At 60.2% G+C, this 57056-nt stretch carries 52 protein-coding genes and 2 pseudogenes (2 of these 54 running past the window's edge); 26 read left to right on the forward strand and 28 right to left on the reverse strand.

The genetic code is table 11. From position 1 onward, the window contains the following. The 4 genes and pseudogenes from AB6803_RS22885 to AB6803_RS22900 all read left to right on the forward strand — a co-directional run. Positions 1 to 40, forward strand: the final stretch of a protein-coding gene (locus AB6803_RS22885; RefSeq protein ID WP_371111045.1) for a hypothetical protein. It extends 293 nt beyond the left edge of the window; only the last 40 of its 333 coding nucleotides appear in the window; its start codon lies off the left edge, out of view; its stop codon occupies positions 38 to 40. Then, on the forward strand, positions 30 to 1082 hold the full coding sequence (locus AB6803_RS22890) for a GTP-binding protein (protein ID WP_371111046.1): 1053 nt from the start codon (positions 30 to 32) through the stop codon (positions 1080 to 1082). The genes AB6803_RS22885 and AB6803_RS22890 overlap by 11 nt, the downstream gene beginning before the upstream one ends. Before the next feature lie 16 nt (positions 1083 to 1098). Beyond that, positions 1099 to 2328, forward strand: a complete 1230-nt coding sequence (locus AB6803_RS22895) for a PotD/PotF family extracellular solute-binding protein (protein ID WP_371111047.1) — start codon at positions 1099 to 1101, stop codon at positions 2326 to 2328. 5 nt (positions 2329 to 2333) lie between these two features. Next, positions 2334 to 3699 (forward strand): annotated as a pseudogene (locus tag AB6803_RS22900) (amidase). Between the two features lie 326 nt (positions 3700 to 4025). On the opposite strand, the gene AB6803_RS22905 reads toward AB6803_RS22900, so the two are convergent. Continuing rightward, complete coding sequence (locus AB6803_RS22905; RefSeq protein WP_371111048.1) at positions 4026 to 4922, reverse strand: LysR family transcriptional regulator; 897 nt, start codon at positions 4920 to 4922, stop codon at positions 4026 to 4028. 234 nt (positions 4923 to 5156) lie between these two features. Here AB6803_RS22905 and AB6803_RS22910 point away from each other — a divergent pair, with 234 nt between their 5' ends. From AB6803_RS22910 to aroQ, 5 genes are all read left to right on the forward strand, one after another. Then, positions 5157 to 6152, forward strand: a complete 996-nt coding sequence (locus AB6803_RS22910; protein WP_371111049.1) for a TRAP transporter substrate-binding protein — start codon at positions 5157 to 5159, stop codon at positions 6150 to 6152. A gap of 10 nt (positions 6153 to 6162) precedes the next feature. Then, a complete protein-coding gene (locus AB6803_RS22915; protein WP_371111050.1) occupies positions 6163 to 6681 on the forward strand; it encodes a TRAP transporter small permease in 519 nt (172 codons plus the stop codon). Beyond that, positions 6678 to 7964 (forward strand): TRAP transporter large permease, encoded by a 1287-nt coding sequence (locus AB6803_RS22920; protein ID WP_371111051.1) that lies wholly within the window; start codon positions 6678 to 6680, stop codon positions 7962 to 7964. The genes AB6803_RS22915 and AB6803_RS22920 overlap by 4 nt, the downstream gene beginning before the upstream one ends. Positions 7965 to 7967: 3 nt before the next feature. Further along, the gene (locus AB6803_RS22925; RefSeq protein ID WP_371111052.1) at positions 7968 to 9200 is read left to right on the forward strand and encodes an aspartate aminotransferase family protein; all 1233 of its coding nucleotides are present in this window, start codon (positions 7968 to 7970) and stop codon (positions 9198 to 9200) included. Positions 9201 to 9281: 81 nt separating this feature from the next. Next, positions 9282 to 9716, forward strand: a complete 435-nt coding sequence (gene aroQ, locus AB6803_RS22930) for a type II 3-dehydroquinate dehydratase (RefSeq protein WP_012649831.1) — start codon at positions 9282 to 9284, stop codon at positions 9714 to 9716. Between the two features lie 215 nt (positions 9717 to 9931). Here the strand turns inward: aroQ and AB6803_RS22935 are convergent, their stop codons facing one another. From AB6803_RS22935 to AB6803_RS22950, 4 genes are all read right to left on the reverse strand, one after another. Beyond that, positions 9932 to 10660: an SDR family oxidoreductase gene (locus AB6803_RS22935; protein ID WP_371111053.1), complete on the reverse strand. Its 729-nt coding sequence runs from the start codon at positions 10658 to 10660 to the stop codon at positions 9932 to 9934. 35 nt (positions 10661 to 10695) lie between these two features. Next, positions 10696 to 11460 carry an SDR family NAD(P)-dependent oxidoreductase gene (locus AB6803_RS22940; RefSeq protein ID WP_371111054.1) on the reverse strand — a complete coding sequence of 255 codons (765 nt, stop codon included), beginning with the start codon at positions 11458 to 11460 and terminating at the stop codon, positions 10696 to 10698. A gap of 61 nt (positions 11461 to 11521) precedes the next feature. Continuing rightward, entirely contained in the window at positions 11522 to 12724 is a 1203-nt protein-coding gene (locus tag AB6803_RS22945) for an ROK family protein (RefSeq protein ID WP_371111055.1), read from the reverse strand. 122 nt (positions 12725 to 12846) lie between these two features. After that, positions 12847 to 13731 carry a sugar phosphate isomerase/epimerase family protein gene (locus AB6803_RS22950; RefSeq protein WP_371111056.1) on the reverse strand — a complete coding sequence of 295 codons (885 nt, stop codon included), beginning with the start codon at positions 13729 to 13731 and terminating at the stop codon, positions 12847 to 12849. Between the two features lie 501 nt (positions 13732 to 14232). Between AB6803_RS22950 and AB6803_RS22955 the strand changes: the two genes are divergently transcribed. The 9 genes and pseudogenes from AB6803_RS22955 (at position 14233) to AB6803_RS22995 (ending at position 22929) form a co-directional block, all read left to right on the forward strand. Further along, a complete protein-coding gene (locus AB6803_RS22955) occupies positions 14233 to 15189 on the forward strand; it encodes a helix-turn-helix domain-containing protein (RefSeq protein WP_371111057.1) in 957 nt (318 codons plus the stop codon). 235 nt (positions 15190 to 15424) lie between these two features. Then, on the forward strand, positions 15425 to 16858 hold the full coding sequence (locus AB6803_RS22960) for an extracellular solute-binding protein (protein WP_371111058.1): 1434 nt from the start codon (positions 15425 to 15427) through the stop codon (positions 16856 to 16858). Between the two features lie 99 nt (positions 16859 to 16957). Beyond that, the gene (locus AB6803_RS22965; protein WP_034522562.1) at positions 16958 to 17839 is read left to right on the forward strand and encodes a carbohydrate ABC transporter permease; all 882 of its coding nucleotides are present in this window, start codon (positions 16958 to 16960) and stop codon (positions 17837 to 17839) included. Further along, on the forward strand, positions 17839 to 18675 hold the full coding sequence (locus tag AB6803_RS22970; RefSeq protein ID WP_034522560.1) for a carbohydrate ABC transporter permease: 837 nt from the start codon (positions 17839 to 17841) through the stop codon (positions 18673 to 18675). Before AB6803_RS22965 ends, AB6803_RS22970 begins: the two co-directional genes overlap by 1 nt. Positions 18676 to 18678: 3 nt before the next feature. Further along, positions 18679 to 18921: a DUF2160 family membrane protein gene (locus AB6803_RS22975; RefSeq protein ID WP_246965083.1), complete on the forward strand. Its 243-nt coding sequence runs from the start codon at positions 18679 to 18681 to the stop codon at positions 18919 to 18921. Between the two features lie 39 nt (positions 18922 to 18960). Further along, positions 18961 to 20004 carry an NAD(P)-dependent alcohol dehydrogenase gene (locus AB6803_RS22980; protein WP_371111059.1) on the forward strand — a complete coding sequence of 348 codons (1044 nt, stop codon included), beginning with the start codon at positions 18961 to 18963 and terminating at the stop codon, positions 20002 to 20004. A 9-nt stretch (positions 20005 to 20013) separates the two neighbouring features. Then, a complete protein-coding gene (locus AB6803_RS22985; RefSeq protein ID WP_371111060.1) occupies positions 20014 to 21075 on the forward strand; it encodes an ABC transporter ATP-binding protein in 1062 nt (353 codons plus the stop codon). Positions 21076 to 21100: 25 nt separating this feature from the next. After that, on the forward strand, positions 21101 to 21874 hold the full coding sequence (locus tag AB6803_RS22990; protein WP_371111061.1) for an SDR family NAD(P)-dependent oxidoreductase: 774 nt from the start codon (positions 21101 to 21103) through the stop codon (positions 21872 to 21874). A gap of 102 nt (positions 21875 to 21976) precedes the next feature. Further along, a pseudogene (locus AB6803_RS22995) lies at positions 21977 to 22929 on the forward strand (NAD-dependent epimerase/dehydratase family protein). A gap of 17 nt (positions 22930 to 22946) precedes the next feature. On the opposite strand, the gene AB6803_RS23000 reads toward AB6803_RS22995, so the two are convergent. Then, positions 22947 to 24158 carry a TIGR03862 family flavoprotein gene (locus AB6803_RS23000; protein WP_371111062.1) on the reverse strand — a complete coding sequence of 404 codons (1212 nt, stop codon included), beginning with the start codon at positions 24156 to 24158 and terminating at the stop codon, positions 22947 to 22949. A 107-nt stretch (positions 24159 to 24265) separates the two neighbouring features. Next, on the reverse strand, positions 24266 to 25057 hold the full coding sequence (locus tag AB6803_RS23005) for a class I SAM-dependent methyltransferase (protein ID WP_371111063.1): 792 nt from the start codon (positions 25055 to 25057) through the stop codon (positions 24266 to 24268). 247 nt (positions 25058 to 25304) lie between these two features. Between AB6803_RS23005 and AB6803_RS23010 the strand changes: the two genes are divergently transcribed. The 4 genes from AB6803_RS23010 to AB6803_RS23025 all read left to right on the forward strand — a co-directional run bounded on the left by AB6803_RS23010 (position 25305) and on the right by AB6803_RS23025 (position 29341). Continuing rightward, on the forward strand, positions 25305 to 26012 hold the full coding sequence (locus tag AB6803_RS23010; RefSeq protein ID WP_371111064.1) for a TetR/AcrR family transcriptional regulator: 708 nt from the start codon (positions 25305 to 25307) through the stop codon (positions 26010 to 26012). 128 nt (positions 26013 to 26140) lie between these two features. Continuing rightward, positions 26141 to 27298 carry a Gfo/Idh/MocA family protein gene (locus tag AB6803_RS23015; protein ID WP_371111065.1) on the forward strand — a complete coding sequence of 386 codons (1158 nt, stop codon included), beginning with the start codon at positions 26141 to 26143 and terminating at the stop codon, positions 27296 to 27298. A 12-nt stretch (positions 27299 to 27310) separates the two neighbouring features. Then, entirely contained in the window at positions 27311 to 28486 is a 1176-nt protein-coding gene (locus AB6803_RS23020; RefSeq protein WP_371111066.1) for a dihydrodipicolinate synthase family protein, read from the forward strand. Positions 28487 to 28516: 30 nt separating this feature from the next. After that, the gene (locus AB6803_RS23025; protein ID WP_371111067.1) at positions 28517 to 29341 is read left to right on the forward strand and encodes a sugar phosphate isomerase/epimerase family protein; all 825 of its coding nucleotides are present in this window, start codon (positions 28517 to 28519) and stop codon (positions 29339 to 29341) included. Between the two features lie 82 nt (positions 29342 to 29423). Here the strand turns inward: AB6803_RS23025 and AB6803_RS23030 are convergent, their stop codons facing one another. The 3 genes from AB6803_RS23030 to AB6803_RS23040 form a co-directional block, all read right to left on the reverse strand. Next, positions 29424 to 30530 carry a branched-chain amino acid ABC transporter substrate-binding protein gene (locus AB6803_RS23030; protein ID WP_371111068.1) on the reverse strand — a complete coding sequence of 369 codons (1107 nt, stop codon included), beginning with the start codon at positions 30528 to 30530 and terminating at the stop codon, positions 29424 to 29426. 275 nt (positions 30531 to 30805) lie between these two features. Next, on the reverse strand, positions 30806 to 31804 hold the full coding sequence (locus tag AB6803_RS23035; protein WP_371111069.1) for a pyridoxamine 5'-phosphate oxidase family protein: 999 nt from the start codon (positions 31802 to 31804) through the stop codon (positions 30806 to 30808). 48 nt (positions 31805 to 31852) lie between these two features. Further along, positions 31853 to 32470: a glutathione S-transferase family protein gene (locus AB6803_RS23040; RefSeq protein ID WP_371111070.1), complete on the reverse strand. Its 618-nt coding sequence runs from the start codon at positions 32468 to 32470 to the stop codon at positions 31853 to 31855. A 130-nt stretch (positions 32471 to 32600) separates the two neighbouring features. Here AB6803_RS23040 and AB6803_RS23045 point away from each other — a divergent pair, with 130 nt between their 5' ends. After that, positions 32601 to 33497 (forward strand): LysR substrate-binding domain-containing protein, encoded by an 897-nt coding sequence (locus tag AB6803_RS23045; RefSeq protein WP_371111071.1) that lies wholly within the window; start codon positions 32601 to 32603, stop codon positions 33495 to 33497. Here the strand turns inward: AB6803_RS23045 and AB6803_RS23050 are convergent. The 7 genes from AB6803_RS23050 to AB6803_RS23080 form a co-directional block, all read right to left on the reverse strand. After that, positions 33494 to 34882 carry an FGGY-family carbohydrate kinase gene (locus AB6803_RS23050; RefSeq protein WP_371111072.1) on the reverse strand — a complete coding sequence of 463 codons (1389 nt, stop codon included), beginning with the start codon at positions 34880 to 34882 and terminating at the stop codon, positions 33494 to 33496. The two genes, AB6803_RS23045 and AB6803_RS23050, sit on opposite strands and share 4 nt — an antisense overlap. Then, the gene (gene rhaM, locus AB6803_RS23055; protein ID WP_371111073.1) at positions 34879 to 35205 is read right to left on the reverse strand and encodes an L-rhamnose mutarotase; all 327 of its coding nucleotides are present in this window, start codon (positions 35203 to 35205) and stop codon (positions 34879 to 34881) included. Before rhaM ends, AB6803_RS23050 begins: the two co-directional genes overlap by 4 nt. Beyond that, positions 35202 to 36215, reverse strand: coding sequence for an ABC transporter permease (locus AB6803_RS23060; protein ID WP_371111074.1), 1014 nt, complete (start codon positions 36213 to 36215; stop codon positions 35202 to 35204). The genes rhaM and AB6803_RS23060 overlap by 4 nt, the downstream gene beginning before the upstream one ends. After that, positions 36212 to 37216: an ABC transporter permease gene (locus AB6803_RS23065; protein WP_371111075.1), complete on the reverse strand. Its 1005-nt coding sequence runs from the start codon at positions 37214 to 37216 to the stop codon at positions 36212 to 36214. Before AB6803_RS23065 ends, AB6803_RS23060 begins: the two co-directional genes overlap by 4 nt. Positions 37217 to 37226: 10 nt before the next feature. Then, positions 37227 to 38762: a sugar ABC transporter ATP-binding protein gene (locus AB6803_RS23070; protein ID WP_371111076.1), complete on the reverse strand. Its 1536-nt coding sequence runs from the start codon at positions 38760 to 38762 to the stop codon at positions 37227 to 37229. A gap of 73 nt (positions 38763 to 38835) precedes the next feature. Beyond that, a complete protein-coding gene (gene rhaS / locus AB6803_RS23075) occupies positions 38836 to 39831 on the reverse strand; it encodes a rhamnose ABC transporter substrate-binding protein (protein ID WP_371111077.1) in 996 nt (331 codons plus the stop codon). Positions 39832 to 39884: 53 nt separating this feature from the next. Continuing rightward, entirely contained in the window at positions 39885 to 40697 is an 813-nt protein-coding gene (locus tag AB6803_RS23080) for a DeoR/GlpR family DNA-binding transcription regulator (RefSeq protein WP_371111078.1), read from the reverse strand. Positions 40698 to 40903: 206 nt separating this feature from the next. Between AB6803_RS23080 and AB6803_RS23085 the strand changes: the two genes are divergently transcribed. Then, a complete protein-coding gene (locus AB6803_RS23085; protein ID WP_371111079.1) occupies positions 40904 to 43000 on the forward strand; it encodes a bifunctional rhamnulose-1-phosphate aldolase/short-chain dehydrogenase in 2097 nt (698 codons plus the stop codon). Positions 43001 to 43226: 226 nt separating this feature from the next. Continuing rightward, positions 43227 to 44519, forward strand: coding sequence for an L-rhamnose catabolism isomerase (rhaI, locus tag AB6803_RS23090; protein ID WP_371111080.1), 1293 nt, complete (start codon positions 43227 to 43229; stop codon positions 44517 to 44519). Positions 44520 to 44524: 5 nt separating this feature from the next. Here the strand turns inward: rhaI and AB6803_RS23095 are convergent, their stop codons facing one another. The 5 genes from AB6803_RS23095 to AB6803_RS23115 form a co-directional block, all read right to left on the reverse strand. Then, positions 44525 to 44971, reverse strand: a complete 447-nt coding sequence (locus AB6803_RS23095; protein WP_371111081.1) for a type II toxin-antitoxin system VapC family toxin — start codon at positions 44969 to 44971, stop codon at positions 44525 to 44527. Continuing rightward, positions 44971 to 45216 carry a type II toxin-antitoxin system Phd/YefM family antitoxin gene (locus tag AB6803_RS23100; RefSeq protein WP_371111082.1) on the reverse strand — a complete coding sequence of 82 codons (246 nt, stop codon included), beginning with the start codon at positions 45214 to 45216 and terminating at the stop codon, positions 44971 to 44973. Before AB6803_RS23100 ends, AB6803_RS23095 begins: the two co-directional genes overlap by 1 nt. Positions 45217 to 45423: 207 nt before the next feature. Then, positions 45424 to 46140, reverse strand: coding sequence for a Crp/Fnr family transcriptional regulator (locus AB6803_RS23105; protein ID WP_371111083.1), 717 nt, complete (start codon positions 46138 to 46140; stop codon positions 45424 to 45426). 707 nt (positions 46141 to 46847) lie between these two features. Then, positions 46848 to 48437 (reverse strand): gamma-glutamyltransferase, encoded by a 1590-nt coding sequence (gene ggt, locus AB6803_RS23110; RefSeq protein ID WP_371111084.1) that lies wholly within the window; start codon positions 48435 to 48437, stop codon positions 46848 to 46850. Between the two features lie 63 nt (positions 48438 to 48500). Continuing rightward, a complete protein-coding gene (locus tag AB6803_RS23115; protein ID WP_371111085.1) occupies positions 48501 to 49700 on the reverse strand; it encodes an ROK family protein in 1200 nt (399 codons plus the stop codon). Between the two features lie 329 nt (positions 49701 to 50029). Between AB6803_RS23115 and AB6803_RS23120 the strand changes: the two genes are divergently transcribed. Further along, on the forward strand, positions 50030 to 50821 hold the full coding sequence (locus AB6803_RS23120; RefSeq protein ID WP_371111086.1) for an HpcH/HpaI aldolase/citrate lyase family protein: 792 nt from the start codon (positions 50030 to 50032) through the stop codon (positions 50819 to 50821). Between the two features lie 73 nt (positions 50822 to 50894). On the opposite strand, the gene AB6803_RS23125 is transcribed toward AB6803_RS23120, so the two are convergent. The 6 genes from AB6803_RS23125 to AB6803_RS23150 all read right to left on the reverse strand — a co-directional run. After that, positions 50895 to 51041, reverse strand: a complete 147-nt coding sequence (locus tag AB6803_RS23125) for a hypothetical protein (RefSeq protein ID WP_047464184.1) — start codon at positions 51039 to 51041, stop codon at positions 50895 to 50897. 283 nt (positions 51042 to 51324) lie between these two features. Further along, positions 51325 to 52386, reverse strand: coding sequence for a class I SAM-dependent methyltransferase (locus AB6803_RS23130; protein WP_371111087.1), 1062 nt, complete (start codon positions 52384 to 52386; stop codon positions 51325 to 51327). 176 nt (positions 52387 to 52562) lie between these two features. Continuing rightward, positions 52563 to 53114: a glutathione peroxidase gene (locus AB6803_RS23135; RefSeq protein WP_371111088.1), complete on the reverse strand. Its 552-nt coding sequence runs from the start codon at positions 53112 to 53114 to the stop codon at positions 52563 to 52565. 78 nt (positions 53115 to 53192) lie between these two features. Then, positions 53193 to 55043 carry an ABC transporter ATP-binding protein gene (locus AB6803_RS23140; protein WP_371111089.1) on the reverse strand — a complete coding sequence of 617 codons (1851 nt, stop codon included), beginning with the start codon at positions 55041 to 55043 and terminating at the stop codon, positions 53193 to 53195. 48 nt (positions 55044 to 55091) lie between these two features. Further along, on the reverse strand, positions 55092 to 55850 hold the full coding sequence (locus AB6803_RS23145; protein ID WP_371111090.1) for a DUF1028 domain-containing protein: 759 nt from the start codon (positions 55848 to 55850) through the stop codon (positions 55092 to 55094). A 3-nt stretch (positions 55851 to 55853) separates the two neighbouring features. Further along, positions 55854 to 57056 carry the 3' portion of a gamma-glutamyltransferase family protein gene (locus tag AB6803_RS23150; RefSeq protein WP_371111091.1) on the reverse strand. The gene runs 585 nt beyond the window's last position, so only the last 1203 of its 1788 coding nucleotides appear in the window; the start codon falls outside the window, past its right edge — the gene reads right to left on this strand; its stop codon occupies positions 55854 to 55856.

A 57056-nucleotide genomic window follows, 5' to 3' on the forward strand; every position in this document is an offset into this window, starting at 1 on the left:
TGGCCTGATCGCCCGCATGGAGGTCAGCCGTGTCCTATGAACAGCCCGGCTTCGTGACGGTCAATCTCCTTACCGGCTTTCTCGGATCGGGAAAGACGACGCTGCTCCGGCGGCTGCTCGCAGAGGAAGCCTTTGCCGACGCCGCCGTGCTGATCAACGAATTCGGAGAGATCGGCCTCGATCATCACCTGATCGAGCGGATCGATGACGAGATCGTGCTGCTGCGCTCCGGATGCGTATGCTGCACCGTTCGCGGCGAGCTCGCAGACGCGCTCAAGGATCTCTATTCCAAGCGCGAACGGGGGCTGGTCCCACCGTTCCGGCGCGTCATCATCGAGAGCACCGGGCTGGCGGATCCCTTTCCGGTCCTCTCGACGATCAAGGCGGATCCAATCCTCCGGCATCATTTTCGGCCCGGAAGCGTCGTGACGGCGGTGGATGCCATCAACGGGCAGCGTCAGCTCGATACCTATATTGAGTCCAACCGGCAGGCGGCGATTGCCGACCGGCTTGTCATCACCAAGATCGATCTTGCCACCGATAGCGAGAGACAAGCCCTGGAAAGCCGCCTGCGGCGCATCAACCCCGATGCGCTCCTCGTCTGCGCTGGGGATGATGATCTGGATTTGTCCTCGCTGTTGCAGGACGCGACGACAATGCGCGGCGATCACGTCCAGTCGCCGAGCGGCTTTTATTGCGAGGAGCCGGTCTGGCTTACCAATGCCGATGGCGCTCCGCATCGTGCCGCCATCTCCTCCGTCACCATGACGGTGGATCGCCCCATCGACTGGACCGCATTCGGCATATGGCTGACCATGCTGCTCAATCGCCACGGCGAGCGGGTCCTGCGGGTCAAGGGTATTCTCAATCTTGTGGGCGAGGAGCGGCCGGTTGCCATTCATGGCGTGCAGCATCTTGTCCACACGCCCGTTCACATGGGAGCCTGGCCCTCAGACGATCGGAGCTCCCGTCTGGTCTTCATTCTGGACGGGCTCGACGGAGAAGTGTTGAAACGGTCCTTTGAGGCTTTTACGCTGGCGGATGTGGATGTCGGGCCGCCTCTGGCCATCCCGGCGGAATAGGATAAGTCATTCCTTCATGAATAAGCATCAGTCTCCGGCAAAGGCCAATTCCGCACCTGCGCTGCATCTGGCCGGCCCGCCGAAACTGCGCATTCTCGGGACAGCCATTTCGCTGCTCGAGGAACTGCGCATCCGGGCTCAGGACGATCTCGGCATCGAGGTGACGTTCGACAACAATGACTTCCTCACCACCCAGTACAAGGCAGCGAGGGAGCCCGAGACCTACGACATCTACGATCAATGCTTTCACAATCTCGATATTGTCTGGCATTGGCGCGCGATCCAGCCGATCGACACGAAGCGCATCGTCCTGTGGGACGAGATCAACGATCTGACCAAGACCGGCCATATCGGCCCCAACCCGCGGCTGGGGCTCGGCGACGTGCCGGCACGCAAGCTGTATGTGCAGCCGAATCTGGCGCTCGGCGACACGCCTTCGCGTTTCATCTCCATGCTGCCGACGACACATAATTTCGACAGTTTCGCCTACCGAACCGATCAGGCGCAAAATGACGTCGGCATGCATTCCTGGAGCGCGCTCTTTGACGCGACATGGGCCGGGCGCGTGGCCCTGGTGGACGAGCCTGCCATCGGCATTTTCGACGCGGCGCTGGCCGCGCAGGCTGCGGGCCTGATGTCCTTCGATGATATCGGCAATATGTCGGTGCAGGAGATCGATCGGCTGATCGACCTGCTCGAAGAGCGCAAGAAGGCCGGTTTCTTCCGTGACTTCTGGAAGACGGCTGAAGACGCCGCCCGGCTGATGATCGCCGGTGAGACCAGCGTTCAAAGCATGTGGTCGCCGGGTATCGGCATCCTGAATTCCAGGGGCGTGCCGGTCGAGCAGGCAGTGCCGGCCGAGGGTTATCGCGCCTGGCACGGCGGTCTGTGCCTGTCGAAACAGCTCAGCGGTCGTCTTCTCGATGTCGCCTACGACTATCTGAACTGGTGGATATCGGGCTGGCCTGGTGCGGTCGTCGCTCGACAGGGATACTACATCTCGACCCCGCAGCGCTCGCGTCAGTTCATGACGCCAGCGGAATGGGGGTACTGGTATGACGGGGTCGCCGCGACCGAAGACCTGCCAGGCCCGGATGGGCAGATCAGGATAAGGGCAGGCTCGATGCGCAGCGGTGGGTCCTATTGGCAGCGCGCCAATTGCATTGCGGTTTGGAATACGACAATGGATGAGCACAATTATCTCGTGCGTCGCTGGATGCAACTTGTCGGTGGCAAGGGAGAGTAGGGACTATGACGCAGACGCATCGCGGCAAGTCGATCGCGCAGTTGTCGGTCCTGATTCAGTCCGGCAGACTCGATCCGGTCGCGCTGGCCGAAGAAAGCCTGGATGCTATCCGGAGCCATGGGGACCAGGCGATCTTCACACGGCTGCTCGATGTGCGTGCGAAAGAAGAAGCGGCGGCTTCGTCAAGGCGGCTGCGCGAAGGGCGTTCGCGTGGGCTGCTGGACGGCATTCCTGTCGCTTGGAAGGATCTGTTTGCAATCGCCGGCCTGCCGACGACGGCCGGGTCGATCGTGCTTGCGGATGCCGAACCCGCGCAGGATGATGCCGATGTCGTCAAGGCGCTGAAGGCGGCAGGCATGGTGAGCGTCGGTCGGGTCAATATGAGCGAGTTTGCTTTTTCCGGCCTTGGCCTCAATCCGCATTATGCTACGCCCCTCAATCCTTTGGCCACGGATGTCGCACGGAGTCCGGGCGGCTCGTCTTCCGGTTCCGCCGTTGCTGTCGCCTCAGGCTTGGTGCCGGTGTCGATCGGCACGGATACGGGCGGCTCGGTGCGCATTCCATCCGCTTTCAATGGGCTGGTTGGTTACAAGGCAAGCCGTGGGCGCTACAGCATGGACGGTGTCTTCCCCTTGGCCACCAGTCTCGATTCGCTCGGACCTCTTTGCCGAAGCCGTCCAGGACGCCGTCTGGGTCGATGCGGCGATGCGTGGCCGTGCGGCACCTGATGTCATCCGAGCGAGCCCCGAAGGCGTATCGGTCGTCGTGCCGACCAACGTCGTCATGGATGATGTCGAGGAGGGGGTGGCCCAGGCTTTTCAGGCGGCGCTCGCCCGGCTGAGCGCTGCTGGCGTCAAGGTTCGCCATGCCGCTTTTCCGGCTTTCGACAGGCTGTTTCAGGTGATGGCGGAGCATGGTCCGCTGGTGACCGCCGAGGCATTTGCCCTTCATCATCGACTGCTGGCGGGGCTGGACGCGCTGCTGATGGATCGGCGGGTTGTCGCTCGCATGCGCCTCGGCGAAAAGATCACGCTGGTCGGTTATCTCGAAATATTGAAGGCGCGAAAACGACTGATTGAAGACGCCACCAGTATGGTCGGACCGAATGAGTTCGTCGCCTATCCGACGGTCGCCCATGTCGCGCCCGCCCTTGCGCCGCTGGAGGCGGATGACGAGTTATTCGTTGGTGTTAACTTCAAGACGCTGCGCAATACCTTGATCGGCAATTTCCTCGATTGGTGTGGCGTATCCCTGCCTTGCGGCACTGGAGAGGCCGGCATGCCGGTGGGATTGCTGTTCTCTGCCCCGCGGGGTCGGGACGAGCATCTATTGGCCATGGCAATGGCCTTGGAAGATATCGTTATCGGATAGATCGAACCGACATGCTCATCAATGTCGTTCGCCTTCTGCATCGGCTCGGGCTGAGTCATTAAAAAAGCCTGGGGGCAAGCAGCATCAGCGTCCGCAGATCGCACGGGCGCGTTAGCGCCTGCGCAAGAAGGCCGCCCGCAGCTTCGATGCCATCACTCATGCTCTCGGCGATGTCTGCAACTTCTTCTCCGTCACCGAATGCTGCAACTATTTCAAGGCTGCTGGATATGAAGCCAGTTAAACGTGATACGCTTTAGGCTCCGGCGGATTGAGAACGGCCCGCAAGAATTGAGCTTAACTCGGGGCGGGACACGTTCATCCCGGTCTCACGCTGTCAATATCAGAACATTTGCGTCATCGGCAGGGTCGACGAGCGTGCGTTGAAACTCGCCGCGCAGGAATGTCGCAAGCTGCCTCACCGGCAGGCGAGGCTGCTGCGGCAGAACCATTGCCAGCCGCAAGGTCGGAAGCTCCGGCATCCCGTCCTCGGGTCCGAGTTTTCGCCAACTGGCCGGGACTGCCGACTCCGGAAGCACCGTTAGCAAATCTCCGGAATGAACCGCCAGCTGAATGCCGGCGATGTCGGAGGACGAATAGACGATGCGCCACCGGCGGTCTGCTCGATCCAGCGCCGACAGTACCTGCGGCCGCGCCCGGCAGCCTTCCGGAAACAGCGCGAGCTGAATGCAGTTCTCGCGTTCCGGATAGCGATCCGCCGCTGCGCACCAGACCTGCTTTTCCAGCCGAATGATCTCGCCTTTCGGCTCCACGGCGTTCTGCGTGATGATGGCGATGTCCAGCTCGCGGTTCTCGACCATGTATTCAAGACGATGGGAGAAATCATATTGAAGGTCGAGACTGACCTTTGGATATTGCGGCACGAAGCGCTGCATCAAAGCGGTGCCGAACAGCGTCAGATAGTCGTCCGGCATGCCGAGCCGAACCCGGCTTTCGTTGCGGCCCTCGAGCAGGGTGGCCAAAGCCTCGTCTTCGATCGCGCGTATCCTGCGCGCATACCCCAGCAGCCTTTCCCCGATCGGCGTAAGCGTGACGCGGCGATGGCCGCGATCGAACAGACGCAGGTCGAGGCGTTCCTCCCACTTGCCGATGGCCATGCTGACGGCCGCTTGCGTGCGGCCCAGCCTCTCGGCCGCGGCCGTAAAGCTTCCGGTTTCGGCTACAGCCACAAAGCTGGCCAAAGCATCGCTATCGAGGTTGCGCATGTGTCATACTCCTGTCGCCAGGCATTCGTCCCAGGCCGTAGATCTATTTCCCCATCCTGTTCAAGTAACCATCCGGGGCTGGCGGCAGCAATGCCTGCCGTATGCGGAGAGCCTTGAGCTTTCGGGCATGTATCAGCGGCGCTTATGCGAGAATAACAAATCTGTCATTTTCAACACCGCTCCGCCGATTATCTTGATGCTGCGTCAACACAACAAGAACGTAAAGGGGAATTCATGTTTCGTCGTATGGAACGCAATCGTTTTGTCACAATAATGGCCGGCGGCGTTATTGGCCTGTCGAGCCTCTGGGCCAGTACGGCGGATGCCGAAACAACTTTGAGGCTGGCCCATGCTTCCGCGCCCGAAAGTCTCATCAATCAGGCCGTCCAGAAATTCGCGGATGAAGTGAGCGAGATCTCAAAGGGGTCGGTCAAGGTACAGATATTTCCGAATGCACAATTGGGCGATGAAGGCCCGATCGCCGACGGCGTGGGTGCAGGGGCAATCGACATCGGCCTCGGTGGCGCCGTGGATGCCATCGATCCGCGCCTCAACGTGCTGTCGCTGCCGTTCCTCTTCAAAGACGCGGACAATGTGCACAAGTTTCTCGATAGCGACGAAGGTCAAAAGGTCCAGCACCTTGGAGAAGACCGCGGCTATCTGATGCTTGGCGTCCTGGATTCGGGCTTCCGCCAGTTTGCAACGAACAAAGCCATCGAAACGCCTGCCGATCTGGCTGGCGTCAAGATCCGCACACCTCCCAATCCGGTGATCCTCGCAACGATGAAGCAGCTCGGTGCGCTCGCGGAATCGATCCCCTTCGGCCAGGTCTACACCGCCCTGCAGTCGCATGTGGTGGCGGCCGTCGAGCCGGAGATGCGCGACTATTACGACTCCAAATGGTACGAAGTGGCCAAGAACCTCTCGATATCGAACTACATCTGGACCGCCAATTGGTGGTATATGAACAAGGACAAGTTCGAGTCCCTGAGCCCTGAGGAGCAGGCAGCGGTCAAGAAGTCGGCGCTCGACACCGTCGTTTGGTATCGGGGCGAATTGTCGAAGACATATGCCGATACCCAGAAGAAGCTCGAGGACAAGGGCGTCAAGGTGACCACCGTCAACACGGCACCCTTCGTCGCGCTGGTTGCGCCGGTATACGCCCAGTTCTCGACAGAGTGGGGCGCCGATCTGGTTTCCGCCGTGAAACAAGCCGCCGCTTCCAACTGAGGTAATCCCAATGAATCAAGGTCTTGTGAACCCCTCGCCCGATGGGCGAGGGTGGCTGACGCGCATTTTTGAATTCGCCGGGGTGGTCGCCTTCGTCATCATGTTCGGTTCGACGCTTCTGGGTGTTATCGCACGCTATTTCGAATTCGGCGGGGTCGAGTGGTCCTTCGAGGTCGCCGGCATCGCCTTCATCTGGATAACCTTCATCGGCGTCATCAATGCGGAGATACGCGGCGAGAATGTCGCGTTCGAGGCTTTGAAGCATAGCGCGCCGCCGCGGCTCCGGGCCGTCTTCGAGACGATCTCCACCCTGGTGCTGCTCGCGATGGGGGTTGCCTTCCTCATCAGCGGCTGGGCCGTGTGGCAGCGGTCCTGGATGGTCCCCACCTCAGTACTGCGCCTTCCAACCGGCGTGATAACCGCGACGGTTCTGATCCTTGGGTTGTCTGCGGTCTGTATCGCGATTTCGCGTCTGCCAAAGGTCATCCAGCCGCTTGTCTCCAAACACGAAAAGGAGCGGGCGCTATGACCATCGCGGTTCTCATTCTCAGCTTTTCGTTTCTTCTCCTCATTGGCGTGCCGATCGCCTGGTGCATGGGTGTCGCCAGTCTTTTGACGATCTATGTGGGTCATCTCGGACTGCCGTTTGCATGGTTCGCGCAGCAGACCGTCCGTGGCGCGGATGCCATCACGCTGGCAGCCATTCCGCTATTCCTGTTTGCCGGTGAACTGATGAACCGCGGCGGCCTGACCGCCCGCATCATGCGGGTCGCCGAACACGTCTTCGGTCGCATCACCGGCGGTCTCGGATTGGTCAATGTCGCCACGGCTCTGGTTTATGGTGGCATCAGCGGATCCGCCACCGCCGATACCGGCGCGGTCGGATCGATCATGATCCCGGCAATGGCGGAACGCGGCTATCCCAAGGCATTTGCGGCAGCGGTCACGGCCGCGTCGGGAACCCTCGGCATTATCGGGCCGCAGAGCGTCATCCTGATCCTCTATGGTGTGCTGACAGGTACATCGATCGGCGGCCTGCTCGTCGCCGCCTTGATCCCTGGCCTCTTCATTGCGGCCACCTTCATGATCACCTCCTATGTCGTGGCACGGCGACACAACTTCCCGCGCAATGAGACACCGGCCAGCTGGAGCGAAATCGGAAAGGATGCTCTCGGAGCCTTGCCCGCGCTCCTGATGCCCGCACTCGTTCTCGGATCGATTATCGGCGGTATTGCCACCGCAACGGAAGCATCGGCGCTTGCCGTCGTCTATTCCTTCCTTGTCGGCATTCTGGTCTATCGCGAGCTGCCGTTGCATTCGCTTTATTCCGCAGCGTCCGCAGCTGTGGCGACAACCGGCGTGATCATGATGATCATGGCGCTTGCAACACCGTTCGGATGGATCCTGACCGTCGAACAGGTTCCGGCAAATGCCGCCGCCTGGATCACGGGCCTGCACACGACACCGCTCGTCACCATCATTCTGGTTCTGGTTCTGTTGAAGGTGGTCGGTTTCTGGCTGGATCTGGGGCCTGCCCTCATCATCCTCGCGCCGATCCTGGTTCCGATCGCGCTGGCCGCCGGGCTTACGCCCTACCAGACCGGTATCGTGTTCACGATGACCTTGGGGATCGGTCTGTTCACGCCGCCGATCGGCACCAACATCTTCGTGGTTTGCAACGTCGCAAAGATCGACATGTGGTCCGTCTCGGTGTGGCTCGTTCCCTACTGGATCGCCAGCGTCGTCTGCGTCGCAGCCCTCGTCGCCTTCCCGTCACTGACCGAGTGGCTTCCCCATCTGTTTGGAGTTTGAATAATGCAACACCTGGTTTGCGGGATATCCAGCGGCGGCAGAGCCGTGCCCGATCTCGACGGCAGGCGGTTTCTCGTTGCCAATGCCCAAGGCCCCTATGTCTGGGATGATCTTGGCAGACGATATGTCGATACGGCACTCGGTTTCGGGGCCACGTTCCTCGGGCACACCGATCCGGTCGTGACGGATGCCATTCGCAAAGCATTGGAAAAAGGCTCGATGCCGGCCTATGCCCATGCGCTTGAGGAAGAGGCTGCCGCCAGCCTCGCCTCGCATACACAGGATCTCACCAAGGTGGTGTTCCTGAATTCCGGCAGCGAGGCCGTGCATCTTGCCTGCCGCACGGCGCGGGCGCTGACCGGTCGCCAGAAGATCGTCAAGATGGCGGCCGGCTATGATGGCTGGTTCGATGATGTGGCGTTCGGCAATGCTGGCTCGCCCGAAGCGAAGATGGCGATGAACAATCGGCCGTCGAAGGGTGACACCCTGCTCCTGCGCTTTAACGATCGTCAGGATGCGGAGTTGCTGTTCCAGGAATGCGACGACATTGCCGCGATCGTGCTTGAGCCGATGATGGCGAATGCGGGATGCATTCTGGCGGACCCCGGCTATCTGCAATTCGTCGCGTCGCTTGCCCGGCGTCACGGGGCGCTGGTGATCATGGACGAGGTTCTGATGGGTTTCCGCCGCCATGCGGGCCTGGCCAGCCATCTCATGGGTGTCAATCCGGACCTTGCGACCGTCGGTAAGGCGATCGGCAACGGGGTTGCGGTCGCCGCGCTGCTGGGTACTCCTGAGCTTATGTCGGCATTCGATGATCAACGGGTCAACCGGGCGGGCACGTATAATGGCAATCCGGTCGCCTGCGCCGCGGTCAAGGCGGCTATGAGTGTCCTTGACGAGGTCGATTACCCGGCGCTCGATACGGCCGGCGACCGGCTGAGGCGCCGCGCGGTCGAAGCCTTCGCGCGGGTGGGTATGGACGTCTGCACGAGCGGCTACGGCACCGTATTCACCATCTGGCGCGGCAAAGACGCTCCGTCGAACTATCGTGAGGCGGTTCAAAGAGCCGACGCCGACTTCACCGCCAAGCTTCACATGGAGCTGAGGCGCAACGGCGTCATGTCGATGTACAGCACCTATGGCCGTCACTATCTGTCTTCCAGGCATGATGAGGATGCGCTTCAGCTATGGGCTGATGCGCTGGAGCTCGCCGCGCAGTCTTTTGTGGACTGATACTCGCGCGGCCTGTGAACGCGCAGACGCCGAGCCGGCAAGGTGCCATGATCGGAACACAGAAGACGAAAGGATAAAGATTTGAACACGATATTCCTTCTCAATGGACCGAACCTCAACCTCCTCGGCAAACGCCAGCCAGAGATTTACGGGTCAGAAACGCTCGAGGATATTGGCGTACGCTGCCGCAAGATCTGCGATGATCTCGGACTGCAACTGCGCTTTCATCAAAGCAATCGCGAATACGAGATCATCGACTGGATCCATGAGGCGCGCGAGACCGCTTTCGGCATCATCATCAACCCCGGCGCCTTTACCCACACATCCGTCGCCATCCTGGATGCGTTAAATGCCTTCGACGGCAAGGTGATCGAGGTTCACATCTCGAACATTCACAAGCGCGAGGAGTTCCGCCACCACTCCTACGTCTCCTTGCGCGCGGATGGTGTGATCGCCGGATTTGGCACCGAAGGCTATGATCTTGCGATCAAGCGCATGTCGAGCCTGGGTGCGTGAAGACCTCGATCGCAACCCGGCAGAATTTAAACCTGCCGGGTTGCGTGCCAGCGGTGATGCTTGAGGCGGATCGTAGAGCACCCTCTATGGACTGATTGCTCAGTCGGATTCAGGCAGGCGCCTCTATCCACTCGATATTCCTTCTCAGTCGTCGGTACGTGCTGTCTCAGTGGCAATGCTCACCGCAGTGTGGCTTTGGAGCGCACTCCAGCCATTCAGATGTCGAAGTTCTGCGGCAGGATCACGAGGTCGCGGATCGTCACGTTGCGTGGCCGTGTCAGCATGAACAGGACCGCTTCGGCAACTTCGGATGGCTCGATGAGATTGCCGGCTGCCATCGCTTTTTCGAGATTTTCCGGCGGCCAATCCTTCAGGAGCGCCGTCACCACCGGACCGGGTGCGATCGCCCCCACGCGTATTCCATGCTTTGAGACTTGCCGCCGCACCGTGTGGACGAAGGCTTGCACTGCATGTTTTGAGGCCGTGTAGACCGGTTCCCACACCACCGGGACGTGGCCAGCCACCGAGCTGGTCACGATGATATCGCCGGTCTTGCGCTCCACCATATGCGGGAGGACCGCATGTACGCAGCGAAACACGGCGTTGATGTTGAGATTGAGCATCCGGTCGAAGGCATCCGGATCGCCTTCGATAAGATCGCCGCCGATATAGGAGCCTGCATTGGCGTGGAAGACGTCCAATTGCCCGGTTTTTGAAAGGATCTGCGGCATCATGGTGGCGATGCTGCTCGTGTCGGCCAGATCGATCACCAGCGGGATGGCGTTATCGCCCAGTTCTCGGCAAAAAGCGTTCAGCCTGTCCTCCGCGCGGTCGATCAGGATGACGCGGGCGCCGGATTCAAGGCAAATCTTGCTGCAGGCAAGGCCGATTCCGGATGCGGCGCCGGTAATGGCGACGACCTTCCCCTCGAGCTTGTTGGTCATTTTTCACTCTCCTCCTGACTATTTTAAGGTTGGCGTCACCGGGTCATGTAGCCGCCGTCGACAACGAGTACGGCACCGGTGACGTAGCTTGCGGCCGGCGAGCACAGGAACAGGACGCAGTTGGCGATCTCTTCCGGCTGGCCGTAGCGCCCCATCGGGGTCATTTGCCGCCAGACGGAATCCCATTCCGGGATTGCGAAGCCGCCCCGGGTCATATCGGTGTCGATGTAGCCAGGCGCGACCGCGTTCACCCTGATGTTTTCCGCCGCGACCTCGCTGGCCAGGCTCTTCGTCATCATATGAACCGCGGCCTTGGATGCATTGTAGGCGACCTGATTTTGCGGGATGTTGGTGATGAATCCGGAGATCGACCCGACGTTCAGGATGACTCCGCCACCCTGCGCGCGCATCGGCGTCATTGCGGCGCGGCAAAAGCGAAAGGCCTGGATCAGATTGGTGGACATGATCGTGTCCAGCATCTGGTCATCGAAATCCGGCGTATCACCATGCACGGCGACGCCGGCATTGTTGACAAGAATATCGATGCGTCCGTATTTCGCGATCGTATGCTGGATCAGCATCTCCGGCGCGGCCGGGTCGGTAGCGTCGGCGGATACGAAATCATAGTCATAGCCGGCAGCGTTCAGCACGGCGTCCGCTTCCGGATTGTCGCGGCGGGCAGTCAGAACAGATTTCGCTCCGGCTTCGCCGAAAAGCTGGGCAATCGCCAGTCCGATGCCACGATTGCCGCCGGTGATGAGCGCAACCTTGTCGTCCAGCCTGAATTGTTTCAAGGTCATCCTAGTCTCCTCCTCTTTAATCTCTTAACTGTCTGCCAGCTCCTCAGCAGGTCGTCGCCCCTCAGCTTGTCTCCTCCGTAAAGCGCTGGCTTTCCAGCGATAGAAAACGTTGATGGAGGATGCAGGCCGCGCCGAAGGCGGGACCGACCGTTTCCTCCTCGTTCACGCCAATGGAGGGCAATGGAAAGCTTGCCTCCTGCGCCAACTGAATATGGTGAGCGACACGCGCCGCCATCAACGGATAAAGAGCCGCGACGGAACCGCCAAGGATGATGCGGTCGGCATCGATGACGCGACAGGCCTGGATCAGGCCGAAAGCCAGGGCTCTTGCCCATTCCTCCGCAATCGAGACCGCGCCGGGTACACGATCGCGCACATCGGCCAGGAAATGCCCGAATGTCGGGGCGGAGACAGCCGGCACCTTGCGATATTCCGTCATGATATGTTCCAAGCCCAGCACCTCCTCCAGGCTGCGGCTCGGCTCCGATGCACTGGAGATTCTCAGATGCCCGATCTCGCCCGCCAGTCCGTTGGCGCCGCGAAACAGGCTGCCATTGGCAATGATGCCGCCACCAACCCCGCTTTCCATGACCAGGAACAGTGTCACGCCGCTATGCTTATCGTTTCGCCCGTAAGAGGCGCCGATCGCAAAGGCATTGCCGTCGTTCTCCGCGACGACCGGCACGGAAACAGGCAGGGCATCTCGCACCAGTTCAGCAAGCTGGACGTTTTCCCAGCGCAGCAAGGGCGCCAGCCGGACGAAACCATGCTTATCCATTTGTGCCGGCACGGCAATGCCGATACCTTCGCAGCGCTCCAGCCTTGAAGGCGGAATGGCCCCCAGCACCATCTCGATTGCCCGCTCGACGGTGGCGGCGACACCGGCGGATGCGCCGTCGAACGGTTCGACCGTGGTCGAGACGATGTTGCCGCCGAGGTCGATCTCGACCGCGCTGATATGCTCCACGCCTATTTCTATGCCAAGGAAATAGACCGCGCCTGGCACCAGTTCGATCATGATTCCAGGCCGACCCGCATGGGCGTGGCCGCCTCGCGCCTGGTCGCCTTCGCTGACCTCGCGCACCAATCCGTCAAGCGTCAGGCCGGCGATGATATGGCCGGACGAAGAGCGATTGAGCCCCAGCCTGCGGGCAAGTTCCGCCCGGCTGAGCGGGCCGAACTGATACAAAGCCCGCAACGCCGCCAGCTCGTTGCGCTGGCGGATTCCCCGTGGCGAACTCGTTGCTACCGCCGGCTCAGTCAAAAATGATCTCCGTTGATTTTTGTGAGGGACGAACGAGTGGTGGTGCAATGGAGGCAAGCGCAAATGTCGATATGTGCGAGCCCGTGCTTTTCACCACTGCTTCCGCTCATGCTATTGCGCTGTCAAGGGCGTCCGTTGGTGGCCCGTCGTCGCACCGCTTCCTGCATCTTGAGATCGATGAAGGCCTTGGCATGCTCGGCAAGCGGCATGTTCTCCGTCCATGTGTCTCGCCAGATGGCGCAGGCAAGCGACAGGCCTTCGTCCACGACGGCGCTGGAGAACGACTCGAAGGTGATGTCCCGGGCATAGCCGATATCGAGCAGCGCATCGAACGCTAGGTCGAAATTGATGCAGCCATCGCCGAGATAGCCGCGATTGCTCTCGCCGATGTGGAAATAGCCGATCTTTTCGCCGGCGAGCCGAATAGCCGCAGCCGGATTGGCTTCCTCGATGTTCATGTGGAACGTATCGAGATGCAGAAGCACATGATCGGAACCGGTCGCCTCTATGAAGGCAAGACCCTGCGCCGTCGTGTTGAGCAGGTTCGTCTCGAACCGATTGACGATTTCGAGCACGAGATCCACGCCCGCGGCCCTGGCAATATCGGCCGTTTTGGCGATGGCCTCAACACTGTTTCTGCGGCCATTTTCGGTCGGTATCCGGCTATATTTGGTATGGGCGGAGTAAAGGATGCCGCCGAGCTTGGTGCCGCCGATGTCGCGAACGGCCCTGACCGCATCGGCGAGCATGCGTTCGCCGGCCCTGACCGTCTCGGCATCATCGCTCGACACGTCGGCACTGAGCGGCAAACCCATTGTTACGGCAATCTGCAGGTCGAGCGAACGTGCCCGCTTGGCCAGTTGGTGGAGGTTGAATTTTTCGGGCCGCAGATAGGCAAACTCGATCAGTTTGTATCCGCACGCGGCGGATTTCTCCATCGCCTCCTCGAGCATGCGTTGCGTGCTGCCGCCCGTCCAGACGAACGAATGGATACCCAATCTTCCCATGTAATTTTCCTCCCGGACGCATATTCTATATGTTGCTACACACAACAAAATAACCGATCAACATCAATGTCAAGTCGCTTCGTATACGTGGGTTTTGCAGATGCGGGCGGCAACTGGTATGCCTCCAGTCGATTCTTGAGCGGAATACCCTCTCCTACTCAGGACATCCGCGCCTCGATGCCCATGCCGGTTTGGCATTGACACCCAACGGAAAAGCGTTAATTTGTAATTTAGTGCAACATATATGCGCCAATTATGCCGGGTAAGGAGTTCGCAGAGCAGTATTGCGGCGGCCCCAGATGGCAAAGCCGCAATTTCGCGGGAAAATCTAGAACTTTCGAACACAATCCCGCGAGCAATGCCGGGTCAAATCGACGAGTGATTTTTTCGCATACGCCGTGCCGAAGAGGGAGAGGAGCCCTTGCCGGTACGAGTGACGCAGGATGGCAGATTGGGCGCAGCGACATGTTCGCGATCCAATCCGGGGAGGGGGCTCTAGCCATGAAAGCTGACTTAAGGATCGTTCCGGATTTTGAAATGGTCATCTGCGCACCTGCGGAATCCTTCCGCTGGAACATGCATGACTATCCGTATTTCGGAGCCAAGTGGCACTATCATCCCGAGTACGAGCTGCACCTGACGCGCAAGAGCTCGGGCGTGATGATGGTCGGCGACTACATCGGTGAGTTCGAGCCGGGTTGCCTGGTTCTGACCGGACCCAACGTCCCGCACAATTGGGTCAGCGATATAGAACCCGGCATCCCGATCCAGAACCGCGATATGCTGATTCAGTTCAGTGCCGAATGGGCCGACCGCGTCACGGGCTTTTGCCCGGAGCTCGCCAACATCCGTCCGCTCTATGAAGATGCCGTCTACGGCGTCGAATTTCTCGGTGCGACGGCGATGGCCGGGCAGCGACTGCTCGCCCAGATCGGTGCTGCCCATGGTGCGGAGCGCATCGTCCTGTTTTTGCAGCTGATGACGACGCTGGCCCAAAATCCCGGCGATCGCCGCAGGCTATCGAGACTGGCGCCGACATCCGCGCATGTCGAGCTGCCACGGGAACTCGATGTCGCCATGCGCTATGTGCTGGAACACTATAGCGACGACATCGATCTTGCCTCGGTATCCCGGCTGTGCGGGCTGGAGCCGCAGGCATTCTCCCGCTTCTTCAAGCGGCAGAGCGGCCATACATTTGCACGCTACGTCATTCTGGCGCGCGTCTATGCAGCCTGCTCGCTGTTGACGCAGACCTATCGGCCAATCACCGATATCTGCTTCGAGGTCGGTTTCAACAGCATCGCCAATTTCAACAGGCAGTTCATCAAGGTCTGCGGTCGCACGCCGTCGGATTACCGCCGCAACGCCCACAAGATCGGCACCAAGGCGCGCGCGGACCCGTTCAGGGAAATTCGCGCCTTTTCAGCCGGCATGGGTGCGGTCGGCGAAAAAGTATAGGTCGGCCGCAAAGCACGCGTGGCAGAGGATTTTTACCGATACTAAGCTCGCTGGACGCGCATGGAGGTGGGTCCACAAAAACAAGCTGCGGTATTCAACCATGATAGCGAGATGAAATTCGACCGCCGGGAGGAGCCGGGGCGTCGGATTTTCGAGGCCCGACTGCGGTTGGGCCGGGCAGGATGCTTGTCGACAGCCGTCCGCAAGCACAACGAACACTCTGGGAGGAGAGTTTATGATCGGGAAAAATGGAATTGGACTTGCGGCGCTCGCAATCAGCCTCATGGCGACTGTCATGCCCGCAAAGGCCGACTTCTGGTCGGATGCCGGAGCGAAATACAAGGGCGTCGTTCTGCATGGCGTGACCGAGAGCACGCCGCCCTCCAACTATATCAAGGATGTGCTTGCACCGGAGTTCGAAAAGAAGACCGGGATCAAGGTCGCGATCGAAACCACGTCTTGGGATCAGATGTACGACAAGGCCATCAAGGATATGGAAGCCAAGACCGGCATCTATGACATGGTCTATATCGAACAGGACATCATCTACGCCTATCTGGCCCGCAACTTCCTTGTCGATATCACCAAGTCGCTCAAGGACAACGCGTCGCTGAAGGCGCCCGAATTCGACGAGACGCACTTCACCACCTTCGCCAACTATTTCAAGAATGCCGACGGCGATCTCTTCGGCGTCCCGATGGAAGCCTTCATCAAGATATATCTCTACCGCACCGATCTCTTCAGCGATCCGAAGATCAAGGAGGCTTTCAAGAAGGAGACCGGCAAGGATCTCGTTCCGGCGAAGACGCACGAGGACTATACCGAGATCGCGGAATTCTTCACCAAATACGGCAAGGACAACAGCCTTGAGCTTTGGGGTACCACTGCGCAGGCCCATACGGGCCATCCAGCGTCCTGGTATGAATTCTTCGAGTCCGTCGCACCAACCTTCGGCGTGTTCAACTGGGGCATCGACGCTTCCAAGAACTATGCGGCGACCGTCGAAAACGGCGGCACGATGAATGGCCCGGAAGCCAAAAAGGCGCTGAAATACTGGCTGCATCTGCGTGACATCGCCCCGCCGGAATCGGCGGCGAGCACATGGACGGAAGTCGGTACAACATTCGCCGCCGGCCGTGTCGCACAGGGCCTGGTCTATGGCGAGAACGCGGCCTGGATCGCCAGCGACGCTGAAAAATCGAAGGTCGTCGGCAATGTCGGCGTGGCGCTGCCGCCGACGGAGCCCGCCGTTCTCGATGAGGTCAAGGGCGGCAAGGGCTATATTGGCTACTATGACGGCGGCGCCTTCGGGCTTCCCGTGACGTCGAAGAACAAGGAGGCGGCACTGCTGTTCCTGCAATTCATCGGCCAGGATTCAGTCCAGGCCGATTGGGCAGTCGCAGCGCCACGCATCACCAACACGGCAACCTATGACGACCCCAAAATCATCGCAATGGATAAGAAGCTCAACGGCTACTATTCCATGCTGAAGGATGACGGGAAGCTGTTTGCCGGCGCCCCTCCTTATCCCTTCCACGCCCAGGTGCGCGAAGCAACGGCTCCGATCTTCTACAGGATCCTGCTGGGGGAAGTGTCGCCCGATGACGGACTTGACCAGATGGCGGCGGCCGCCGAAGCGGAGCTGAAGAACCTCGGCTATCGTAAATAGTCCAGTGCGTGTCTGCCCCGGGCAGCCGCAAGAGCGGCCGCCCGGGACGTGCATTCAATGCTCCGCGGCGCGGGCATCGACTTCCGGGAGACAAGGTTCATGCGTTCCAACACTGTGGGCTGGCTGATGCTTGCCCCGACGATAGCAATTCTCGGCATATTCGGCATCGCACCCTTTATCTATGTGCTTTACCTGGCGTTTCATCACTGGAACCCGTTCGGCGCCGATCCGTCCATGGCCTATAATGGCGCGAACAATTTCCGCCGGCTTGTCTTCGACCAGGAATTTCTCGGATCCATCGCCGTCACCGCCAAGTTTGCATTCTTTGCGGTGCTCAGCGAAATCGCCCTTGGCTATGCTCTTGCCCAGCTGTTCATGCGGGAGTTTCCGGGCCGCGGCTTCTTCAGGACGATCCACACGCTGCCGCTCATCGTCGCGCCCATCGTCGTCGGTTCCGTCTGGCGCCTGATGACGACCCCGAGCATCGGCATCATTCCCTATCTGCTCAAGCACTGGTTCGGCTATGACCTGAACATCGGTCGCGATGCCAGTGCGGCCTTTGCGCTGACCGTCATCATGGACATCTGGCATTGGACGCCGCTGGTGACGCTCACCCTGCTCGCAGCGCTGCTCGCCTTGCCCAAGGAGCCGTTCGAACAGGCGCAGATAGACGGCGCCAACCGCTGGCAGATCTTCTGGCACGTCACGCTGCCGATGATCCGGCCTGCGATCCTCGCGACCGTGTTCATCCGTCTGATGGATGCGCTGCGCACCGTCGATGAAGTCTGGATGCTGACATCAGGCGGTCCCGGCGCGGCTACCCGCTATGTCGGCCTGCATATCTGGAAGATCGTGTTTCCCAAGACCGATTACGGCTATGGCGCGGCCATATCGGTGATTGTGCTCTACCTGACGCTGGTCATGTGCTGGCTGCTCTATGTCGCCCTCGTCGCCCGCCGCGAAAAGAAGAGGACGTTCTGATGCGCCAGCAACGCCCCATCCTTTACCTGCTGCTCTGGCTCCTCCTGAGCCTGCTGACCCTGTTTCCGATCTACTGGCTGTTCGTCATCTCCGTGAAGCCGGCGGTGGATCTCTTCACCACGCCAAGCCTGATCCTCGATACGGTCTACTGGAAGAACTACGTCAATGTGATCAACAATGAGACGTTGCGTGGCTACATGATCAACTCTCTGATCATCTCCACCAGCAATGCGCTTCTGGTCACCGTGCTGGCCTTTCTGGCCTGCTACGCGCTGTCCCGTTTCGATCTCGCCGGCAAGGAGAACATCTTCTTCTGGACGATCACCAACCGCATGGCGCCCGCCGCCGTGTTCCTGCTGCCTTTCTACCTGCTGTTTACCCAGGTTTTCACCTTCGGCGACTGGAAGCTCTACGACACCAAGATCGGCATGATCCTGCTCTATTGCACCTTCAATCTGCCTTTCGCGATCTGGACGCTGCGACCGACCATCGACGGCATTCCTAGGGAACTCGATGAAGCCGCCACAGTCGATGGCGCCTCGACATGGCAGGTGATCCACGAAGTCGTCTTTCCGCTGGCAAGACCGGGCCTGGCGGTCACATTCATCCTCACCTGGGTATTTGCCTGGAACGAGTTTCTGCTGGCGGCAACCCTCACAAGCTTCAACGCCCGCACCATCACCACCGGCCTTTCGGAGTATGTCACGACCACCGGAACCGAATGGGGCACAATGGCGGCGATTGCGGTCATCACATTGATCCCGGCCCTCATCATTTTCTCGATGGTCCAGCGCCACATCGTGGCCGGTCTGACCTTCGGCGCGGTCAAGGAGTGAGCGATGCAACATCAAATCGATCCTGACGAAACTGAGGATGCACCGGCCATCGTTGCGGCCGGCAAACAGGAGCGAGTCGGCTTCCTGCCGATCGTCACCAACTGGTTCGACCGTGTGTTTGTCGGCATCTACTTGTTTGTCGCACTTGAACTGTTCTGGATGCGCTTCCTCGAACAATCGATCCCGCTGACGGTCTGCCATGTGCTGGCGGTCGCCCTGGGGGTCCTGATCGTCTGGCGCGGCTGAAGCCGAACGATCTTCTGAAATCGAGAAATGGAATAGGCCATGAAAGCACTGGTTCTGGAAGAAAAGATGAAACTGTCGCTCCGAGACTTTCCCATCGAGCGGGAAGAAACGCTCGGGCCTCGCGACGTTCGCATCAAGCTGCACACGGTCGGTATATGCGGCTCGGACGTGCACTATTACACTCATGGCGGTACCGGCATCTTCCAGGTGAAGGCACCGATGATCCTTGGTCATGAGGCATCCGGCACGGTCATCGAGGCGGGGGTCGACGTCACATCGCTGAAAGTCGGCGACCGCGTCTGCATGGAGCCCGGCATTCCCGACCCCAATAGCCGCGCCACCCGGATGGGCATGTACAATGTCGATCCGGCCGTGCGTTTCTGGGCAACCCCGCCGATCCATGGCGTGCTGCGGCCGACGGTAGTTCATCCCGCCGATTTCACCTTCAAGCTGCCCGACAATGTTTCCTTCGCCGAAGCGGCGATGGTCGAGCCGCTGGCGGTTGGTGTCCATGCCGCCACTAAGGCACAGGTCAAGCCAGGGGATATCGCGCTGGTGATCGGCGCCGGCCCGATCGGGCTGGTCACCGCACTCTCGGCACTGGCGGCCGGTTGCGCACGTGTCTTCGTCAGCGATATCGATGACGCAAAGCTCGAGATTGCCGCAAAGCTCGGCGCGGTTATCCCGATCAACCCGCAGCGCCAGGATCTCGTCAACGAGATTCTCACGGCGACGGACGGTTGGGGCGTGGAAATCCTGTTCGAATGCTCCGGCCACCCTAGGGGTGCCGAGGGTGTGTTCGATCCGCTGGCGCCGGGCGGGCGGGTGGTGTTCATCGGGTCACAGGTCCATCCGATCCATTACGATGTCGGCAAGGCCATGGTGCGCGAAGCTCGCGTCGAACATGTTTTCCGCTACGCTCATGTCTTTCCGCGCTGCGTGGCGATGCTGTCGTCAGGCGCAATCGACGTCAAGCCGCTCATCACCCGCACATTCGATTTTGAAGACAGTGTCGGCGCCTTTGAAATCGCTGCAGCCGCCCCCAGGGGCGAAGTCAAGATGCAGATCATATTGCCGCAATAGGGGATTGGTATGGCTCAGGTCGCCGTCAAGGATGTCATCAAGAAATATGGAAGTCTTCAGGTCATTCATGGCGTGAACATCGACATAGCAGATGGCGAATTCGTTGTTCTCGTGGGTCCGTCCGGATGTGGCAAATCGACATTGCTGCGCATGATCGCGGGGCTTGAAACCATCTCCGGCGGAGAGGTTTCGATCGGAGCCAGGGTCGTCAACAACGTGCTGCCCAAGGACCGCGATATCGCCATGGTGTTTCAGAACTATGCGCTCTATCCGCACAAGAACGTCGCCGACAATATGGGCTTTCCTCTGAAGCTGAAGGGTGCTCCAAAGAGCGAAATTGAGGCCAAGGTCAGGAAGGCGGCCGAAATTCTCGATCTCGGCAAGCTGCTGGACCGCTATCCCAAGCAGCTCTCCGGCGGCCAGCGCCAGCGCGTCGCCATGGGTCGTGCCATCGTGCGCGATCCGCAAGTCTTCCTGTTCGACGAGCCCTTGTCCAATCTCGACGCCAAGCTGCGCGTGACCATGCGTGTCGAGATCAAGGAGCTTCACCAGCGGCTGAAGACCACGACGATCTACGTCACCCACGACCAGATCGAGGCGATGACGATGGCCGACAAGATCGTTGTCATGCGCGATGGCCTGGTCGAACAGATCGGTGCGCCGCTCGACCTTTACGACCACCCCGCCAATGTCTTCGTCGCGGGTTTCATCGGCTCGCCGGCGATGAACTTCGTGCGTGGCAAACTGGCAGCCGTGAATGGCGAGACGGTTTTCGTCAGCGATAAAGGCGCCGTCCTGCCGGTGCCCGCGGGCACAACTGCCCACGACGAGCCGGTAATCTACGGCATTCGTCCGGAACATATCGAACATGGGGGCGAAGGCCTTCCGGCAACGATCTCGGTGCTCGAGCCGACCGGGTCCGAAACGCAAATTTTCGCCCATATCGGGGGCGACCCTATCAATGCGGTGGTCAAGGACCGGATCGCATTGCGCCCTGGCGAGACAATACCGCTGCTGATTAACCGCGAACGGGTTCACCTCTTCGAGAGGAAGAGCGGCCGGCGCGTCTGATCCCCATAAATGATGGAGTAGTTCGATGTTCTTTGAGAAATTCAGAATGGACGGTCAGGTTGCCGTCGTCACCGGCGGCGGACGCGGTATCGGTCTTGCTTGCGCCGAGGCATTGGCCGAGGCCGGTGCCCGGGTCGTTATCATCGACCGGGAAGAGGCAATCGCCCAGTCCGGCAAGCAGGCATTGGCGGCGAAGGGCTATGACGCCGATGTCCTGATCCTCGACGTGACGGATTCGGTTGCCGTCGACAAGGCGGCCGAGGAGGTGTTCGCCAAATTCGGCCGGATCGACGTTCTCGTCGCCAATGCCGGCATTGCCCGCTCCGGCACTCCTGCCGAGGACACGCCGGACGAACTCTGGCTGAACGTCAATGATGTCAATTACAACGGTGTGTTCTGGTGCAACCGCGCCTTTGGCCGGCCAATGCTGAAGGCTGGACGCGGCTCGATCATCAATATCGGCTCGATGTCCGGCTACATCGTCAATCGTCCGCAAAACCAGACCTACTACAACGCCTCCAAGGCCGCCGTGCACCATCTCACCGCCTCGTTGGCGGCGGAATGGGCCGGGCGCGGCGTCCGCGTCAATGCGGTGGCGCCGACCTATATCGAATCCGAGATGACGAAGGTCCTCAATCTCGATCCCGACGTGGTCGATGTCTGGCTGCGCGATACGCCGATGGGCCGGATGGGCCAGCCACACGAGATCGCTTCGGTGGTGCATTTCCTCGCCTGCGACGCATCCAGCCTGATGACCGGCACGACCGTGAAGGCCGATGCCGGCTTTACCATCTGGTAGGGGGTGACAAAGCGGAAGAGGCTCCTATTCTCTAGGAGCAATCATTTTCTTCATTCCGGATTCCGGTCTCATCCGTTCTGAAAATATCCCTGGGAGGACATCATGACGCGTGCAGTGGTCATCGGCGCAACCGGCCATGTCGGCACTTACCTCGTACCGCGGCTGGTGGAGGCTGGACATGAGGTCGTGGCAATCAGCCGTGGCCAGGCGAAACCCTATTCGCCGAACCGGGTATGGGATGATGTCGAGCAAGTGTCGATGGATCGCAGCGCAATGGAGAAGGACGGCAGTTTCGGGCCGGCCATCCGGGCGCTGAAGGCCGATATCGTCATCGACATGATCTGCTTCACCTTGGAGAGCGCCAAGCATCTGACCGAAGTGCTTGCCGGACATGTCGGCCATTTCCTGCATACGGGCACGATCTGGACCCACGGCTATTCCACTGTCGTGCCGACCCTTGAGGAAGCGCCGAAGCGGCCGTTCGGCGAATATGGAATCCAGAAAGCCGCTATCGAGACCTATCTGTTGGCGGAGGCGCGCAGCAAGGCTTTCCGGCCACGCTGATCCATCCCGGCCATATCGTCGGCCCCGGCTGGGCGCCGCTCAACCCGGCCGGCCATTTTAATCTCTCAGCCTTTTCGACGCTGGCCCGCGGCGAAACGCTCGTATTGCCGAATTTCGGCCTGGAAACGGTCCACCATGTCCATGCCGACGATGTCGCCCAGATGTTCATGGGCGCAATTGCCAATTGGCGGGCCTCGACCGGCGAGAGCTTTCATGCGGTCTCGGGTGGCGCGCTGACGCTCAGAGGCTATGCCGAAGCGATGTCGCGCTGGTTCGGACATGAGCCGAAGTTGGAATTTATTCCCTACGACACATGGGCGAAGGGCCAGACGCCGGAGGATGCGACCGCGACCTGGGAGCATATTGCTCGCAGCCCGAACTGCTCGATCGCCAAGGCAGAGCGCCTGCTCGGTTATGCGCCGCGCTATACCTCGCTGCAGGCGGTGCAGGAGTCGGTGGCGTGGCTGCTGGCGAATGGACGGATTGGGTAGCCGGTTTATGGCAGAAATCAGTTGCTGCCCAGCCAGGCCTCTATTCCTCGCGCCGCTGCACGACCCGTGGCGAAACAGGCGGTGAGGAGATAGCCGCCGGTCGGCGCCTCCCAGTCGAGCATCTCTCCGGCTGCGAATACGCCGGGAAGCGCCCTCAGCATATATTCGTCGTCGATTGCGCTCCAATGGACACCGCCAGCAGATGAGATGGCCTCGGTGATGGGACGCGGCCGCAGCAGTGGGATCGGCAGGGCCTTGATCAGCCGCGATAGCTGCTCCGGATCGGTGAGGGTGGTCGGAGCAGCGAGCTCCCGCAGCAACGCCGTCTTGATGCCCTCGATACCCGCACCTTTGCGGAGACGATTGGAGAGGCTGGCCTTTGCATCCTGCCGTGCAAGATCGCGAGACAGCCGCTCCATCGTTCTGCCGGGCGCGAGATCGACCAGCAGTGCGGCCTTGCCATCGTTTGCAAGCCGGTCGCGCAGGCAGGCGGCGTGCGCATAGACGAGGCTGCCTTCGATGCCGTGTTGGGAAATGACGAATTCGCCGGGAAAAGTCCCGGCATCCGAGGTTGCCGTTACCGCCTTCAGCGGCGCGCCGGCGAAGCGCTCCTTGAAAACCGAGTTCCAGGCGACATCGAAGCCGCAATTGGCGGGCTGGAAGTCGCCGATATCGACACCCTTAGCCCGCAGCCAACCGGTCCAGCCGGCGTCCGAACCGAGCCGCGGATAGCTGGCGCCGCCAAGCGCCAATAACGCCGCGTCGCATCGGATGATTTTTTGTCCTTCCGGCGTCTCGAACAGGAAACCGTCTTCCGCAAAGCCCGACCAGCGATGCCGCGTCAGAATCTTGACGCCTTGCGCCTCCAGCCTGCCAAGCCAGGCGCGCAGCAGCGGCGAAGCCTTCATGACCTTTGGAAAGACGCGACCCGAAGTGCCGGTGAATGTCTCCGTGCCGAGCCCTGCCGCCCAATCCCTGATATCGTCGGGCGTAAAGGCCTCAAGGACAGGGCGCAGCCGGTCGGAGGCAGGGCCGAAGCGATTGGCAAAGCGGGCAAAATCCTCCGAATGGGTGATATTGAGGCCGGATTTCCCCGCCAGCAGGAATTTGCGCGCAACCGTCGGCATGCTGTCATAGACGGTGACCTGATGGCCGGAGAGGGACAGCACTTCGGCTGCCATCAGGCCGGCCGGCCCACCACCGATGATCGCGATCTGCTTTTCTGTCATGGAGCCGTCCGGCACTGGTTCATTTTTGTTCTCTTGGGCTGAGCCAGTGTTGAAAGCAAGGTGTTTCCAACGGCCGAATGTAACTTGGGCCGAACAGGAAATTCAACTTAGATAGATCTTGCTATCCAAAGTTGCTCACGTCCGTAGGCCGGTGGTGCGCCACTAAAATCCGAGAATTGCTCTACCACCTCAAAACCACAGAGTTCGAGCAGATATGCGATTTCCTGCCGCATGCTCCATCGGAGCGTCCAGGATGTTTCTTCGCATGCCACGAGCCTGCCCGCCTTATCGAACGCCTCGAAACGCAGCATCTCTTGAACGGTCTGATGCATCGGGTTGGTGTGTCTGGCCAGCATCGTTCTGCGTATTAGATGATCGGAGAGCGGATCATGCATCTCACGAGGGGGCGGAGCCGCGAAATTATTCGCAAACAGCAATTCGAAATAGGGATCGAAAAGATCGAGAACGAGGTAGCCGCCGGGCATGAGATGCTGATGAACGCAGAGAAGCGCTTTGCGTTGATCGTCGGGTGTCAATAGATGCTGAAAACTGCGCGCCGTGTTGATGACGAGAGGAAACTTCTGTTTGAGATCAAAGTTCGTCATATCGTCGTTGACGAACTGGACGCGTGTGCTCAGGTCCGGATGATCTGCAAGCTTGGCGGCAGCGATCGCCAGCATGGAGCTGGAAATATCCAGGCCAATGACGTCATAGCCTGCGTCGGCGAGGGGAAGCAAAATGCGCCCTGTGCCTGTGCCGATCTCAAGAATGGGGCCGCCGAAACGATGCGCGCAATCCAAATAAAATTCGATATCGCCAGCCAATAACCCGCCGCCAGTAAAAAGGTCGTAGGCAGCAACGGCAAGGCCGCCTTTATAATAGTCAGTTGCATTCGTCATTGCGGCTGCCCCTTCCGTTCAGCGTAGAATACGGGCTTTCATAAGAGGAGCAATGATGAGGACGTCCGGCTTGCGCAACGTCCCATCTTCGGTTTTCACGCAGCTCCATTAAATCGTGGAAATTTATATAACTATGTAGTTACTCAAGCCTCCGATTTCTGGAAGACTGTCAACTTGCGCGATGATCGGGTACTTGTCGGTGACGAGAAGGCCGCATCGGCCTTGCCTAATATTGCCGAGAACCTTGATGTCTGAAGCCAAAACCGCAAAGAACCGATCGAAGAGCGTTGATGTCGAAGTCGCCGGACCGGCGATATCGAGCGCGCCGGTCGAGCGGCCGCGGCTTCGCGATGCGGAGCGCACCAGCAAGGCGATCCTGGCGGCGGCGACCAAGGAGTTTGCCGAGCGCGGCTATGGCGGCGCCCGCGTCGATGCCATTGCCGAGCGCGCCAAGATCAACAAGCGCATGCTCTATCACTATTTCGGCGGCAAGGACGCGCTCTACGTCGCGGTCCTCGAAGGCAGTTACGTCGCCATCCGATCGGCGGAAGCAAGGCTTGATCTCTCGCATCGCAGCCCCAGTGAGGGCATGCGGGAGCTGGTTGTTTTCACATGGAAATATTTTCTGGATCACCCGGAATTCCTGGGCATTCTCAGCACGGAGAATATGCAGAAGGCGCGCTTCCTGAAGCGCTCGGCCCGGATTTTCGAGCTGCATTCGCCGCTGGTCGCGGAGATTTCCGGTCTGCTCGACCGCGGCGTTGCCGCCGGCGATTTCCGGTCCGGCTGCGATCCCGTCAAGATTTATATGAGCATTGCGGCGCTTGGTTCCTTCTTCCTGACGAACCGCTGGACGCTGTCGACGATCTTTCAGCGTAACCTCTCCGAAAAATCGGAAATCGATGCCTGGGGCGAGCATATCATCGAAGTCATCTTCGCCTATCTGCGCCCCTGAGAGCCCGGATCGGCCAATTCAAGAAAATCTGCATAATTGCCGTAGCGATCGCTGACGACTGTCGTTGACAGAGCTGCATTGTCGTGTCAGTCATGTAACTATATAGTTATTTACGGGAGGAATGACTTATGGCGACAAAGCCGATCGGCATCATCATGCACGGCATTACCGGGCGCATGGGGTACAATCAGCATCTGGTGCGCTCGATCCTGGCGATCCGCGATCAAGGCGGCGTGCTGCTTTCCAATGGCGACAGATTGATGCCCGAACCGATCCTTGTCGGCCGCAACGCCGAGAAGATCGCGGAGATTGCCCGCAAGCACGGCGTCGCCAAGACGACCACTGATCTCGATGCCGCGCTTGCCGATCCGAACAACACGATCTTCTTCGACGCCGGCTCGACGCAGATGCGTGTCTCGCTGCTGGAGCGGGCGATTGCCGCCGGCAAGCATGTCTATTGCGAAAAGCCGATTTCCGAGACGCTGGACGAGGCGCTTTCGGTTGCGGCCTCGGCAGAGCGGCGCGGCGTCAAGAACGGCGTCGTGCAGGACAAGCTCTTCCTGCCGGGCCTGCGCAAGATCGCCATGCTGCGCGACAGCGGCTTTTTCGGCAAGATCCTCTCCGTGCGTGGTGAGTTCGGTTATTGGGTCTTCGAGGGTGACTGGGGCGTGAAGGCGCAGCGGCCATCGTGGAACTACCGCAAGGCCGAGGGCGGCGGCATGATCCTCGATATGCTGCCGCATTGGCGCTATGTGCTCGACAATCTCTTCGGCGAGGTCAAAGCCGTGAGCTGCTACGGCGCGACCCATATTCCAAGCCGTGTCGATGAAAACGGCAAGACCTATGTCGCCGATGCCGACGATTCCGCCTATGCCACCTTCGAACTCGAGGGCGGCATCGTCGCCCATATCAATTCCTCCTGGGCTGTGCGCGTTCGCCGTGACGATCTCGTCACTTTCCAGGTCGACGGTACGCATGGTTCGGCGGTCTGCGGCTTGATGCGCTGCTGGACACAGCATCGCGTCAATACGCCAAAGCCGGTGTGGAATCCGGACCAGCCACAGACGATCAATTTCTTCGACACCTGGGACGAAGTGCCGGATACGCAGGTCTTCGATAACGGGTTCAAGGCGCAGTGGGAGGGCTTCCTGCGCCATGTCGCCGAGGATGCGCCGTGGAAATTCACGCTTCGCGAAGGCGCCAAGGGCGTTCAGCTTGCCGAGCTTGCCCAAAAGAGCTGGGTCGAGCGCCGCTGGGTCGACGTTCCCGCACTTGCCGCGCGCTAGGAGGTCGAGATCATGACGAAGACCCTTCGTTTGCCCACGGCTGACGGCAAGCTTGCCGATTTTACCGTCGTCAACACGCCGCTCAGCCCGCCGGAGCGTCCGGCCGGTGGCCATCTGTTCAATCGCGTCGCCTATGCGGCCGCCCATGTCGTCGTCGATCCGCTCGCCGATAACGATCCCTGGCTAGACCGCAACATCGATTGGGAACGCACGATCGCGTTTCGCGAATATCTCTGGGATCTCGGTCTCGGCGTCGCGGAAGCCATGGACACGGCGCAGCGCGGCATGGGCCTCGATTGGACCGGCGCCAAGGAGCTGATCACCCACGCACAGTCAGCCGCCCGCAATCGTCCGGACGCGCTGATCGCCTATGGCGCCGGCACCGATCATCTGGCACCCGGTCCCGACGTTACCATCGATGACGTCATCCGCGCTTATGAGGAGCAGGTTGCCTTCGTCGAAGGCCAGGGCGGGCGCATCATCCTGATGGCGAGCCGCGCGCTTGCCGCCGCTGCCAAGGGGCCAGACGACTATATCCGCGTCTATAACCGCATACTCGGACAGGTGAAGGAGCCGGTGATGATCCACTGGCTCGGCTCGATGTTCGATCCGGCGCTGGCGGGCTATTGGGGCTCGCCGGACGATCTGCGCGCCATGGAGACGGCCGTCGCCATCATCAACGACAACGCTTCCAAGGTGGATGGCGTCAAGATCTCGCTATTGTCGGCGGAAAAAGAGATCCTCATGCGCCGCCGCCTTGATCCCTCAGTTAAGATGTATACCGGTGACGATTTCAACTATGCCGAATTGATCGCCGGTGACAGCCAGGGCTATTCGCATGCGCTGCTCGGCATCTTCGACGCCATCGCGCCGGCGGCGAGTGCTGCTCTGTCCCAGCTTGCTCAGAACAATCTCGATGCCTTTCACCAGATCCTGGCGCCGACCGTTCCGCTGTCGCGCCACATCTTCAAGGCGCCGACGCGCTTCTACAAGACAGGCGTCGTCTTCCTCGCCTATCTCAACGGCTTTCAGGATCATTTCCAGATGCTGGGCGGCCAGCAAAGCACGCGCTCCATCGTGCATCTTTCGGAACTCTTCCGTCTGGCGGATACGGCGCGTGTTCTGAGGGACCCTGATCTTGCCGTGCAACGGATGAAGACGATCCTTGCAACGGTCGGCGTCGCCTAGTCGAGGACAGGATCTGGGAGGATCATCAGAATGGCTATATCGGGCCTTTCCATCAATCTTGCGACTGTGCGCCAGCAATATGACATGCGCCAGGCGGTCGAGGCATGCCTGAAACAGGACATCGTCGCGATTGCCCCTTGGCGCGATCAGGTGCACAAGATCGGCCTTTCCGAAGCGGCGAAGATCGTGGCAGACAACCGGCTGCAGGTGACCGGCCTTTGCCGCGGCGGCATGTTTCCAGCCGCCGATGCCGAGGGCTTGAAGGCGGCAATCGACGACAACAGACGGGCGATCGACGAGGCGGCAGCGCTGAATGCCGATTGCCTCGTGCTGGTCGTCGGCGGCTTGCCGAAGGAATCGAAAGACATCGGCCAAGCTCGTGAAATGGTGGCGGATGGTATCGCGACAATCCTGCCGCATGCCCGCAGCGCCGGCATTCCGCTGGCAATCGAACCGCTGCATCCGATGTACGCCGCCGACCGCGCTTGCGTTAACACGCTGGAGCAGGCGCTCGACATTTGCGACCTCTTGGGCGAGGGCGTTGGTGTCGCCATCGACGTCTATCATGTCTGGTGGGATCCGAAGCTTTATGAGCAGATCGCCCGTGCTGGCGCCAACGGCCAAATTCTGGCCCACCACATATGCGACTGGCTGGTGCCGACCACGGACCTTCTGCTCGATCGCGGCATGATGGGCGACGGCGTCATCGACCTGAAGCGCATCCGCGCAGCCATCGAGAAAGCCGGCTTTCTCGGCGCACAGGAAGTGGAAATCTTCTCGGAAGCGAACTGGTGGAAAAGGCCAGGAGAGGAAGTTCTCTCGACCTGCGTCGATCGTTTCCGCACCGTTTGCTGACGCGGGCCGACAATATCGAAAAACATAAAAATGCCGGGCCACGTATGGCCCGGCAAAACATTCAAGACTCGAATCCGGCGGCTTATTCGGCAGAAACGATCTTGCCGGCTTCCCACTTGTACAGCGAGAAGCTCTGCGAGGTGAGGTCGCCGCTTTCGCCGTAGGTGACCTTGCCGATGGCAGTGTCGATCGGCTCGCCAGTTTTCAGGGCGGCGCCAACAGCTTCCGCGTCGTCGGCCTTACCGGCCTTTTCGATGCCGGCTTTCAGCACCTGCACGGCGGCATAGGCGTTGAGCGTGAAGGCTTCCGCTGGAATATTGCGGGCTTTCAGGGCAGCGACGGCTGCCTGGGAGTCCGCGTTCTTCAGCGCGTCGGAGGCGTTGGTGAAGATCGTGCCGGCGGCGGCTTCGTTGCCGATTGCCCAATATTCAGTATTCGAGAGGCCATCGCCGCCGATGATCTGTGCCTTAACGGAAATGTCCTTCAGCTGACGGGCGAGCAGGCCGCCTTCCGGATGGTAGCCGCCGAAATAGATGAGATCGACGCCGGCCTGCTTCAGCTTTGCTGTCAGCGCGCTGTAGTCCTTTTCGCCGGGCGTCAGGGAATCGTTGACCACCTCGGTGACGCCGCCGGCATTGAGCGTTGCCTTGAAGGCGTCCGCTAGGCCCTTACCGTAGGCACCCTTGTCGTTGAGGATGGCGACCTTCTTGTCCTTGAAGTTCTTCAGCACGTAGTCAGCGGCTACAGTTGCCTGCTGGTCGTCACGGCCGCAGGTGCGCAGGACATTGGTGAGGCCGCGCTTGGTGAGGTCAGGTGCGGTCGCGGTCGGCGTCACCATCAGGATGCCGTTTTCAGCAAGCGCATCCGAAACCGGAATGGCGACGCCCGAGGTCACCGGGCCAACGACGAAGCGAATGCTGTCGCCGACGAAACCGTTGGCAACGGAGACGCCTTGCTTCGGATCGCCGGCATCATCGCCGAGCTTCAGGACGAGCTTCTGGCCGAGAACGCCACCGCTCTTGTTGATTTCGTCGATGGCGGTCTCTGCGCCATTCTTGACCTGATCGCCATAAGCGGCGACGGGGCCAGTCAGCGGCGCGATCAGGCCGATGGTGATATCGGCATGGGCCAGCGGCGCAAAGGCCAGCGAGGCGACGAAGGTCGCAGCCGTCAATGTCTTCAGACTCATTTTCTCTCTCCTCGGATGGGCGCGGCAGCGCCCTTTGAACCCGCCGCAATGGCCTGTCGTGGCGCGCGAACTGCCGCAAGGCGCCCTGAAATGGAGACAGGAAGTTACATCGAGGCCGATGAGCGCTTTCGGACATTTTTGACCTCAAAAGCGCTCATAAGGGTAGTTTCTGTAGGAATATTAGGACGATTCCGCAAGAAAATAACCGTCGCCGAGACAATTTTGACGAGTTTTCATTGATTTCGGTTGAGATGACGCCCCCAGGATTTTACGGGTTAGAGCCGTTTTTGACCGCAATCGGCGCCGCCACGGGTGGCGTCCCAGCTGCCGGTCGTCAGCGAACTGGGCGACCAGCCGTCCTCACGGAATTTCCACCGCAGCGGTAAGGCGTCAGGACGGCGAACGATCTTACCCGGCATGAAGCGCCACAGCCGCTCCGCGCCCTTAAAAACCGCGATCTCCGGCGAATCCAGAATGACCTCGGCCTCGCCGGTGAGTTGCAGCAGTTCGCCGCTGTCGAAATCCGCAAAAACCAGCCCGGCCTTCGGGTTGAGGGTGATATTGCCGAGTGTGTTGAAGAACAGGTTGCCGGCAAAATCCGGGATGATCAGCACGCCGTCGCCGCCGATGCGGACAAAACCAGCCCTGCCGCCGCGATGTGAGACGTCCACCTGTCGGTGTCCGTTTTCACGATCCACATAGGAGGCCACGAAGAAGGTGTCGGCGTCGGCGATGATCTGTTTTGCCCTAGCGTCGAGTTCGCTCAGATGCACCGCCGGCAGATCCGTCTGTTCGGACGGATCGCGGATAAAGGTGAAGTCCCGCAACTGAATATACTTTGGGCAGTTGCCGTAGGCCTGCCCGACCGTAACATCGAAGCCATGGTCTCCATGCCGGCGGATCGCGCCGTTCAGCCGGTTGCGGCGGCGGGTATGGAGCTCGATCCCGAGCATGCCGATAGCATCGCCATCCCCCATGCCCAAGTCGGCGGGATCAGTCGGATCACGGGCAAGATCCACGCTCAGGGTATGGATATCGGGGCTATGCAGAAAGCCGGGACGGGCGGCCCGCAGCGTCGCCCAGGCATCGCCTTGAGCATCGACGCTGCCAAGTACGATGAAGGGCAGTTGCGGATAGAAGTCGCGGTGCTGGTCGATCAGATGATCGCGCAGCACCCGCTGGCCGACCTCGCTCATTCGCTCCGCCACCCCAACCGTCTTTTGCAGGGCTATTTCCCCGGCATGCCAGGGAGAGTCATTTTCGGCGGTGAACATGATCTGACCTTTCAAACATAGTTAGGTTAAACGTTTCCGGGGTGGTTCTCAGGCCGCGTCGGCAATGCCGATCGGGGTCTTCTGGAAAGGGTAGAAACCCGGAAGGGCTTCGATGCGGGCAAGCCAGGCAGTGACGTTGTGATACCGGAAGCGATCGACATTGCCCTCCGGCGCGCGGGCGATGTAGCTGTAGAGCGCGACGTCGGCGATGGTCGGATGATCGGCCGCGATCCATTGGCGGCTGGCAAGCTCCGCGTCGATCAGCGTCAGAATGGCATGGGCGCGAGCGATCACCTCATCCGCATCGAACTTGGCGCCGAAAACGGTGACGAGGCGGGCGGCGCAAGGGCCGTAGGCAATTTGGCCCGAAGCAACCGAAAGCCAGCGCTGCACGGCCGCAGCGCCAACCGTGTCGTCCGGGAGCCAGCCCTTTTCAGCGTATTTTTTGGCGAGATAGACCAGAATGGCGGTGGAGTCGGCGATAATGACGCCGTTGTCATCCAGCACTGGAACCTGCCCGAAAGGATTGAGCGCCAGGAACGCCGGGGTCTTGTGTTCGCCCTTGGCAAGGTCGACCTCAACGATATCGGCATCGACACCGATCAATGAGAGGAACAGGCGGGCGCGGTGAGCATGACCAGACAGCGGATGGAAATAGAGCTTCATGTTTTAGTCTCCGGATTAAGGTGTGGACCCAAGCTAAACATGATTGTTCCCACCTGAGAACGGAAGTGCGATAGTAAGCAAGAAACTATTCCATAATATGAAATAATCTCGATCGTAGCAGGAGGCGCAGTTGGACAGGCTGCAATGTATGAAAGTGCTGGTGAAAGTGGCCGATGCCGGCAGTTTCGCCGCTGCGGCGCGGCAGTTGCACATGAGCCCGCCGGTCGTAACCCGCGCGATCGCCTTTCTGGAGGAAGTGACCGGCGCGCGGCTGTTCTTGCGTTCGACGCGTTCTGTGAAGCTGACCGTGCAGGGCCGCCACTATGTCGAGGACTGTCGTCGCATCCTCAGCGATATCGATGAGGCCGAGGCGTCGGCCGGCGGCTCCTATGCGACGCCCTCCGGCATGCTGACGGTCACGGCGCCGGTGCTGTTCGGGCAATATTACATCATGCCCATCGTCACCGCGTTTTTGGCCTTGCATCCGGCGGTCACCGGTCGTGTGCTGCTGTTCGATCGTATCGTCAATCTGGTGGAAGAGGGGATCGATGTTGCCATCCGCATCGGCCATCTACCGGATTCAAGCTACAACGCCGTGAAGGTCGGCACCGTGCGCCGCGTCGTCTGCGGCGCACCCTCCTACTTCGAGCGCCATGGTCTGCCAGAGACGCCCGCCGATCTCGTAGGCCATACGATCATTGCAAACACCGGATCGTCCGCTCCGCTAGACTGGCATTTTGGCCCCGAGGGTAAGCTCTCTCCTGCTCTCCACCCGCGTTTGTTCTGCAACTCGGTCGAAGCCTCGATTTCGGCGGCGTCAAGCGGCTGGGGCCTCGCGCGCACGCTGTCCTATCAGATCGCAAAGCCGGCCGCCGAAGGCCGGCTGCGTGTCATTCTGGAGGATTTCGAGGAGGAGCCGCTGCCGATCCATGTCGTGCATCCCGAAGGCCGGCATGCCTCCGCGAAGACGCGTGCCTTTGTCGATTTTGCCGTGGAGCAGTTGCGGGCGGGAGCAGCATTTCCTTAGACGTCGGCAAGCGCCGTGTGCCAAGCCTCGCGGTAGTCTTGCAGGCCCCGCAGCTCGGCCCGGATAGGCTGGCTCGCCGTCGCGGCGGCTGGCCTGATGCCGGTCAGCAGCGCGGCACCCTGGCTGGTTCCGGTCGAGCCGGGCAGGGCGACGACATCGGATCCTGTCAGCGAAGATAATGCGGCCAGATAGGCCCGGTTGAGGGCGAAAGGTCCTTCGACGAAGATCGGACCCTTGGCGCCGATCAGGCCGAGGCAGGCTTCCGTCATCAGTGCCAGATAGAGGCTTGCAGCGGCGAGCCGTTCCGCCGGGCTTGCCGATACCTCGCCGATCCAACGCATTTTCTTATCGGGGAAGGGGCCGGATCCCTCGACCACGTTTGGCAGCAGCATGATGCCCTTGCCGATCACGGTTTCGAGCGAAGCTTCTATAGCATCGGGATCCGCCTGCCCGATCTCGCCGGCGAGAATCTCGAACTCCCGCCCGCCCATGAAGCGGGAGGAGGGGACGGCGCGGCCATAGGCATCGATATTGGCGAGCGCATCGCGAGTTGGGTCAAGATGCTCGAGATCGCCGCCGACGGCGAAGCTGATCACCCAGGTGCCGGTCGACACGACAGCAAAGGGTGCCTCATTCTCCACCAGATGCGGCAGCAGCGAGGCGTTGGAATCGTGGATGCCGCAATAGACCGGAACCGGCGCGTCGACGCCGATCTCCGTGGCGATCCTGGGCAGGATTGGCCCGAGAGCGTCAAAGGCGGAGCGGATCGGCGCCATCAGGGGGCGGATGCCGAGTGTGTCCACCAGCGCGGAATAGGCTCCGGTCGTCGGATTCCAAAGGTCGGTATGGCAACCCAACGAGGTGACTTCGTTGGCGGCAACGCCGGTCAGCCGGAAGGCCCAATATTGCGGATAGGTGAGGATGGCGCGGACGCGGGCAAAATCGTCAGGAAATTGACTCTTCTGATAATGGATCTGCGCGCCGACATTGAGCCCGCCCGAAAGCCCAGGCGAAAAGGTCTCGCTGAAAGGTGGGCGCAGGTGTGCGTAGGCTTCCCGCACGGCGTCAGGATAAGCGTGCTCATAGTCGAGCACAGGCAAGGCAAGGCTGCCGTCGGCGGCGAGAAGCACGGCCGAGGCACCATGGGTGGTGATCGATATCGCGTCGAAGCCCGGCGTTGTGGCAAAGCCCTTCAGTGCCCCGATGACGAAATCCCATAGCCGCTCGATGTCATAGTGCGGATAGGGACCGGTCTTCAGCACCGTATTGGTGGTTCGCACAGCGGCGATCTCGGCGCCGCTTTGCGCGTCGAGCACCACCACCTTGGCATTGGTTTTGCCGATGTCGAGAACGACGATGCGGCGATAGCTTGGGCGAGCACTCATGGCAGATGGAAGACCGTCACTAGATCGCTCTGAACCGGCGAATTGTCGGGATTGGTCGCCATGATATCGGCCATGTGCGCCCACCATTTTTTCATGACGGGATGGTCGGGAAGGCTCGCCATCGTGTGATCTCTAGGCCGTGTCAGGACGCCGAATAGCGTGTTGGTCTCGCGGTCAAGATGGATGGAATAGTCGCAGGCGCCGGCTTGATGCAGCAGCTCGACCAATTCCGGCCAGATCTCGTCATGGCGCTTCCTGTATTCGAGCTCCATGCCGGGATTGAGCTTCATCTTGAAGGCGTGACGTTCGAGAGATGCGGTCATTTCGAGCTCATGGCCTTGATGCGTTTTGCGACGATCGGCAGGGCGATGGTGATAATCAGAAGCAGGCCGATGAAGATCGACATGACGATGCCGGGCACGTTGAGAAGACCGAGGCCGAAGGTCACCAGCCCCATGACGAAGGCGGCGATGACGACGCCGCCGATCGTGCCGGAGCCGCCGAGGATCGAAACGCCGCCGAGCACGACCATGGTCACCACTTCCAGCTCCCAGCCGAGCGCAATCGACGGGCGTGTCGAACCGAGGCGCGAGGTGAGGCACACGGCGGCGATGCCGCTCATCAGGCCAGTCAGCAGGAAGAGGATGAATTTGACCCGCTCGACCGGGATGCCGGAGAAGCGCGCGGCAAAGTCATTATTGCCGATCGTATAGACCTGCCTGCCGAAATTCGTCGCATGCAGCAGGATCGCGAAGACGATCGCCAGCACGATGAAGAGAACGAATTCGAAGGAGAAGACCCAGACGACATAGCCCTGCCCGAAATAGGCGAAGCTGTCGGGATAATTCCCGTAGGCCTGGTCGCCGAGGACAATATAGGAGATGCCGCGAAACAAGCTCATCGTGCCGATGGTGACGACGATCGAGGGCAGTTTCAGCCCGGAGACGAGGAAGCCGTTGAAGAGGCCGCAGAGAAGCCCGACCCCGAGGCCGATCGCAACGAGGCCGACCGTATCGACACCGGCCTGTGCGGCAGCGCCCATGGCGGTCGAGGCAAGCGCGATGATGGCGGCAACCGAAAGATCGATTTCGCCCGCAATGACCAGCAGCGCCATGGCGAAGGCGATCATTGCCTTCTCAGTGAAGTTGAAGGTCGCATCCGAGAGGTTATACGGGTCGAGGAAGTAGGGTGACGCCAGCGAATTGAAGACGAAGATCGCGATGGCGACACCGAAGAGCAGCACTTCCCAGCTTGCCAGGATCCGCTTGAACGGTGTGCCGAGACGGTCGGGAATGTTGCGCTTCTCTGTTGTTGCGTCAGAGACGATACTCATGCGGCGACCTCCTTGATCGAGGCTTCCTTCGCCGCCTGATCCCGAAGGATGATGCGGCCGCGATTGCGTTCACGTCGGGCGTTGAAGACCACGGCGAGGATGATGACCGTGCCGGAGATTGCCATCTGCGTGAACGGCGAAATGCCGATGACGGGAAGTGCGTTCTTGATGACGCCGAGGAAGAGCGCGCCAAGCACGGTACCGGCGACCGAACCGACGCCGCCGGCAATCGAGATGCCGCCGATGACGCAGGCGGCGACGCTATCGAGCTCGAAGCCATTGGCAATGTCGACATAGGCGACGGCATAGCGCGACACCCAGAGATAGCCGCAGAGGCCAGCCAGCGCACCCGACAATACGAAGGCGAGGAAGCGCGTCCAACCGACATCGATGCCGGCATAGACGGCGGCGACCGGATTGCCGCCGCTGGCATAGGCCGAGCGACCGAACCGCGTATAGCGCAGCACGAAATACATCATCAGCACGATGGCAATGCCGATCCAGGCAAGCACAGGCAGGCCGAGCAACGGCGTGCGCGGTACGCTGAGGAATTCCGGCGTGAATTGATGGGCATTGACCCAGGCGCCACCGGACAGCACGAAGGCCATGCCGCGGTAGATGGTGAGCGTGCCGAGGGTCACGACGATCGGCGGAATTTCCAGCGCCCAGACGAGATAGCCGTTGATGGCGCCGAGCGCTGCGCCCATGACGATGGCGGTGATCACGAGAACGATCAGCGGCAGGTCGGGATAGCCGGCATTCAGCATGGCGACGGCCATGCCGGTGAAGGCGAGATTGGCGGCGACGGACAGATCGATCGATTTCGTCAGAATGACAGTCATCTGCGCGAGCGCCAGGATGATCAGGATCGACGTGTCGTTGAAGATATTGGCGAGATTGCCGGGCTCGGCAAAGCCGGCCGCGCGCGTCGAAAAGCCGGCGATCATCACGATGATGATGGCAAAGAGCAGCGTTTCGCGTCTTTTGAGGATGCGTGGCATCCAACCCTCCCTATGCATTGCCCGTGGCGGCGCGCACCAGCGTTTCCGGTGTCAGCCCGTCGCGGTCGAACAGACCGGCCGATAGCCCCTCCTTCATCACCAGAACCCGGTCCGACATGCCGAGAATCTCGGGGAGTTCGGAGGAGATCATGATGATGCTGAGGCCTTCGGCCGCCAGTTCACTGATGAAGCCATGAACGGCGGCCTTTGAGCCGATGTCGATGCCCTTGGTCGGCTCGTCGAGGATGATGATCTTCGGCTGCGTCGCCAGCCATTTGCCGATGACGACTTTCTGCTGGTTGCCGCCCGACAGCGTGCCGACCGGCACAGACAGGGCGGCGGCGCGCAGATCCAAGCGCTCGGCATATTTGCGGGCCAGCGCGAACTCATCGGCAGCCTTCAGGAAGCCCTTGCGCGAGGTGCGCCCGAGCGAGGGTAGCGACATGTTCTGATAGATCGGCATCGGCAGCGCCAGGCCGTGACGGCCGCGCTCCTCCGGCACATAGACAATGCCGGCGCGGATGGCGTCCTGCGGCGAATGAATGCGGATGTCCTCGCCGTTCAGTGTCAGCTTGCCGGAAAGCGGCCGGGTGATGCCGAAAAGGGACTGACAGAGCTCAGAGCGGCCGGCGCCGATCAGGCCGTAGACGCCCAGAATCTCGCCGCGACGGAGCTTGAAGGAAATGTCGCGGAATTCGGTGCGGTGGCAATAATTCGCGACTTCGAGCACGGTGTCGCCGATCGTGACGGGCACCTTCGGGAAGGCATCCTTGACGTCACGGCCGACCATCATGCGGACGATCTCGTCCTGCGGCGTTTCCTTCAGCCGGCCATGGCCGACAGCACGGCCGTCACGGAAGACGACGAAGTTGTCTGCTATCTCATAAACCTCATCGAACTTGTGGCTGATGAAGAGGATGGCCTTGCCCTGGGCCTTCAGGTTGCCGACGATGCGGAAGAGATCGTCGATTTCCTTGCGGGAGAGGGCTGCGGTCGGCTCGTCCATGATGACGATGCGGGCCTCGATCGACAGCGCGCGGGCGATCGCCACGAGATGGCGCTGCGCGATGGAGAGGTCCTTCAGACGGATCGACGGATCGATGGTGCTCTCGAGCGATTCCAGTAGCTGCCTTGCGCGGCTGTTCATCACCTTCCAGTCGATGGTGCGGAATTTCGTGCGCGGCGCGTGGCCGAGAAAGATGTTTTCGGCAACCGTCAGCTCATCGAAGAGCACGGTTTCCTGGTGAATGGCGGTGACGCCGGCGTCGATGGCGGCCTGGGCGTTATGAAACGTGGTCGGCTTGCCGTCGACGAGGACTTCGCCCTCGTTCGGACGGTAGATGCCGGTGAGAATCTTGACGAGCGTCGACTTGCCGGCGCCGTTTTCGCCGATGAGCGCGGTGACCTTGCCGGGATAAAGCGAGATGCTGACGCCGTCGAGCGCCTTCACGCCGGGAAAGATCTGCGAAATGCGGCGCATTTCCAGAATGGCTGTACTGTCCACCATTGGCGTACCTGTGGCGGGTCGTTGAAGGACTGTGGTCATCAGCAATGTACCGGATAGGGTGAAACCAAGTCCGGCGGCCGAGGCCGCCGGAGCATTGCGAACGAGGCTTCGATCAGAAAACCTTGGAGAACTGATCGATATTCGTAGCGTTGTAGACGAAGGGATCGGCCATGGCGGCTTCGCTGTCTTCGCCGACCTTGATCTTGCCCATGCGGCCGGCATTGATTTCGCTGCCTGGCTTGCCGGTGGTCTCACCCTTGACGAGGCGATAAGCGATCTGCGTTGCCGAATAGCCGAGGTCGATCGGGTTCCAGATCGCGAATTCCTTCGTGGCGCCCGACTTGATGGCGCCGGCCATTTCGGACGGCAGGCCGAGACCGGTCACGTAGACCTTGCCGATCTTGCCGGCATCCTTGACGGCCTGCGAAGCGGCAAGCACGCCGACGGTTGTCGGAGCGACGATGACCTTGACTTCCGGATGCGAGGTCAGGAGGCCCTGGGCTTCGCGATAGCTCTTGTCCGAGAGGTCGTCGCCATAGACGGTGGTGACGAGGTTGAGGCCCGGGAAGTCCTTCAGCTGCTTCTTCATCTCGCCGATCCAGATGTTCTGGTTGGTCGATGTAGTGGTGGCCGAGAGGATGGCGAAATCGCCCTTGCCGCCGTCAAGATGATCCTTGGCAAGCGTCAGGCACATCTTGCCGATCAGTGCATTCGAAGATGGGTTGAGCTGCAGGATGCGGCCGGCCTTTGCCACGCCGGAGTCCCAGGAGATAACCTTGATGCCGCGCTGCGTTGCCTTCTTGAGGGCAGGGACGACAGCATCCGGATCGTTGGCGGAGATGGCGATGGCGTCGACGCCCTGCGCGATCAGCGAATTGATGACTTCGATCTGACCTTCGGCCGTCGTCGAGGTCGGGCCGGTGTAGATCACCTGGACGCCGCCGAGTTCCTTGGCGGCTTCCTGTGCGCCCTTGTTGGCCGCTTCGAAGAAGCCGTTGCCGAGCGACTTCACCACGAGGCCGATCTTGATATCCTTCGCGCTTGCCGTGCCGGCCATCAGTGCCGCGGCGAGCGCTACGCCAACCGCCAGTTTCTTTGCAATATTCATGTCTCTTCCTCCCAAGTTGATAGTCTATGCTCACTCCGCCATAGACGCGCACCTCACGCGACTGATGGGGAATCCTCCTCTTCGGCCCGTGCCGAAACACTTGTTATGATCAGGGACACGCCCGCATCCTCGATCATCCTTACGGTCTCCGCCGAAATGCCGTCGTCGGTGATGATGGTTGTTACCTGTTCGAGCGGGCACAGGATCAGGCTGGAGCGCTGCTTGAACTTGCTGGAATCGACCATGACGATCATCTCGTCGGCCTGGCGCATCAGCTTCTGCTCGCTCTGGATCAGCAGCGCGTCCGCCTCCATGATGCCGAGCGGGCCGACGCCCTGCGCGCCGATGAACATGCGTCGGGCGTAGAAATTCCGCGTCGTGTCGTTGTCGAAGGGCGACAGGATCAGGCTTTGCTCGCGATAGATCGCGCCGCCCGGAACCGTGACCGTATTTTTCGAGTGCTTGACCAGATGTTCGGCGATCGCAAAGGAATTGGTCATCACCTGCAGCCGGAAGGCAGAGATATAGTGCACGAGCTGGAATGTCGTCGTGCCGCCATTGATGATGATGGCGTCGCCCGGATTGCATAATTCGGCGGCTTTGCGCGCAATTGCGCGTTTCTTATCGATATTGACGCCTTCCGAAACGCGGAAGGGGCGGCCGGCCAGATTGCCGAGCTGTGGGGGATGGATGGATTCGGCTCCGCCGCGCACGCGCCGGATCTTTCCCTGCACATGCAGGGCCGCGATATCACGGCGGATCGTCGCTTCAGAGGCCTCGGTCAATTCAGAAATATCCTGAATCGTCACCACAGGTTTTTCCTGTACGGCGCTCAAAATGATGCGATGGCGTTCGCGTTCGTGCATCGGTTCCTCCTTGTTGGCGGTTATTCCGTAAATATGGCAGAGTGTCAATCATAAACGATCATAAACATTCATATTGCATCGCAACATTATCAAATATGATCGTTTTCGATTGACAAAACGACTCTCTGTGAGCGATATCCTGATCGTAACGGGGCGGCGCCGTGGTTCTGGTGCGCTCGCAAATGATGATTCCATGGGAGGATGACATGACGGCTGAAGTTCGACTTCTGGACAATCGTTGGGATGACGCCTACGCGGCCAAGCTCGACGAGCCGGGCAAGTTGCTCTACCGCTCCAATCTGCTGGGCGCCGACAAGCGTATCACCAATTACGGTGGCGGCAACACGTCGGCCAAGGTCATGGAAACCGATCCGCTGACCGGCGAGAAGGTCAAGATCCTCTGGGTCAAAGGCTCCGGCGGCGATGTCGGCACCATCAAGCTCGACGGCTTCGCCACACTCTATCAGGACAAGCTCGACAGCCTCAAGGGTATCTACAAGGGTGTTGCCGACGAGGACCGCATGGTCGGCTTCCTGCCGCATTGCACCTACAACCTCAATGCCCGCGCCGCTTCCATCGATACCCCTCTGCATGGTTTCGTGCCGTTTACCCATGTCGATCACATGCATCCCGACGCGATCATCGCGATCGCTGCCGCCAAGAATTCCCGCGAACTGACCCGCGAAATCTTCGGCGACGATATCGGCTGGCTTCCCTGGCGCCGCCCCGGCTTCCAGCTCGGCCTCGATCTCGCAGCCTTCGTCAAGGCGCATCCGAATTCCAAGGGCGTCGTGCTCGAAAGCCACGGCCTCTTCACCTGGGCCAACGATGCCAAGGATTGCTACGAGCTGACGCTCGCGATCATCAACAAGGCCATTCAATGGTTTGCGGCAAAGACCGAAGGCAAGACGATTTTCGGTGGCACTGTAGTCCAGAGCCTGCCGCAAGCCGAGCGTCGCGCGATCGCCGCAAAGCTGATGCCGGAAATTCGCGGCCGCATCGGCAAGACCGAACGCAAGCTCGGCCATTTCGACGATCAGGATGCCGTACTCGAATTCGTCAATTCGAAGAATCTGCGCCCGCTCGGCGCGCTCGGCACCAGCTGCCCTGACCATTTTCTGCGCACCAAGATCCGTCCGCTGATCGTCGATTTCGATCCGGCTAAGCCGGATGCCGATGCGGTAATCGCCGGTCTCGACAAGGCGCTGGAAGACTATCGCGCCGATTACGCGCGTTACTATAACGACTGCAAACATGACAATTCGCCCGCCATGCGCGATCCCAATCCGGTGATCTTCCTGGTGCCGGGTGTCGGCCTGCTGTCCTTTGCCCGCGACAAGGCAACGGCCCGGATTGCCGGCGAGTTTTACGTCAACGCCATCAACGTCATGCGCGGCGCTTCCACTGTGTCCGAGTATCAGGGCCTGCCGGAGCAGGAAGCTTTCGATATCGAATATTGGCTGCTGGAAGAGGCAAAGCTGCAGCGCATGCCGAAGCCGAAGAGCCTTGCCGGTCGCGTTGCCTTCGTCACCGGCGGCGCCGGCGGAATCGGACGCGCCACGGCGGCGCGTCTGGTGGACGAGGGCGCCTGCGTCGTGCTGGCGGATATCGATCAGGCGGCGCTTGAGAACACCCAGGCGGATTTCGCCAAGAAATACGGCGCCGATGCGGTGCGCAGCGTCAAGCTTGATGTGACCAAGGAAGAGGGGGTCATCTCCTCCTTCGCGGAAGCCTGCGTCGAGTTCGGCGGCATCGATATCCTCGTGTCCAATGCCGGCATTGCCTCCTCCGCGCCGATCGAAAGCACGGAGCTGTCGATGTGGAACCGCAATATCGACATTCTCGCCACCGGCTATTTCCTCGTCTCGCGCGAGGCCTTCCGGCTGTTCCGCCGCCAGAACATCGGCGGCAATGTCGTCTTCGTTGCGTCGAAGAATGGTCTGGCTTCATCCCCGAATGCTGCCGCTTACTGCACGGCCAAGGCCGCCGAGATCCATCTGGCGCGCTGCCTGGCGCTCGAGGGCGCGGATGCGGGCATTCGCGTCAACACGGTCAATCCCGATGCGGTTCTGCGCGGCTCGAAGATCTGGAACGGCGAATGGCGCGAACAGCGCGCCGCCTCATCGAAGATCGAGGTGGACGATCTGGAGGAGCATTACCGCAAGCGCTCGATGCTGAAGCTCAATGTCTTCCCGGAGGATATTGCCGAGGCGATCTATTTCCTGGCTTCGGACCTTTCCGCCAAGTCGACCGGCAATATCATTAACGTCGACGCCGGCAACGCGCAGAGCTTCACGCGGTAACGAATGCACTCTCCCTTCTCCCCAGCGGGGAGAAGGTGGCCCGAAGGGTCGGATGAGGGGTGTCGCAGCAAATATAGATCTATCTTTCGCTTACGCTCAAGATATTCGTCGCTGCGCTCCTCGCCCCCTCATCTGCCCGTTGGGCATCTTCTCCCCGCTGGGGAGAAGAGGAAATGGGATGATCGAAACGCCGTAATATTTCGAATGACATGTCTGGGAGGAAAGAATGGCTGAGTTTAGAATTGCGCCGGATCTGGTCGCCGCTGAAAATGACAAGCGCGCCGCCGCGCTGACATCCGATTATGAGGCACTGGGCGCGACGCTCGCCCGTCGCGGCGTCGATATCGAGAATATCACGAAGAAGGTCTCCGAATTTTTCGTCGCCATTCCTTCCTGGGGCGTCGGGACGGGCGGCACACGCTTTGCCCGCTTTCCGGGCACCGGCGAGCCGCGTGGTATCTTCGACAAGCTCGACGACTGCGCCGTCATCAACCAGTTGACGCGGGCGACACCGACGGTTTCGCTGCATATACCCTGGGACAAGGCGGATGCCAGGGAACTGAGGGCAAAGGGCGATGCGCTCGGCCTCGGCTTCGATGCCATGAATTCCAATACTTTCTCAGATGCCCCCGGCCAGGCACATTCCTACAAATACGGCTCGCTCAGCCATGTCGACGCGGCCACCCGCGCCCAGGCCGTCGAGCACAATCTCGAATGCATCGAGATCGGTAAGGCCATCGGCTCCAAGGCGCTGACCGTTTGGGTCGGCGACGGCTCGAATTTCCCCGGCCAGAGCAATTTCACTAGGGCGTTCGAGCGCTATCTCGCCGCCATGGCGGACATCTACAAGGCGCTACCGGACGACTGGCGGCTGTTTTCCGAACACAAGATGTACGAGCCGGCCTTCTATTCCAGCGTCGTGCAGGACTGGGGCACCAACTACCTGATCGCGCAGACGCTTGGGCCCAAAGCCCAGTGCCTCGTCGATCTCGGCCATCACGCGCCGAACACCAATATCGAAATGATCGTCGCCCGCCTGATCCAGTTCGGCAAGCTCGGCGGCTTCCACTTCAACGATTCCAAATATGGCGACGACGATCTCGACGCCGGCGCGATCGAACCCTATCGCCTGTTCCTTGTCTTCAACGAACTGATCGATGCGGAGCAGCGCGGCGTCAACGACTTCAATCCGGCGCATATGATCGACCAGTCCCACAACGTCACTGATCCGATCGAAAGCCTGATCTCCAGCGCCAACGAAATTCGCCGCGCCTACGCGCAGGCGCTGATCGTCGACCGCAAGGCATTGTCGGGATATCAGGATGCCAACGACGCCCTGATGGCGTCGGAGACATTGAAGCGGGCCTATCGCGCCGATGTCGAGCCGATCCTCGCCGAAGCCCGTCGCCGCACCGGCGGTGCTATCGATCCGGTCGCGGCCTATCGAGCAAGCGGCTATCGGAAGAAGGTTGCGAGCGAGCGGCCGGCTTCCGTTGGTGGTAGCGGCGGGATTATCTGAGGCGCTTATAGCTCCGGCGGATTGGCGAAGGGATCGAGAGAGCGGACATCCATCAGCCGGAAGTGCCTCAGGTTCCGGGTGAGAACGGTGCAATCATGTCGCAATGCCGTTGCGGCAATGGCTGCATCTTCGAACCCCGGATCGCCACCACGCCCCACCGCTTGGTCAAATAGTCGACCGGCAATGCGTGCCGTCGCCGTGTCGAATGATAGGATGCGTTCGCCATAGAGATGAACGGTGAGTTCGAGCCATTCGCCCAGTAGGCTGGCTTTTTTGCTAGCGCCCGTCCGATGGGCTTTTGCGATCCCGGTTTCGATTTCAGCGACGGTTACTGTGGATAGGAAAAACTGATCGGCATGGGCCGCGACCCATGCCCTGGTTGCTTGAGACAGCAAATCTTGCGCGCGCAGAGGCGATGTCGCGGAAATGATGTTCGTATCGAGAAGATACATCAAATGTCGTCATCGCGCAGCAATCGACCTGGCTTGCGTACAGGTAGGTGGTCGTCTTCCAGCGGTGCATTGGTGATCAGCCAGCCGAACGACGGAACCTGCTTCAGCTTTTGATATTCGTCATAGGAAATGATGACAGCGGTGCGTTCGCCATGACGGGTGATGACAGCCGCATTGCCGTCGAGAGCGTCATCGACGACGGCGGAAAGAGTTGCCTTCGCGTCTTTTAGCTGAATTTCTCTCATGGGTCACCTATATGACTATTATGGTCATAATATAAAGCTGACCCGAGATGCCGTCAATGCGTCGGTAGATTTTCCCTCGGGAGTGCTGACCGTGATCAAATGATCCACCTGCAGACTATGAGTGCCCGAATTTATCGGAGAGGGGAGCGTTCCGGACGGAAAGGGCGCGAAGCGAAATCACTTTCCGCCTCCATTCAAATGGCCCATTCAAATGGTCTGGCTGATCAGCCTTCGATACTCACGTTCCGGCACCCCATAGGAGCTTCCTGTAAGGGCCTCCAGGCCGGCGCGATCTCTGATTGCGACGAAGCCTCGCTGAGAGACGATGAGATGCTTCCCCTCAAGAACATGCAGGGTCGTCGTGACGCTTTGTCGGCGGATGGCAAGCATGACGCCAAGGAAGTCATGGGTAAGGTCAATCTTGTCGCCGTCGGTGCGATCGTGGCACATCAGAAGCCAACGCGCCAAGCGCTGCTCGATATGATCCGTCGCGTTCGAGAAGGCGGTATAGGCCGTTTGAATTGACGCAGCCTGGACGTATCGCAAAAGCAGATTGCGCAGCTCAAGACTATTGCTTGCTGCTGCCAGAATGTGCGCATTTGCGATGCGATATCCAGCGCCAGCAACCTGCATGAATATTGAGAAGGGGGCTGAGTCCGCCCCCTGGAGGGCAACGGTGGGGGAAAAGCCCTCACGGCCGAAGATACCTATCTCGGCGCTCTTTCCTCCCGGATAGCCCACGACGACCGATCCGATCCCCGATTCTAGAAAATAGATATAGTCGCCGATCTTATCGGGAGTTGTTATTAAAAAACGCTTTGGAAGATCGATGCTCTCAAGATGGGGCGCAATATGATCGAAGTCCCGGTCGGACAGGGACATCAAAATCTTGTTGCGGACATCTGATTTTTTAGGTGGGAACATGCTCTCTCCTCGTAAGGGCAAGAGCAATCGGGTCTCCCAGTCGACCGCGCCAATAAAGTCTGCGGACGATCAAACAATCCTAGTCTCTGATAGTGTTCGATTTATGTTTATCGAAAAAAATGTGCAAGCTGGCGTGGAGTCTCCGCACGATATCGCACATAAGAAGTGTTATCTGACAGACGTCGCCGCTAATGTGAAATTCTCGGACGGCGCGATATTGGGCTTGGCTCGCCGGTCCCAAATGCCCAGCGAGATCACGGTCATAAATCGCCATATGCTAGGAAATAACGCAACTTAGAGAGAAATTTCTGAAGTTTTTTATGAATATCCCGAAGTAAAAGTTCTTGCCGGCGGTCATGTTTTGTAGATTTATTTGCCGAATTTGATTTAATTTGATCGCAGAGATGGACTTTTGTCCGGTATAGGACCAAGGTGATTCAAGCCTTTTGGGGGAGGCTCAGAGTTATCTGCTTCGTCGCCGCAATGACGAGGGAGATGACTCTACTGTAGAGAGGCGATTCGTTTGTTGCTCGACCTCGAGCCAGGCAAGTGGCAGGCCCGATATTATCAGGCAATAAGAGAGCCTAGGCTGGGCAATTCACTATATCTGAAAGTGTTTCGTGCGGGACTACAGCCACGTTGCTGGCGTACGCTTCCAATCAGCCGCAAGCTCAGCACAAAAATTGCCGTGATATCTCCCACCAAACTCAATAGCCGAGAGCGATGCCGTCCTTGCGATGGTCGGAGGCGCCGAGCAGGACGCCGCGTTCGTGATCGATCATGATCGCCTGCGCGCCGCCGATCGGCTCGTCCGCCCATTCGGCGATATGGCCGCGCCGTTCGAGATCCCGCTTTGTCTCTTCCGAAATCGTTGGCTCCAGCGACAACTTCCCGCCGAAGCAGAAGCTGCGCGGCTGGTCGCTCGCCTGTTGTGGATCGAGATCGCGGTCGAGGATCTGCGTCAGCATATGGGCATGGCCGGCCGCCTGATATTGCCCGCCCATGACGCCGAAGCTCATGCGTACCTTGCCGTTCTCCATCAGCATCGCCGGGATGATGGTGTGGAAGGGTAGTTTGCCGGGGCCGATGGCATTTGGATGCCCTTGTTTGACGACGAAGCCCGCGCCACGGTTCTGCAGCAGCACGCCGGAGCGCGGCGCGTAGATGCCGCTGCCGAAGGGCATGAAGACCGAGTTGATCAGCGAGATCGCATTGCCGTCTCGATCGACGACGGAGATGTAGACCGTGTCCCTGTGCGTCGGTCCATCCCAGACAGAGGCGTCTGCGGCGCGTTCGAGGCTGATCTTCGCGCGCATGGCGGCGATCGAGCGGTCGGACAGTAGCTCGTCGATGTCGAAGGTCAGATAGTCCGGATCGCTGATCAGCTGGTCGCGCATGGCGTAGCCGGCCTTGGTGGCTTCGGCATGTAGATGAATACGATCAGCCTCCGAGAGCTTGGGATCGCGCAGATCAAAACCGTCGAGGATGCGGGTGATCAACAGGGCCGCCAAGCCCTGGCCGTTCGGAGGGCATTCGATGAGGTCGCGGCCGCGGAATTTGCCGGAGATCGGTGTGGTCTCGAATGCCTTGTAGTCGGCGAAATCGCTTTCCTCATGCAGGCCGCCGAGCGATTGCAGAACCTGGGTGATCTCGTCGGCCACCGCGCCACGATAGAAGGCGTCGCGGCCGTCCCTTGCGACAGCTTTCAACGTCGCGGCCAGCGCCGGATTGGTTATGCGTTCGCCGGTTCGTGGCGCACGGCCGTGGGGCAGGAAATAGCTTGCTGAAGCCGCATGTTTTTCGACGCGGCTGCTATAGCGGTGCCAGTCGAGTTCAACGCGCGGCGTGATGCAATAGCCTTCTTCTGCGGCCGCGATCGCCGGGGCGAGTACGCGGCCCATGTCGAAGCGGCCGTAAGAGCCGATCAGCCGGCACCATGCATCGATGGCGCCGGGAATGGTGACCGCGTGTGGGCTGTCGTCGGGAATGGCGGTGAAGCCTTTTTCGAGGAAATAGTCGAGCTTTGCCTTTTGTGGCGCGCGGCCGGAGCCATTGAGCGCGATTGGCGTGCCACCGGCTGCACTATGGAGGGCGAAGCAGTCGCCGCCGATGCCGGTCATGTGCGGGTCGATGACGCATTGCAGTGCGACCGCGGCAACCGCTGCGTCAACGGCACTGCCGCCCGCGCGCAGGATGTCGACGGCAGCCAGGGTTGCTAGCGGATGTGAGGTTGCAGCCATACCCCTGTCGGAAACGGCGACCGAACGGCCCGGCTTGAAAAAATCCCGCTGCTGCATGTCTCTCAACGTCCTCTGTCTGTCTTATATACTTCCGCGATCGCGCGCGGCCTCTCCATCGTTTTAAGGTGTTTTTTCCGTCATGGAAGCCTTGCCGTGCTCTCCGCGTCCAGGAATTTCGAACAGCGTCGCGCGAAACCGGTCAAGTGCTGCGGCAATGGCGCCGATCAGGCCGGCTTTGCTGCCAAGCGGGCTGATGGTGCAGGAGAGTGGCACCGGCACGCAGCGCGACAGATAGAAGATGATCCGCTCGACCAGCTCGGGCCTGGCCCCGACGCTGCCGCCGAAAATCACCCTTTCTGGGTCGACGACGGCGGCAATGGCAACAACAGATGTGGCGACGAGCCGCGCCACTTCGTCGATCACGATGGCGGCGACCGGGTCATCCTTGCGCTCGAACATATCGCGCACGCTGAGGCCTGGCATGCCGCCGAGCGCTTCATAACGGCCACGGATGGCGATGCTGCCGATCGACGATTCCAGCGCGCCTGCCGCAAAACTGCGGGAATCGAAGGGGTCGGCGCCGATCGGCAATGTGGAGATCTCGCCGGCTGCTCCGCGCGCGCCACGGATGAGGCGGCCTTCGTTGATAATCCCCATGCCGATACCAGTGCCGAGTGCCACGAAGACGAAATTGTCGATGCTGCGGCCATCGCCGCGCCATTGCTCGCCAAGGGCGCCCAGGTTGACATCGTTATCGATGAAGATGTCGTGCCCCAGCCTGTCGCGGAGACTATCCTCAAGGGCCAGTTCCGTCAGGCCGGGAATATTCGGCACCATCGCTAGCTGCCGGGTTTTCGGATGGATGGCGCCGGGAATGCCGATCGCGCCCATTGCCACGGATTTCGCGGCAATGCCGGATTTTTGCAGCAGCGCTTCATGCATGCGGGCAATCTGCTCGATGACATGTTCGCCGCCGCGCGCATCCGTGCTCTCGATGGCCTCTTCGATGATGCCGCCCGTAAGGCCGGCCAGCGCCGCATGGATCTTGGTACCGCCGACATCGGCGCCGAAGACGAAGGCCTTGCGCGGTTCCAGCTCATAAGTCACCGCACTCCGCCCGACTGAGCCTTGGGTGCGGCCAGTGACACGCAGCCAACCCTCCGCCTCCAGATCGCGCACGATCTCGGACATGCTCTGTTTCGAGAGCCCGGTCAGTCGCGCCAGTTCGGCACGGGATACGGGGGCGGTTTCGAAAATGGCGCGCAAGACCGCGCGCGATGTGATCTGCCGGGTATGGGGAATAGAGGTTGATATATCCATTGTCACCAATTCGTCAATTTTAGGAACAAATTATGCCGATCGAATAATCCGTCAAGGTCTTTCCGCGCAATTTTCGGCGAGTTTTCATCGCCAACCCTTTCCGCGCAATATCTTTTGGTGAGTTTTCTTTACGAAATTGATGATTGGGTGCCGTCTACGGTTTTGAATCGCCGTACGGCATGTGGCGCCGGTTGTATTTTCGGGGTAGCCGAGGCGCTGGAATTGAGTATTGTCGGTGGGGATGAGGGCCTTGTTTGTGTTGTCGAAGGAGGTCTCGGAGGGAAGTGTCTCGCTCGTTGCGGGCGTGGTAATTATCGAGGAAAATCACCATGACGATTGATATTGACGGTTTCGCCGGGCGCCTGAAGCGCCGGGAAAATGGCGGTATGATTTCTGCCTGGATCGGCACGCCCGATCCGTTGCTCGTCAATCATCTGTCGCAGGAAGATTTCGACGCCGTGGTACTCGATATGCAGCATGGTATGTGGGACATGGCGTCCGCCGCCAATGGTATCGCTCAGGTGCGGCTCGCCGGCAAACCGGCGATCGGGCGCATCCCGGTCGGCGATTTCGCTTCCGCCTCGCGACTTCTGGATGCCGGTGCTTCCGGTATCATCGCGCCGATGATCAATTCCGGCGACGACGCCCGCGCCCTCGTCAAGGCGACGAAATATCCACCGCTCGGCGAACGGAGCTGGGGCCCGTCGCTCGCCCTCAACCATTTCGGCATTGCGCCTGACGATTATCTGCAGCGCGGCAACAGCCTGACCGTCACGATCGCCATGGTCGAGACTCGCATGGCGCTCGACGCCATCGACGAAATTCTCACCGTTGACGGTATAGACGGTATTTTCGTTGGCCCGTCCGATCTCTCCATCGCACTATCCAACGGCGCGCGGCTTGCCCCTGACAGCGCCGCGATCGATCAGGCGATGGGCCATGCGCTCGCGCGTTGCCGCGCCCATGGCAAGTTGTTATGCGCCTTCGGCAGCGATGGTGAACGCGCCGGACAATATTTGAAACTCGGTCTCGATCTGGTCATCGCCGGCGCCGAAACGGCACAGCTTCGCACCGGCGCCCGCACCGCGATTGCCGCCGCGCGCAAGCTCGCCGCATCCTGATGGAACCGCCAGGACCAGAGGTTCACATATAGCTGCCGTTCCTGGCTTTGACGTGCTACTGATGTCGATCGCCTCAATTCAGTACTTTGACGAAGCACGGCTCCATGTAGGAGCCGCAGTTGTCGCCGCGCGCCTTCGCCGGAGTGATGGTGTTCTGAGCGGCGATAACGACCAGCGCCACCGCGATGACGGTCAAAATGGTTTTCGTGTATTTGTCCATAATATTCCCCGGTAGATAGATGCAATAGAATGCACTCTAAAGTTGATTTTTTGTAAGTCAATACCCGGAAACGCATAGGCTGCCTCAGCTTTGCCGAAAACCATTGATCTCGTCCCGTACCTTGCGCAGCGTAAGGGTCGGCAGCAGGTAGTGCCGCTCAATCATCATGGCCTGAGCCGCCGGTCTATTCCGACCGGCGCTCGCGTTTCCTGTTCGGTAAAGGCGGTCCCATCTGTGAAGAACAGCCTGCGTCTCGTGCGTTTGGCAGTGCGCGGCGCGGGGTTCAGATCCTGACTTCGAAGACCATATTGAACGGCGTTTCGGTCGCCTTGCGGAAATGCGAATAGCCCGCATCCATGGCGACCTTGCGCAGTTTCAATTCGCCGGCTTGCGCGCCCAGACCCAGGCCGACTTCCTGCGACAGCGAGGCCGGCGTGCAGATCATCGTCGATGCGCCGTAAAAGACGCGGCCGACCGGATTGAGGTTGTCCTTCAGGCAATCATGCGCGAAGGGCTCGACGATCATCCAGGTACCGTCATCGGCAAGGCTTTCCTTGACATGTTTGCCGGCGCCGACGGGATCACCCATATCGTGCAGGCAATCGAACATCGCCACAAAATCGTAACCGGCAGCCGGGAAGTCCTTTGCTGTCGCTTGTTCGAAAGTGATCCGACCGTCGACGCCCGCCTCCTTCGCCGCCGCTTTCGCTCGTTCGATAGAGGGAAGGTGATAGTCGAAGCCGAAGAATGTGGAGTTCGGATAGGCTTGCGCCATCAGGATGGTCGAGGCGCCATGGCCGCAGCCGACATCGGCGACGGCAGCACCGGCTTGGAGCTTTTCATGCATACCACTCAGTGCCGGTATCCATTCCGAGACGAGATGGCTGTTATAACCCGGCCGGAAAAAACGCTCGGTGCCGCGAAACAGACAGGCGCTGTGCTCATGCCAACCGAGACCGCTGCCGGTCTTGAAAGCATTGGCGATCTTCGGTTCGTCGAGCCACATGGATTGAACGACATCGAAGGCGCCGGTGAAGAAGGCGGGACTGTTTTCCTCCGCAAATACCATCGCCTGTTCAGGCGTCAGGTGGAAGCGTTCGGTCTTGTCGTCGTAGCTGACATAATCGGCCGCTGCCTGTGCCGACAGCCATTCGCGCAGGTAGCGCTCCTTCACGCCGGTCTTGTCGGCCAATTCCGCCGAGGTCATTGGCGTTCCATCCGCCATGGCCTTGAACAGGCCCAAATGGTCTCCGAGTGTTACCAAAACACCGGAGACCGCTGCGCCGAGATCGCCGACCAAGCGCCCGACCAGGGCATCGAGTTTCTGTACATCAGGTTCACGCATGACATCCTCCTCCCAGAATTGATGCAGCGTTCCGTCCATATATGGGACGCGTGAGCATACTCCTGGGCAAGAGGGGAGGCAATGATGCGGCGAATCCGAGCAAGCCCCGTGCCGCTACTCCAAGGTGAAGTAACGCATTGAAATAAATCGTATTTATCGAAAATCCGCGCGATGCCTCACCCGGCGCGGGCAAGCTCTTTCTCCAGAGCGGAGAGCAGACGGGGATCGTCAGCGGTCACGTCAGGCGCAAAGCGGGCGACAACCTTGCCGTCGCGGCCGATTAGGAATTTTTCGAAGTTCCAGACGACGCCGCCGTCCTGGCCGGTTTCGAGACCGTGCTTTGCGAGGCGCTCGCGCATCGGGCCATCGCCGGTGATCTCGACGCCGGAGCCGACCAGGTGGTTGTAGAGCGGATGCCGCTCTGCGCCCGTTACCGCGATCTTGGAAAACATCGGGAACTGTACATCATAGGTCAGGGTGCAGAAGCTCAATATGTCTTCATCCGTGCCCGGTTCCTGGCCCTTGAAATCATTGGCCGGGAAGCCGGCGATGACGAGGCCGTCATCACGCTTATCTTCATAGAGCTTTTCCAGCGATTCATATTGCACCGTCAGCCCGCATTTGGAGGCAACGTTGACGACCATGATGACCTTGCCGCTGTAGTCGGCAAGTGTCGTCTCGCTGCCGTCGATCCTCTTTACTGGAATATCAAGCACGCTGTCGGTCATCGCAATCACTCCAAATCATCTTGAAACAGGGGCGGATATCATCCCCTGCTTTCGATGAAGTCAAGGTCACGATGCGGCTTAAGCGGCCTCATCCATCCGGACGAGGTGACCATGCGTAACCTCGCGATACCGACGCATCGGTGGACTATAGCCGACCGGCCGCACAGGGCTCTTCAGCTCCTCGACGGCGAGATTGCGCTTGATGCCGCGCCGGGCCGGATCGGGCACGGGAACGGCTGCCATCAGCTTCTTCGTATAGGGATGCTGCGGGTTCTCGAACACAGAGGCGCGGGGGCCGATCTCGACAATCTCACCGAGATACATCACCGCGACACGGTGGCTGACGCGTTCGACCACGGCCATGTCGTGCGAGATGAAGAGATAGGCGAGGTTCAGGCTCTGCTGCAGGTCCATCAGCAGGTTGCAGACCTGCGCCTTGATCGAGACGTCGAGTGCTGAGACGCTTTCGTCGGCGACGATGACCTTCGGGTCGAGGGCAAGGGCGCGGGCAATGCAGATGCGCTGGCGCTGACCGCCGGAGAATTCATGCGGGTAACGCGACATCATATCCGCCTTCAGCCCGACGCGCTCCAGAAGGTCGGCCGCCTTCTCGCGTCCCTGGGCGCGGGTGCCAAGATTATGTTCGATGAAGGGTTCGGCCACGGCGGCGCCGATGGTCATGCGCGGATTGAGGCTGGCAAAGGGGTCCTGGAAGATCATCTGGATGCTGCGGCGCATGCGGCGCAGATCAAGCGCGTCGAGCTTCATTACGTCATAGCCGTCGAGGCGGACTTCGCCGGCATTGGGATTGATCAGGCGCATGATCGAGCGGCCAGTCGTCGACTTGCCGCAGCCGGATTCGCCGACCAGCGACAGGGTCTCGCCCTGGGCGAGATCGAAGGAGACGTTCTCGACGGCATGGATGGCGCCGGTGGTACGGCCCAGCAGTCCGCCATGGAGATTGAAGCGGGTGACGAGGTTTTTCACCTCGAGGATGGGCGTCTTGCGATGATCGACCGTGTCGGCAAGGGCTACGGGTTCGCTGCGCTCGCCGGTTCTGATATCGACGATCGGGAAACGCAGCGGCTGCGGCTGATCCTTCATCGAGCCGAGGCGCGGCACAGCGGAAAGCAAGGCGCGGGTATAGGGATGCTGGCCGCGATGGAAGATATCGTCGGTCTTGCCGGTCTCCACCGCCTCGCCGCGATACATGACGATGGTGCGGTCGGAAATCTCGGCAACAACGCCCATGTCGTGGGTGATGAAGAGGACGGACATGCCTTCCTCCTCCTGCAGCACCTTGATGAGATCGAGGATTTGGCCCTGGATCGTCACATCGAGCGCGGTCGTCGGTTCATCGGCGATCAGAAGCTTCGGACGCGAGGCTAGCGCCATGGCAATCATCACGCGCTGGCGCATGCCGCCGGAAAACTGATGCGGATATTCATCGAAGCGCGAGGCGGCGTTCGGGATACGCACTTTTTCCAGCAGACGGATCGTCTCGGCCTTGGCTTCCGCCTTGGAGATATCGCCATGGCAGGTGAGGGCCTCGGAGATCTGCCGGCCGATGGTGAAGATCGGATTGAGGCTCGTCATCGGCTCCTGGAAGATCATGGCAATATCCTTGCCACGCACCTTGCGCATCTCATTATCCGGGAGCGACAGGATCTCACGCCCATTGAGCTTGACCGAGCCCTCGATGCGGCTGCTGCCCTTGGCGAGCAGGCGCATGATCGACAGCGAGGTGACGCTCTTGCCGGAGCCGGATTCACCGACGATCGCCACTGTCTCGCCCGGCATGACATCGAAGGAGATGTTCTTCACCACCGATCGCCACTCGCCATCGGCAAGGAAGGACGTCGTCAGATTGGAGACGGAGAGGACAGGTTTTACATCGGGATTCGTCTGCTGCGCGGCTGTGGTCGTCATGATTTCCCCTTTATGATTTTGCGCATCGTATCAGGCATCTGTTTCCGCTCAAGACAGTTTCGGTAATGTGGCGAAAGATGCGGACGGGCGTCCCTCGGCAATCCTCGCGGCCTCCAGGGCCGCGATCTTCTCGTCGATCTCGCGGCGGTCGATCATGCCATCAGGATTCTGCCGCGTCGCCATGGTCTCGGCGAAATGGAGATAGCGCTCGTGCGCGACGGCGTAGAGCCGTTCGAGTTCGGTCAGCGGATCGGCGCTATCGTCGACGCGGATGTTCAGCCAGGCGTAATCTTGGTCGCGATGGATCACGAGTGCTGCCGATTGCTTGCCGCGCTTGTCGCCGCCGGCATCCTCGCCGGCGCGCATGGCCTCGAGCAGCCGCTCGGCAAGCGGCTTGCCCTTGGTCTTCTTGAAGGTCGAAAGCGTCTCGGCAATCACCTGCGGTCCGGCCAGCATATTGCCGGCAACCGAGACATTGTCGTCGATCAGATGACCGGCCCAGTCGATGCATTTGGCGCCGGTGAAGGCGGCATTGTTGCCCTTGGCATCGATCAGGTGGAACTGCCGTTGCTCGCGGCCCTCGTCGCGGGCGGTCAATGTCGCGACGGTCTCGTCCGGTGCATGACCGGCGGCAAGCATAGCAACCCCGTCAATACCGTAGAGTGGGCTGACGAAGGCCTGTGTCGCGACAGCGCCGATGCCGCCTCGAATATGCGGCACAAGGCTGCCAACTGCGAAGAAGCGGGTGGCGACGGCGATGGCGAGATGGCCGGTTTCAGGCTCACGGGCAACGATCGACCAGGTCATTGGCTATCTCCCGATTGCGTAGGCTTGCATCAGACGCGGCGTAGCGGCCGCGCGCAAGAGGCCGCTGGCATCGCGCCGTGCGGCAGTCAAACGTCCCACGGTCCATTCCGGCGCAACCGTCAGCTTGTGACCCTTCTGGCGCAGTGCATCGAGCACCTCGGGGCTGAAGTTCGCCTCCGCCGTCAGGCCGCCCGGCTCGCGCGTGCGGGGATAAAAGGAGCTTGGAAAATGTGTGCTGTGGAACAGCGGCTTGTCGATCGCCTCCTGAAGGTTGAGGCCGTGGTGGACATAGCGCAGGAAAAAGGCGAGCTGCCATTGTTCCTGCTGGTCGCCACCGGGCGTGCCGAAGGCAAGCGTCGGGCGGCCTTCATGGAGCGCGAGCGTGGGCGTCAGCGTCGTGCGTGGGCGCTTGCCCGGAGCAAGCGACGAGGGCAGGCCAGGCTTCAGCCAGAACATCTGCGCGCGCGAATTCAGGCAGAAGCCGAGGCCCGGAATGATCGGCGAAGATTGTAGCCAGCCGCCGGAAGGCGTCACCGACACCATGTTGCCTTCACGGTCGATGACGTCGATATGCACGGTATCGCCGCGCTTCTCTGTCAGATGCGACATGGTCGGCTCATAGACCGCGCCGGTCTTGGCTTCCGGCACTTCGAGCATGGACATGGTGAGATCGTACTGGCCTTCGAAGCCGGCGATCTTGCCCGGGCGCAGGTCGAAAGAGGCTTCGGAAGTGATCAGCTTGCGGCGCTCGGTGGCATAGGCATCCGACAGCAGGATATCGAGCGGCACTTTCGAGAAGTTCGGATCGCCGTAATAGACCTCGCGGTCGGCGAAGGCGAGTTTCATAGCCTCGGTAACGGTATGGACGTAATCCGCGCCGGCCGGGTCCATGGCGGCGATATCGAAGCCCTTCAGCAGCGACAGCGTTTGCAGGAAGGCCGGTCCCTGGCCCCAGGGGCCGATCTTGGCGACGGTCCAGCCGTGATAATCATAGGTCAGCGGCTCCTCGATCGTTGCCGACCAGTTGGCCATGTCGTCGGCGGTCAGCACGCCCTTGTGCTTGCTGCCGCTGGCATCCATCACCTCGGTCTTGCTGACGTAGCTGTCGATCGCCTCGGCGACGAAGCCGCGATAATAGGCGTCGCGTGCGGCTTCGACCTGTGCCTCGCGGCCGCTCTTTGCCTCCGCTTCCGAGACCACCCGTTT

It is taken from the genome of Rhizobium sp. RCC_161_2 (genome assembly GCF_041355235.1).
GTDB lineage: Bacteria > Pseudomonadota > Alphaproteobacteria > Rhizobiales > Rhizobiaceae > Rhizobium.

Excerpts from the sequence above, each read along its gene's own strand:
- ggt (WP_371111084.1), bottom strand. The coding sequence starts at position 48,437 with ATGCAGCAGCGGGATTTTTTCAAGCCGGGCCGTTCGGTCGCCGTTTCC.
- AB6803_RS23140 (WP_371111089.1), bottom strand. The coding sequence starts at position 55,043 with ATGACGACCACAGCCGCGCAGCAGACGAATCCCGATGTAAAACCTGTC.
- rhaM (WP_371111073.1), bottom strand. The coding sequence starts at position 35,205 with ATGACCGCATCTCTCGAACGTCACGCCTTCAAGATGAAGCTCAATCCC.
- AB6803_RS23035 (WP_371111069.1), bottom strand. The coding sequence starts at position 31,804 with ATGTTCACCGCCGAAAATGACTCTCCCTGGCATGCCGGGGAAATAGCC.
- AB6803_RS23030 (WP_371111068.1), bottom strand. The coding sequence starts at position 30,530 with ATGAGTCTGAAGACATTGACGGCTGCGACCTTCGTCGCCTCGCTGGCC.
- AB6803_RS23080 (WP_371111078.1), bottom strand. The coding sequence starts at position 40,697 with ATGCACGAACGCGAACGCCATCGCATCATTTTGAGCGCCGTACAGGAA.
- AB6803_RS23005 (WP_371111063.1), bottom strand. The coding sequence starts at position 25,057 with ATGACGAATGCAACTGACTATTATAAAGGCGGCCTTGCCGTTGCTGCC.
- AB6803_RS22980 (WP_371111059.1), top strand. The coding sequence starts at position 18,961 with ATGAAAGCACTGGTTCTGGAAGAAAAGATGAAACTGTCGCTCCGAGAC.
- AB6803_RS23025 (WP_371111067.1), top strand. The coding sequence starts at position 28,517 with ATGGCTATATCGGGCCTTTCCATCAATCTTGCGACTGTGCGCCAGCAA.
- AB6803_RS22925 (WP_371111052.1), top strand. The coding sequence starts at position 7,968 with ATGCAACACCTGGTTTGCGGGATATCCAGCGGCGGCAGAGCCGTGCCC.
- AB6803_RS22960 (WP_371111058.1), top strand. The coding sequence starts at position 15,425 with ATGATCGGGAAAAATGGAATTGGACTTGCGGCGCTCGCAATCAGCCTC.
- AB6803_RS23020 (WP_371111066.1), top strand. The coding sequence starts at position 27,311 with ATGACGAAGACCCTTCGTTTGCCCACGGCTGACGGCAAGCTTGCCGAT.
- AB6803_RS23135 (WP_371111088.1), bottom strand. The coding sequence starts at position 53,114 with ATGACCGACAGCGTGCTTGATATTCCAGTAAAGAGGATCGACGGCAGC.
- AB6803_RS22920 (WP_371111051.1), top strand. The coding sequence starts at position 6,678 with ATGACCATCGCGGTTCTCATTCTCAGCTTTTCGTTTCTTCTCCTCATT.
- AB6803_RS22940 (WP_371111054.1), bottom strand. The coding sequence starts at position 11,460 with ATGACCTTGAAACAATTCAGGCTGGACGACAAGGTTGCGCTCATCACC.
- AB6803_RS23105 (WP_371111083.1), bottom strand. The coding sequence starts at position 46,140 with ATGTTCCCACCTAAAAAATCAGATGTCCGCAACAAGATTTTGATGTCC.
- AB6803_RS23125 (WP_047464184.1), bottom strand. The coding sequence starts at position 51,041 with ATGGACAAATACACGAAAACCATTTTGACCGTCATCGCGGTGGCGCTG.
- AB6803_RS22950 (WP_371111056.1), bottom strand. The coding sequence starts at position 13,731 with ATGGGAAGATTGGGTATCCATTCGTTCGTCTGGACGGGCGGCAGCACG.
- AB6803_RS23120 (WP_371111086.1), top strand. The coding sequence starts at position 50,030 with ATGACGATTGATATTGACGGTTTCGCCGGGCGCCTGAAGCGCCGGGAA.
- AB6803_RS23065 (WP_371111075.1), bottom strand. The coding sequence starts at position 37,216 with ATGCCACGCATCCTCAAAAGACGCGAAACGCTGCTCTTTGCCATCATC.
- AB6803_RS23000 (WP_371111062.1), bottom strand. The coding sequence starts at position 24,158 with ATGACAGAAAAGCAGATCGCGATCATCGGTGGTGGGCCGGCCGGCCTG.
- AB6803_RS22935 (WP_371111053.1), bottom strand. The coding sequence starts at position 10,660 with ATGACCAACAAGCTCGAGGGGAAGGTCGTCGCCATTACCGGCGCCGCA.
- AB6803_RS22965 (WP_034522562.1), top strand. The coding sequence starts at position 16,958 with ATGCGTTCCAACACTGTGGGCTGGCTGATGCTTGCCCCGACGATAGCA.
- AB6803_RS23085 (WP_371111079.1), top strand. The coding sequence starts at position 40,904 with ATGACGGCTGAAGTTCGACTTCTGGACAATCGTTGGGATGACGCCTAC.
- AB6803_RS23095 (WP_371111081.1), bottom strand. The coding sequence starts at position 44,971 with ATGTATCTTCTCGATACGAACATCATTTCCGCGACATCGCCTCTGCGC.
- AB6803_RS22955 (WP_371111057.1), top strand. The coding sequence starts at position 14,233 with ATGAAAGCTGACTTAAGGATCGTTCCGGATTTTGAAATGGTCATCTGC.
- AB6803_RS22910 (WP_371111049.1), top strand. The coding sequence starts at position 5,157 with ATGTTTCGTCGTATGGAACGCAATCGTTTTGTCACAATAATGGCCGGC.
- AB6803_RS22975 (WP_246965083.1), top strand. The coding sequence starts at position 18,679 with ATGCAACATCAAATCGATCCTGACGAAACTGAGGATGCACCGGCCATC.
- AB6803_RS23060 (WP_371111074.1), bottom strand. The coding sequence starts at position 36,215 with ATGAGTATCGTCTCTGACGCAACAACAGAGAAGCGCAACATTCCCGAC.
- AB6803_RS22985 (WP_371111060.1), top strand. The coding sequence starts at position 20,014 with ATGGCTCAGGTCGCCGTCAAGGATGTCATCAAGAAATATGGAAGTCTT.
- AB6803_RS22905 (WP_371111048.1), bottom strand. The coding sequence starts at position 4,922 with ATGCGCAACCTCGATAGCGATGCTTTGGCCAGCTTTGTGGCTGTAGCC.
- AB6803_RS23115 (WP_371111085.1), bottom strand. The coding sequence starts at position 49,700 with ATGGATATATCAACCTCTATTCCCCATACCCGGCAGATCACATCGCGC.
- AB6803_RS22915 (WP_371111050.1), top strand. The coding sequence starts at position 6,163 with ATGAATCAAGGTCTTGTGAACCCCTCGCCCGATGGGCGAGGGTGGCTG.
- AB6803_RS22990 (WP_371111061.1), top strand. The coding sequence starts at position 21,101 with ATGTTCTTTGAGAAATTCAGAATGGACGGTCAGGTTGCCGTCGTCACC.
- AB6803_RS23015 (WP_371111065.1), top strand. The coding sequence starts at position 26,141 with ATGGCGACAAAGCCGATCGGCATCATCATGCACGGCATTACCGGGCGC.
- AB6803_RS23130 (WP_371111087.1), bottom strand. The coding sequence starts at position 52,386 with ATGCGTGAACCTGATGTACAGAAACTCGATGCCCTGGTCGGGCGCTTG.
- AB6803_RS22970 (WP_034522560.1), top strand. The coding sequence starts at position 17,839 with ATGCGCCAGCAACGCCCCATCCTTTACCTGCTGCTCTGGCTCCTCCTG.
- AB6803_RS23145 (WP_371111090.1), bottom strand. The coding sequence starts at position 55,850 with ATGACCTGGTCGATCGTTGCCCGTGAGCCTGAAACCGGCCATCTCGCC.
- AB6803_RS23010 (WP_371111064.1), top strand. The coding sequence starts at position 25,305 with ATGTCTGAAGCCAAAACCGCAAAGAACCGATCGAAGAGCGTTGATGTC.
- AB6803_RS23040 (WP_371111070.1), bottom strand. The coding sequence starts at position 32,470 with ATGAAGCTCTATTTCCATCCGCTGTCTGGTCATGCTCACCGCGCCCGC.
- AB6803_RS22895 (WP_371111047.1), top strand. The coding sequence starts at position 1,099 with ATGAATAAGCATCAGTCTCCGGCAAAGGCCAATTCCGCACCTGCGCTG.
- rhaS (WP_371111077.1), bottom strand. The coding sequence starts at position 39,831 with ATGAATATTGCAAAGAAACTGGCGGTTGGCGTAGCGCTCGCCGCGGCA.
- AB6803_RS23050 (WP_371111072.1), bottom strand. The coding sequence starts at position 34,882 with ATGAGTGCTCGCCCAAGCTATCGCCGCATCGTCGTTCTCGACATCGGC.
- rhaI (WP_371111080.1), top strand. The coding sequence starts at position 43,227 with ATGGCTGAGTTTAGAATTGCGCCGGATCTGGTCGCCGCTGAAAATGAC.
- AB6803_RS23070 (WP_371111076.1), bottom strand. The coding sequence starts at position 38,762 with ATGACCACAGTCCTTCAACGACCCGCCACAGGTACGCCAATGGTGGAC.
- AB6803_RS23100 (WP_371111082.1), bottom strand. The coding sequence starts at position 45,216 with ATGAGAGAAATTCAGCTAAAAGACGCGAAGGCAACTCTTTCCGCCGTC.